Source organism: Streptomyces sp. NPDC002787 (assembly GCF_053592095.1).
The window spans coordinates 10140-67810 of record NZ_JBSFVC010000009.1; the positions used below are offsets into that span (position 1 = coordinate 10140).

General features: G+C 71.3%; 39 protein-coding genes and 2 pseudogenes (1 of these 41 only partly in view). 14 read left to right on the top strand and 27 right to left on the bottom strand.

Going from position 1 to position 57671, the window contains the following annotated elements; all coding sequences use genetic code 11:
- Positions 1–180: 180 nt before the first annotated feature.
- The 4 genes from ACWD26_RS14200 to ACWD26_RS14215 all read left to right on the top strand — a co-directional run bounded on the left by ACWD26_RS14200 (position 181) and on the right by ACWD26_RS14215 (position 5010).
- On the top strand, positions 181–1911 hold the full coding sequence (locus ACWD26_RS14200; protein WP_451270091.1) for an LpqB family beta-propeller domain-containing protein: 1731 nt from the start codon (positions 181–183) through the stop codon (positions 1909–1911).
- 341 nt (positions 1912–2252) lie between these two features.
- Positions 2253–3047, top strand: a complete 795-nt coding sequence (locus tag ACWD26_RS14205) for a ComF family protein (RefSeq protein WP_451269669.1) — start codon at positions 2253–2255, stop codon at positions 3045–3047.
- Between the two features lie 315 nt (positions 3048–3362).
- Positions 3363–4055, top strand: coding sequence for a ribosome hibernation-promoting factor, HPF/YfiA family (hpf, locus tag ACWD26_RS14210; protein WP_451269671.1), 693 nt, complete (start codon positions 3363–3365; stop codon positions 4053–4055).
- 205 nt (positions 4056–4260) lie between these two features.
- Positions 4261–5010 (top strand): response regulator, encoded by a 750-nt coding sequence (locus ACWD26_RS14215; protein ID WP_451269673.1) that lies wholly within the window; start codon positions 4261–4263, stop codon positions 5008–5010.
- A 16-nt stretch (positions 5011–5026) separates the two neighbouring features.
- Here the strand turns inward: ACWD26_RS14215 and ACWD26_RS14220 are convergent, their stop codons facing one another.
- Together ACWD26_RS14220 and ACWD26_RS14225 are read right to left on the bottom strand one after the other, a co-directional pair.
- A complete protein-coding gene (locus tag ACWD26_RS14220) occupies positions 5027–6202 on the bottom strand; it encodes a winged helix-turn-helix domain-containing protein (RefSeq protein ID WP_451269675.1) in 1176 nt (391 codons plus the stop codon).
- Between the two features lie 128 nt (positions 6203–6330).
- A complete protein-coding gene (locus ACWD26_RS14225; protein WP_451269677.1) occupies positions 6331–6900 on the bottom strand; it encodes a GNAT family N-acetyltransferase in 570 nt (189 codons plus the stop codon).
- Positions 6901–7203: 303 nt separating this feature from the next.
- Between ACWD26_RS14225 and secA the strand changes: the two genes are divergently transcribed.
- Positions 7204–10050, top strand: coding sequence for a preprotein translocase subunit SecA (secA, locus tag ACWD26_RS14230; protein WP_451269679.1), 2847 nt, complete (start codon positions 7204–7206; stop codon positions 10048–10050).
- Between the two features lie 137 nt (positions 10051–10187).
- Here secA and ACWD26_RS14235 read toward each other — a convergent pair whose 3' ends face one another.
- Positions 10188–10763: an Rv3235 family protein gene (locus ACWD26_RS14235; protein ID WP_451269681.1), complete on the bottom strand. Its 576-nt coding sequence runs from the start codon at positions 10761–10763 to the stop codon at positions 10188–10190.
- Between the two features lie 379 nt (positions 10764–11142).
- Between ACWD26_RS14235 and ACWD26_RS14240 the strand changes: the two genes are divergently transcribed.
- Complete coding sequence (locus tag ACWD26_RS14240; protein WP_451269683.1) at positions 11143–11658, top strand: DUF6912 family protein; 516 nt, start codon at positions 11143–11145, stop codon at positions 11656–11658.
- Between the two features lie 402 nt (positions 11659–12060).
- Complete coding sequence (locus tag ACWD26_RS14245) at positions 12061–12729, top strand: HAD family hydrolase (RefSeq protein WP_451269685.1); 669 nt, start codon at positions 12061–12063, stop codon at positions 12727–12729.
- A gap of 79 nt (positions 12730–12808) precedes the next feature.
- Here ACWD26_RS14245 and ACWD26_RS14250 read toward each other — a convergent pair whose 3' ends face one another.
- Positions 12809–13375 carry a DJ-1/PfpI family protein gene (locus tag ACWD26_RS14250; RefSeq protein WP_451269687.1) on the bottom strand — a complete coding sequence of 189 codons (567 nt, stop codon included), beginning with the start codon at positions 13373–13375 and terminating at the stop codon, positions 12809–12811.
- A 618-nt stretch (positions 13376–13993) separates the two neighbouring features.
- On the opposite strand from ACWD26_RS14250, the gene ACWD26_RS14255 reads away from it, so the two are divergent.
- Positions 13994–18967 carry an NAD-glutamate dehydrogenase gene (locus ACWD26_RS14255; protein WP_451269689.1) on the top strand — a complete coding sequence of 1658 codons (4974 nt, stop codon included), beginning with the start codon at positions 13994–13996 and terminating at the stop codon, positions 18965–18967.
- Between the two features lie 62 nt (positions 18968–19029).
- Here the strand turns inward: ACWD26_RS14255 and ACWD26_RS14260 are convergent, their stop codons facing one another.
- Both ACWD26_RS14260 and ACWD26_RS14265 read right to left on the bottom strand, forming a co-directional pair.
- Positions 19030–20772 (bottom strand): serine/threonine protein kinase, encoded by a 1743-nt coding sequence (locus ACWD26_RS14260; RefSeq protein WP_451269691.1) that lies wholly within the window; start codon positions 20770–20772, stop codon positions 19030–19032.
- A gap of 386 nt (positions 20773–21158) precedes the next feature.
- Positions 21159–22202, bottom strand: coding sequence for a serine/threonine-protein kinase (locus ACWD26_RS14265; protein ID WP_451269693.1), 1044 nt, complete (start codon positions 22200–22202; stop codon positions 21159–21161).
- A 209-nt stretch (positions 22203–22411) separates the two neighbouring features.
- On the opposite strand from ACWD26_RS14265, the gene ACWD26_RS14270 reads away from it, so the two are divergent.
- Positions 22412–25237, top strand: a complete 2826-nt coding sequence (locus tag ACWD26_RS14270; protein WP_451270093.1) for a bifunctional glycosyltransferase/CDP-glycerol:glycerophosphate glycerophosphotransferase — start codon at positions 22412–22414, stop codon at positions 25235–25237.
- A 47-nt stretch (positions 25238–25284) separates the two neighbouring features.
- Complete coding sequence (locus tag ACWD26_RS14275) at positions 25285–26406, top strand: glycosyltransferase (protein WP_451270095.1); 1122 nt, start codon at positions 25285–25287, stop codon at positions 26404–26406.
- 97 nt (positions 26407–26503) lie between these two features.
- Here the strand turns inward: ACWD26_RS14275 and ACWD26_RS14280 are convergent, their stop codons facing one another.
- Positions 26504–27331, bottom strand: coding sequence for an ABC transporter ATP-binding protein (locus ACWD26_RS14280; protein ID WP_451269695.1), 828 nt, complete (start codon positions 27329–27331; stop codon positions 26504–26506).
- Positions 27324–28256 (bottom strand): ABC transporter permease, encoded by a 933-nt coding sequence (locus ACWD26_RS14285; protein ID WP_451269697.1) that lies wholly within the window; start codon positions 28254–28256, stop codon positions 27324–27326. The genes ACWD26_RS14280 and ACWD26_RS14285 overlap by 8 nt, the downstream gene beginning before the upstream one ends.
- A gap of 177 nt (positions 28257–28433) precedes the next feature.
- Between ACWD26_RS14285 and ACWD26_RS14290 the strand changes: the two genes are divergently transcribed.
- On the top strand, positions 28434–29060 hold the full coding sequence (locus ACWD26_RS14290; RefSeq protein WP_451269699.1) for a TetR/AcrR family transcriptional regulator: 627 nt from the start codon (positions 28434–28436) through the stop codon (positions 29058–29060).
- A 198-nt stretch (positions 29061–29258) separates the two neighbouring features.
- Positions 29259–29750 (top strand): DUF6174 domain-containing protein, encoded by a 492-nt coding sequence (locus ACWD26_RS14295; protein ID WP_451269701.1) that lies wholly within the window; start codon positions 29259–29261, stop codon positions 29748–29750.
- Between the two features lie 9 nt (positions 29751–29759).
- Here the strand turns inward: ACWD26_RS14295 and ACWD26_RS14300 are convergent.
- The 11 genes and pseudogenes from ACWD26_RS14300 to ACWD26_RS14350 form a co-directional block, all read right to left on the bottom strand.
- A pseudogene (locus ACWD26_RS14300) lies at positions 29760–30708 on the bottom strand (ADP-ribosylglycohydrolase family protein).
- The gene (locus tag ACWD26_RS14305; protein ID WP_451269703.1) at positions 30695–30898 is read right to left on the bottom strand and encodes a DUF397 domain-containing protein; all 204 of its coding nucleotides are present in this window, start codon (positions 30896–30898) and stop codon (positions 30695–30697) included. Before ACWD26_RS14305 ends, ACWD26_RS14300 begins: the two are co-directional and overlap by 14 nt.
- Positions 30899–30909: 11 nt before the next feature.
- Positions 30910–31056 (bottom strand): hypothetical protein, encoded by a 147-nt coding sequence (locus ACWD26_RS14310; protein ID WP_451269705.1) that lies wholly within the window; start codon positions 31054–31056, stop codon positions 30910–30912.
- Between the two features lie 24 nt (positions 31057–31080).
- Positions 31081–31908, bottom strand: a complete 828-nt coding sequence (locus ACWD26_RS14315) for a toxin-antitoxin system YwqK family antitoxin (protein ID WP_451269707.1) — start codon at positions 31906–31908, stop codon at positions 31081–31083.
- Positions 31905–32192 carry a hypothetical protein gene (locus ACWD26_RS14320; protein WP_451269709.1) on the bottom strand — a complete coding sequence of 96 codons (288 nt, stop codon included), beginning with the start codon at positions 32190–32192 and terminating at the stop codon, positions 31905–31907. Before ACWD26_RS14320 ends, ACWD26_RS14315 begins: the two co-directional genes overlap by 4 nt.
- A 7-nt stretch (positions 32193–32199) precedes the next feature.
- Entirely contained in the window at positions 32200–33216 is a 1017-nt protein-coding gene (locus tag ACWD26_RS14325) for a hypothetical protein (RefSeq protein ID WP_451269711.1), read from the bottom strand.
- Positions 33213–35771: a hypothetical protein gene (locus ACWD26_RS14330; RefSeq protein ID WP_451269713.1), complete on the bottom strand. Its 2559-nt coding sequence runs from the start codon at positions 35769–35771 to the stop codon at positions 33213–33215. The genes ACWD26_RS14325 and ACWD26_RS14330 overlap by 4 nt, the downstream gene beginning before the upstream one ends.
- Positions 35768–36202 (bottom strand): DUF6507 family protein, encoded by a 435-nt coding sequence (locus tag ACWD26_RS14335; RefSeq protein ID WP_451269714.1) that lies wholly within the window; start codon positions 36200–36202, stop codon positions 35768–35770. The genes ACWD26_RS14330 and ACWD26_RS14335 overlap by 4 nt, the downstream gene beginning before the upstream one ends.
- Positions 36203–36348: 146 nt before the next feature.
- Positions 36349–37341: a UDP-glucose 4-epimerase GalE gene (gene galE / locus ACWD26_RS14340; protein WP_451269716.1), complete on the bottom strand. Its 993-nt coding sequence runs from the start codon at positions 37339–37341 to the stop codon at positions 36349–36351.
- A 126-nt stretch (positions 37342–37467) separates the two neighbouring features.
- Entirely contained in the window at positions 37468–39060 is a 1593-nt protein-coding gene (locus tag ACWD26_RS14345) for a glycosyltransferase family 2 protein (RefSeq protein ID WP_451269717.1), read from the bottom strand.
- Between the two features lie 185 nt (positions 39061–39245).
- A complete protein-coding gene (locus ACWD26_RS14350; RefSeq protein WP_451269719.1) occupies positions 39246–39776 on the bottom strand; it encodes a MarR family winged helix-turn-helix transcriptional regulator in 531 nt (176 codons plus the stop codon).
- Between the two features lie 129 nt (positions 39777–39905).
- Here ACWD26_RS14350 and ACWD26_RS14355 point away from each other — a divergent pair, with 129 nt between their 5' ends.
- Positions 39906–40319 (top strand): organic hydroperoxide resistance protein, encoded by a 414-nt coding sequence (locus ACWD26_RS14355; RefSeq protein ID WP_390996913.1) that lies wholly within the window; start codon positions 39906–39908, stop codon positions 40317–40319.
- 60 nt (positions 40320–40379) lie between these two features.
- Here the strand turns inward: ACWD26_RS14355 and ACWD26_RS14360 are convergent, their stop codons facing one another.
- The 8 genes and pseudogenes from ACWD26_RS14360 to ACWD26_RS14395 form a co-directional block, all read right to left on the bottom strand.
- Positions 40380–41969: a hypothetical protein gene (locus tag ACWD26_RS14360; RefSeq protein ID WP_451269721.1), complete on the bottom strand. Its 1590-nt coding sequence runs from the start codon at positions 41967–41969 to the stop codon at positions 40380–40382.
- A gap of 39 nt (positions 41970–42008) precedes the next feature.
- Positions 42009–44040, bottom strand: a pseudogene (locus ACWD26_RS14365) (bifunctional glycosyltransferase/CDP-glycerol:glycerophosphate glycerophosphotransferase).
- Between the two features lie 5 nt (positions 44041–44045).
- On the bottom strand, positions 44046–46232 hold the full coding sequence (locus ACWD26_RS14370) for a bifunctional glycosyltransferase/CDP-glycerol:glycerophosphate glycerophosphotransferase (RefSeq protein ID WP_451269723.1): 2187 nt from the start codon (positions 46230–46232) through the stop codon (positions 44046–44048).
- A 266-nt stretch (positions 46233–46498) separates the two neighbouring features.
- Positions 46499–48775, bottom strand: a complete 2277-nt coding sequence (locus ACWD26_RS14375; RefSeq protein WP_451269725.1) for a bifunctional glycosyltransferase/CDP-glycerol:glycerophosphate glycerophosphotransferase — start codon at positions 48773–48775, stop codon at positions 46499–46501.
- A gap of 270 nt (positions 48776–49045) precedes the next feature.
- The gene (locus tag ACWD26_RS14380) at positions 49046–49957 is read right to left on the bottom strand and encodes a carbohydrate ABC transporter permease (RefSeq protein WP_451269727.1); all 912 of its coding nucleotides are present in this window, start codon (positions 49955–49957) and stop codon (positions 49046–49048) included.
- Positions 49954–51309, bottom strand: coding sequence for a carbohydrate ABC transporter permease (locus tag ACWD26_RS14385; protein WP_451269729.1), 1356 nt, complete (start codon positions 51307–51309; stop codon positions 49954–49956). Before ACWD26_RS14385 ends, ACWD26_RS14380 begins: the two co-directional genes overlap by 4 nt.
- 10 nt (positions 51310–51319) lie before the next feature.
- Complete coding sequence (locus tag ACWD26_RS14390) at positions 51320–52699, bottom strand: ABC transporter substrate-binding protein (protein ID WP_451269731.1); 1380 nt, start codon at positions 52697–52699, stop codon at positions 51320–51322.
- A gap of 260 nt (positions 52700–52959) precedes the next feature.
- A complete protein-coding gene (locus ACWD26_RS14395) occupies positions 52960–56790 on the bottom strand; it encodes an FHA domain-containing protein (RefSeq protein ID WP_451269733.1) in 3831 nt (1276 codons plus the stop codon).
- Positions 56791–57254: 464 nt separating this feature from the next.
- Between ACWD26_RS14395 and ACWD26_RS14400 the strand changes: the two genes are divergently transcribed.
- Positions 57255–57671: the 5' portion of a protein kinase domain-containing protein gene (locus tag ACWD26_RS14400; RefSeq protein WP_451269735.1), read on the top strand. Its footprint extends 1329 nt past the window's final position; only the first 417 of its 1746 coding nucleotides appear in the window; the start codon lies at positions 57255–57257; its stop codon lies off the right edge, out of view.

Genomic DNA, 57671 nt, shown 5'->3' on the forward strand with positions numbered 1-57671 from the left:
GCTGACCGCGCTGACCGCGCTGACCGCGCTGACCGCGCTGACCGCGCTGACCGCGCTGACCGCGCTGACCGCGCTGACCGCGCTGACCGCGCTGACCGCGCTGAACGCGGCCGCAGGCGCCCGGTGCGGGCGACGGCGTACGTGGGCATCGGTGCCGTACTGCTGGCGGGGTGCGCCTCGATGCCGGACAGCGGCGACATGCGTGATGTCGAGTCCACCCCGAGGCAGGACTCGCAGGTGCGTGTCTTCGCGCTGCCGCCCGCCGAGGATGCCGAGCCGCAGGAGATCGTGCAGGGCTTCCTGGAGGCTCTGACCAGCGACGACCTGGACTATGAGACGGCACGCAAGTATCTGACCGGGGACGCTCTCAAGGAGTGGGACCCGGGTGAGTCCACCACGGTCCTCGCCGAGGCGCCCACTCCCTACACCCCGGTCACGGGGGAGCGGCCCGAGGTCGACGAGTACCGGTACGAGCTGTCCGGGGAGAAGGTCGCCCGGGTGGACGGGCAGCACGCCTACACGCCCAGCAGTGGTGAATATCGCCGGACCGTGCACCTCACGCGCGTGAAGGACACCCAGCAGTGGCGCATCGACGAACTGCCGCCGGGCGTGGTGCTCGGCAGGTCGGACTTCGAGCGCAACTACAAGTCCATCAACAAGTACTACTTCACCTCGGCCGCGCAGTCCGGGGAGCCGGGGACGGTCGCCGACCCCGTCTATGTGCGCAGCCAGGTCGACCCGGTGACCCAGGTGGTCCGTGACCTGCTGAAGGGCCCCACCAGCTGGCTCAACCCGGTCGCGAGGACGAGCTTCCCCTCCGGTACGGCCCTGCGGAAGGGCACCAAGGCGCTGACGCCCGATGACCAGAACAGGCTGGTCGTGCCGCTGAACAAGAAGGCCGACCGCGTCTCGGCCGGCAGATGCGAGGAAATGGCCGCCCAGCTCCTCTTCACGCTTCAGGACTACATGCCCACGGGTGTGGTCGAGGTGGAGCTCCAGGGGTCGACCGGGGCGCAGCTGTGCGTGGTCAGTGAGGGTCAGGCCGACATCATCGCCTCGCACGGCCTCGGCAAGAGCGCGGCGTACCAGTACTTCATCGACGGTGAGCACAGGCTCGTACGACTGTCCGAGCGGGACTCGGTGAGCACGCCGACGCCCGTTCCCGGGGCGCTAGGCGAAGGTGAGAAGCAGCTGCGGTCCGCCGCCGTGTCGCGTGGTGAGGACCGGGCCGCCGGGGTCTCCGCCGACGGGAGCGAGCTGTATGTGTCGCCGCTGACGGAGGGCGGTGCGCTCGGTGAACCGGTGCTGCGCAGTGCGGGTGCCACCGCGAAGGACCGGCTGACGACGCCCAGTTGGGACGGGCGGGGTGATCTGTGGGTGGCCGACCGCGACCCCAGGAAACCCCGGTTGCTGGTGCTGGCGGACGGCATGGGGGAGCCGCTGGAGGTCAGGACGCCCGGGCTCAGCGGGCGCATCGAGGCGGTGCGGGTGGCCGCCGACGGCGTACGGGTCGCGTTGATCATGGAGAACGAGGGCAAGCGGGCGGTGTCCATCGGCCGTATCGAGCGTGACGCCGACGCGGAGGGCACCACCGTCTCGATCGTCGAACTGCGGTCCGTGACACCGGACCTGGAGGACGTCACGGCCATGTCGTGGGCCGGTGACAGCCAACTCGTGGTCGTGGGGCGTGAATCCGGTGGCGTGCAGCAGATGCGGTACGTCCGGGTAGACGGTTCCCCGACGCCTGGCTCCGGGCCCTCCGCGCTCACCGGTGTGGAGGAGATCGCCGCGTCGGAGGACGAGAGCCAGCCGCTGGTCGCGCACTCGGCCGACGGGATCGTGCGGCTGTCCCCGGGGGCGCAGTGGCAGACAGTGGTCAAGGAAGGGTCGGCGCCGGTCTATCCCGGGTGAGTTCCGGTGGGTGGGATGTCTGAGGCCAGTGGTGCGTTTCGTGCTGGTGGTACGCAGGGTGCCAGCGGTGCCCTGTGCCTGGAGGTATTCCGGGAGTCAGCGGTACCTCCGGTAATTCGGTAAGGGGCCTGGGCGACGTTCAGTCCTGCGGCGGCCATGGCGGGCGGGGCTGGGGTGTCGAGGTCCAGCACGCGGTTCGGTCTCTTTGTGACGGCACCCGGCCTGTTTCGGGCATGCGCCGCTCGTGTGGGTGACAAGCCCCTGGTGGTTTCGGTGAGTTGTCCACAGACGGTTTTCCACAGGGGTGGCAGGGCCTCGCATGCCTTGGCACAGTGGTGGGCATGCGGGGGTGGTGGCAGGACCTCACGGATCTGGTGCTGCCGGCCGAGTGCGGAGGCTGCGGGAGGCCTCGCGCGGTGCTCTGCCCGGAGTGCCGCGCGGCTCTGACCGGGGCCGCGCCGTGCCGGGTGCGACCGGTGCCGGAGCCGTCGGGGTTGCCGGTGGTGCACGCGGCGGCTCCGTACGAGGACGCGGTGCGGGCCGCGCTGCTCGCGCACAAGGAACGGGGTGCGCTGGCGCTCGCCGGACCGCTTGGCACGGCCTTGGCAGGGGCCGTACGGGCGGGTGGTGGCGAGGGGCCGCTGCTGCTGGTTCCGGTGCCGTCCGCGCGGCGGGCGGTGCGGGCGCGGGGGCACGACCCGGCGCGGCGGATCGCGCTCGCGGCGGCCGGAGAGCTGCGGCGTACCGGGACACCGGCCCGGATGGCCGGGGTGCTGCGGCAGCGGCGTGCGGTCGCCGATCAGTCGGGGCTGGACTCCCGGCAGCGGCTGGACAACCTCGCGGGTGCCCTGGAGGTGGCCGCCGGGGGCGCCCGGCTGCTGGGCAGAGGCATGGTCGTGCTCGTGGACGACCTGATGACGACCGGCGCCTCGCTCGCGGAGGCGGCACGGGCGGTGCGGGCGGCCCGGGCCGGATGGGCGGCCGTGTCGAGGGAGTTCGGCACGGGACGGACGACAAGGGAGGCGGTGCGAACACAGGCGGTAACGGGAATGGCGGGCGCGGACGGCGTCGAGGACAGGATCCGCGCGGCGGTGGTCGCCGCGCCGCCCGACTCTTTCCAAATAAACCGGAACTGACAGAGAACTTGCATCGTTGCAGGTAATGAGAGGGACAATTCACCGGAACGGAGGTACGTCTCGGTAGAGGGTGACGACATCCGTCCGAGCGAGATATGTTCGGTTGTGAGGGAATGGCCCCGGCCGTTCACCACATATCCGAATGCTGTGCTACGGGTTTTTCCGAATCACCCCGCGCCGGTGGGTGGAGATCTCGTCCACGGGGGAGGAGGAGGTGGAAGTCACCGAGTCCGCGGTTCCGGGAGCCACCGGAACCTGGTGCACAAGGGAGATGCTCCGCCAGTGGAGCGGAGCGATCCGGGAACGGAGTTCTGCGTGGACATCGTCGTCAAGGGCCGCAAGACCGAGGTGCCCGAGCGGTTCCGCAAGCACGTGGCCGAGAAGCTGAAGCTGGAGAAGATCCAGAAGCTCGACGGCAAGGTGATCAGCCTCGACGTCGAGGTGTCCAAGGAGCCCAACCCTCGACAGGCCGACCGCAGCGACCGGGTGGAGATCACGCTCCACTCCCGCGGCCCGGTGATCCGGGCGGAGGCAGCGGCAAGCGATCCGTATGCGGCGCTCGACCTGGCGGCGGACAAGCTCGAGGCCCGGCTGCGCAAGCAGCACGACAAGCGTTACACGCGCCGAGGCGCGCGCAGGCTCACGGCCGCGGAGGTCGCCGACCACGTCCCCGGTGTGGCGACCCTCAACGGCAACGGATACGTCGCCGACGAGGAGAAGAACGACGGCGTGCCCACCAAGCGGATCGGTTCGCTGGAAGTGAAGGGCGAAGGCCCCCTCATCGTCCGCGAGAAGACCCACGTCGCCTCCCCGATGACCCTCGACCAGGCGCTCTACGAGATGGAGCTGGTCGGGCACGACTTCTACCTGTTCGTCGACTCGGAGACCAAGGAACCGAGTGTCGTCTACCGGCGGCACGCCTACGACTACGGCGTCATCCACCTCAGCACGGACCCGATGGTCGCCCAGGCGCATTCGGACGCCACGGGCGGCACGCTCGGCGGCTGACCGCGCCGGGTGACAGCCGAGCCGGTGCCCCTGGAGCGCTTGTGCGCCCCCAGGGGCACCGGTGTGCGACCCCTCGCGGCCCGCTCTGTCACCGCAGGGTCGGCCGGGCATGAAATCATGGCCGAACCGGCCCCAACCGGCGGGCCGTTGCCTTGGGTTGGCGATGGCACAGAAACACAGGCCACGGCCTTCAGGGGGAGGAACGATGGCGGACAGCACTTTCGGACCGATGCGTGACGAGGATGCCGACGAAGGCTCCGTCGGCATGGGCGTCGCCGCGGACTCCCCGCGAAAGGAGCCGATCCGGGTTCTCGTCGTGGACGACCACGCGCTCTTCCGCCGCGGTCTGGAGATCGTGCTCGCCGCCGAGGAGGACATCCAGGTCGTCGGCGAGGCCGGGGACGGGGCGGAGGCGGTCGACAAGGCCGCGGATCTGCTGCCCGACATCGTGCTGATGGACGTACGGATGCCCAAGCGCGGTGGTATCGAGGCGTGCACCTCCATCAAGGAGGTGGCCCCCAGCGCGAAGATCATCATGCTGACGATCAGCGACGAGGAGGCCGATCTCTACGACGCGATCAAGGCGGGGGCGACCGGATATCTCCTCAAGGAGATCTCCACGGACGAGGTGGCCACAGCCATTCGCGCGGTCGCCGACGGGCAGTCGCAGATCAGCCCCTCGATGGCGTCGAAGCTGCTCACCGAGTTCAAGTCGATGATCCAGCGGACCGACGAGCGGCGCCTCGTACCGGCGCCGCGGCTGACGGACCGGGAACTGGAAGTGCTGAAGCTCGTGGCGACCGGGATGAACAACCGGGACATCGCCAAGGAGCTGTTCATTTCCGAGAACACCGTGAAGAACCATGTGCGCAACATCCTGGAGAAGCTTCAGCTGCACTCCAGGATGGAAGCGGTGGTGTATGCGATGCGGGAGAAGATCCTCGAGATTCGGTGACGCCGGTCCGGCCGGGTCAGGCCAGTGTGCGGGCGAGCTCTTTGGTGAGGGGCTCGCGTAGTTCCGGGGCGTCCACTCGTTCCACGCGTACGTCGGTGCAGTCCACCCAGCTCGCCGCCTCCAGCAGGGCCTGGGCCACGGCAGGGACGGCCTTGGGGCCGTCGAGGGTGACCTGTTTGGCGACCAGGGTGCGGCCGTCGCGGGCGGGGTCGACGCGGCCCACGAGCCGGCCGCCGGACAGGACCGGCATCGCGAAGTAGCCGTAGACGCGCTTCGGCTTGGGGACGTAGGCCTCCAGGCGGTGGGTGAAGCCGAAGATCCGTTCCGTGCGGGCCCGTTCCCAGACGAGGGAGTCGAACGGGGACAGGAGCGTGGTGCGGTGGCGGCCGCGCGGGGGTGTGGCCAGGGCCGCCGGGTCGGCCCAGGCGGGTTTGGCCCAGCCCTCCACCGTCACCGGGACCAGGCCCGAGTCCGCGACCACCGCGTCGAACTGCTCGCCCTTGATGCGGTGGTAGTCGGCGATGTCCGCGCGGGTGCCGACGCCGAGGGCCTCGCCGGCGAGGCGGACCAGGCGGCGCAGGCACTCCTTGTCGTCCAGTTCGTCGTGCAGCAGGGCGTCGGGGACGGCGCGCTCGGCGAGGTCGTACACGCGCTTCCAGCCGCGGCGCTCCACGCAGACCACCTCGCCGTACATCAGGGCGCGTTCGACGGCGACCTTCTCGCCGGACCAGTCCCACCACTCGCTGGTGCGTTTGGCCCCGCCCAGTTCGGTGGCCGTGAGAGGGCCCTCGGCGCGGAGCTGTTTGATGACGCGGTCGTAGGCGCCGTCCGGGAGTTGGTGGTTCCAGTGGGGGCGGGATCGGTAGGCGCGGCGGCGGAAGGCGAAGTGGGGCCACTCCTCGATGGGGAGGATGCAGGCGGCGTGCGACCAGTACTCGAAGGCGTGTGTGTCCGTCCAGTAGGCCTGGTCGACCGTGTTGCGGCCTATCGCGCCGAGGCGGGCGTACGGGATGAGTTCGTGGGAGCGGGCGAGGACGGAGATGGTGTCGAGCTGGACCGCGCCCAGGTGTCGCAGGACGCCGCGGACGCCGGATTTGCGGTCCGGGGCGCCGAGGAAGCCCTGGGCCCGGAGGGCGATGCGGCGGGCCTCGTCTGCGGTGAGTTCTGTGGTGGGGCGCGGGAGGGAGGTCATGCTCCGCAGGGTAGGGGAGGGGACTGACAGTGGGGGATGAGCTGGGGTTGTGCACGGGGGCGGGGGTGCGCCCCCAGACCCCCTGTCGGCCTTCGGCCTCGTCCTCGAACGCCGGACGGGCTGGTGGGTCAGGCCCTGGCCGGCAGGTAGGGGGTTGTCGACGGCAGGTTCAAGTCCGAGGGGAGGAGGGAGGCCAGCCAGCAGTCGCGGCGGGTTCCGTTGTTGGTGAGGGCGGATCTGAGGGTGCCTTCCATGGTGAAGCCGGTGTTTTCGGCTACCGAGCGGGAGGCGGTGTTGCCCACCTCGGCGCGCCATTCGAGGCGGTCGAGCGCGAGGGTGGTGAAGGACCAGTGGGCGGCGGCGCGGGTGGCCTCGGTGATGTAGCCGTTGCGGCGGTGCTCCTTGGTGGCCCAGAAGCCGACCTCGCCGGTGCCGGGGCAACGCATGGTGATGCCGAGCATGCCCGCCAGTTCGCCGGAGGGCAGGAAGAGGCCGAAGGTGAACATCGAGGCGTTGGCCCAGCCCTCGGGAACGGCCTGCTCGACGAAACCCTCCGCGTGCTCACGCAAGTACGGTGAGGGGATCGTGGTCCAGCGCTGGATGTCCGGGTCCTGCGCAGCCGCGTACACCGACTCGGTGTCGTGCCGGTCCACGGTGCGCAGCAGCAGGCGCTCGGTGGTCAGGGTGACGGGTTCCATCGGGCGATTCTGCTCGGCGGAACGGAAGGGCGCCATCCCATTTGAGGCTGTTCTGGGCACGCGGGGACGGCGCGAAGGCTGGGGGCGTGGTGCGTGAGGACGTGGTCACAATTCACGCATTTCGTGGGTGAACGCGGCACCATCCGCGACGCCCGCCCGTTGTCCTGGTAGCTGTCACTGCCAGACCTCCCGGCCAGGCGGGGTCCTCGCTTACGATGGCCGTTGCTCAAGCTGTGATTTAAAACTGCCAACTGTCATTGAAACCGACCGTCCCAGGCCCGACCGGCAAGGAGACAAACCCCCGTGTCCGTCCTCTCGAAGATCATGCGTGCAGGCGAAGGCAAAATCCTGCGCAAGCTGCACCGCATCGCGGACCAGGTCAACTCCATCGAAGAGGACTTCGTCGACCTCTCCGACGCCGAGCTGCGCGCCCTGACCGAGGAGTACAAGCAGCGGTACGCCGACGGTGAGACGCTCGACGACCTGCTCCCCGAGGCGTTCGCCACCGTCCGCGAGGGCGCCAAGCGCGCACTCGGTCAGCGCCACTACGACGTGCAGATCATGGGCGGCGCCGCCCTCCACCTCGGCTATGTCGCCGAGATGAAGACCGGTGAGGGCAAGACCCTCGTCGGCACGCTGCCCGCGTATCTGAACGCGCTGGCCGGCAAGGGTGTCCACCTGATCACGGTCAACGACTACCTGGCCGAGCGCGACTCCGAGATGATGGGTCGCGTCCACAAGTTCCTGGGCCTGTCCGTCGGCTGCATCCTCGCCAACATGACGCCGGCCCAGCGCCGCGAGCAGTACAACTGCGACATCACCTACGGCACGAACAACGAGTTCGGCTTCGACTATCTCCGCGACAACATGGCGTGGTCCAAGGACGAGCTCGTCCAGCGCGGCCACAACTTCGCGATCGTCGACGAGGTCGACTCCATCCTCGTCGACGAGGCCCGTACGCCGCTGATCATCTCCGGCCCGGCCGACCAGGCCACCAAGTGGTACGGCGACTTCGCCAAGCTGGTCACACGCCTGAAGAGAGGCGAGCCCGGCAACCAGCTCAAGGGCATCGAGGAGACCGGCGACTACGAGGTCGACGAGAAGAAGCGCACGGTCGCCATCCACGAGTCCGGTGTCTCCAAGGTCGAGGACTGGCTGGGCATCGACAACCTCTACGAGTCGGTGAACACGCCTCTGGTGGGCTACCTGAACAACGCCATCAAGGCCAAGGAGCTCTTCAAGAAGGACAAGGACTACGTCGTCATGGACGGCGAAGTCATGATCGTCGACGAGCACACCGGCCGTATCCTCGCCGGCCGCCGCTACAACGAGGGCATGCACCAGGCGATCGAGGCGAAGGAAGGGGTGGACATCAAGGACGAGAACCAGACGCTCGCCACGATCACCCTGCAGAACTTCTTCCGCCTCTACAAGCGCCACGACCACAGCGGCAAGGAACGGCCCGGCCTCTGCGGCATGACCGGTACGGCGATGACCGAGGCCGCCGAGTTCCACCAGATCTACAAGCTCGGCGTCGTCCCGATCCCGACCAACCGGCCGATGGTCCGCAAGGACCAGTCCGACCTGATCTACCGCACCGAGGTCGCGAAGTTCGAGGCGGTTGTCGACGACATCGTCGAGAAGCACGAGAAGGGCCAGCCGATCCTCGTCGGTACGACGTCGGTCGAGAAGTCCGAGTACCTGTCGCAGCAGCTGAGCAAGCGCGGCGTGCAGCACGAGGTGCTCAACGCCAAGCAGCACGACCGGGAGGCGACGATCGTCGCCCAGGCCGGCCGCAAGGGCGCCGTCACCGTCGCGACGAACATGGCCGGCCGTGGTACGGACATCAAGCTCGGCGGCAACCCCGAGGACCTCGCCGAGGCCGAGCTGCGCCAGCGCGGCCTCGACCCCGAGGAGCACATCGAGGAGTGGGCGCAGGCCCTGCCCGAGGCCCTCGCGAAGGCCGAGCAGGCGGTGAAGGCCGAGAAGGACGAGGTCGAGTCCCTCGGCGGCCTCTACGTCCTGGGCACCGAGCGGCACGAGTCCCGCCGTATCGACAACCAGCTGCGCGGCCGTTCCGGCCGTCAGGGCGACCCGGGCGAGTCCCGCTTCTACCTGTCGCTGGGTGACGACCTGATGAGGCTCTTCAAGGCCCAGATGGTCGAGCGCGTGATGTCCATGGCCAACGTGCCGGACGACGTCCCGATCGAGAACAAGATGGTCACCCGCGCGATCGCCTCGGCCCAGTCGCAGGTCGAGCAGCAGAACTTCGAGACCCGGAAGAACGTCCTCAAGTACGACGAGGTCCTCAACCGGCAGCGCGAGGTCATCTACGGCGAGCGGCGCCGCGTCCTGGAGGGCGAGGACCTGCACGAGCAGATCCAGCACTTCATGGACGACACCATCGACGCGTACATCACCGCCGAGACCGCCGAGGGCTTCGCCGAGGAGTGGGACCTCGACCGGCTGTGGGGCGCCTTCAAGCAGCTCTACCCGGTGAAGGTCACCGTCGAGGAGCTGGAGGAGGCGGCCGGTGACCGGGCCGGTCTGACCGCCGAGTTCATCGCCGAGTCCATCAAGGACGACATCACCGAGCAGTACCAGGCGCGTGAGGCGCAGCTCGGCTCCGAGATCATGCGTGAGCTGGAGCGCCGGGTGGTGCTGTCGGTGCTGGACCGCAAGTGGCGTGAGCACCTCTACGAGATGGACTACCTCCAGGAGGGCATTGGCCTGCGCGCGATGGCCCAGAAGGACCCGCTGGTCGAGTACCAGCGCGAGGGCTTCGACATGTTCCAGGCCATGATGGAGGGCATCAAGGAGGAGTCCGTCGGCTACCTGTTCAACCTGGAGGTTCAGGTCGAGCAGCAGGTCGAGGAGGTCCCGGTCGAGGACGCCAAGCCGTCCCTGGACAAGGGCGACGTGGTGCCGGCCCAGGCGGGTGCGTCGCGGCCGGAGATCCGCGCGAAGGGGCTGGAGGCCCCGCAGCGCCGTGACCGTCTGCACTTCTCCGCGCCGACCGTCGACGGTGAGGGCGGCATCGTCGAGGGCGACCTGCCCGAGGACGAGCCCGTCCGCTCCGAGGCCGACGGCCTCACCCGCGCGGAGCGCCGCAAGCAGCAGGGCAAGACCAGTCGCCGCCGCAAGAAGTGACGACCGCTCCCGCGCGGAGCGAGCGGGTGAGCAGCGGGCTGTGAGGCTTTGAGGGGCCGGGCACCTTGGTGGGTGCCCGGCCCTTCGCATGCCGCGGCGCGGGTATGTACGGGCGTCCGCGCGGAGGGCCGGGTGTGTCAGTCGTCGTTCGGGTGGGGGAGCTTCGGGCCGCCGAGTTCCACGGCTGTGCAGCGCCAGCGGTGGTCGGCGCCGTGTTCCAGGCGGAAGGCCATGGCGCGGAGACGGTCGCCCGCGCCGATGCGGGCGAAGACTTCCAGGGCGCCCGGGCCGGCCACGTAGTAGCCGATGTCGCGGACGACCGGGTGGGTGCCGTGGGGGGCGCGCAGGGGGCCTTGTTCGGCCAGCCAGGCCAGCTCGTCGTAGGCCCGGCCGGCGGTGTGGCGCAGCATGCTGTGGACCGGGCGGCGACCGCTCAGTACGGCGAGGAGGAGGTCGGCGAAGCGGTCGGTGGGGCGCGGTTGGGGGACCGGGCCGACGAGGGGTGGGACCGCGCTGTGGGGCGCCGTACGGCTGGGCGGGGTGGTGTTGTGGGGGGCGGCGGTGCGGGTGGGGGCCGGTGCCGTGGGGGCCGGGGACTGGGCCGTCGGGGGGCGGCCGCCTCCCGGGACGGTGCGGCCGGGGCGGCGGGTGTCGTGGCGGACGGGTGGGCGGGTGCCGGGCTGGCGCTTGGTCCTGGTCATGACCTTGTTCATCGGAGATCCCCGTTCCTGGGTGTCGGCGGCCGCTGGGTACCAGTCGGTAACTTGCGATGGGGATCTTGTACGAGGCCGGAGGGGGCCGTGGCAAGGTCGGGCGGCGTTCGGCGAGGGCCTCGAAAAGTTCACCTATCCGGGGGGCTGGGAGGGGCTTCGGGCTTGGCGGGGCCGGGGTGTACCGGGTGAGGTGGCGGGCTCGGAGTGGACGCCTGCGGGGGGTTGGGCGGGGGCTCGAAAGGGGACGCCCGCACGTATCCTGAAGGCCGTCCGGGGCTTCGCGAGGACCTCGGCGACGAGGCTCCGCTGCGGCCCTCGGAGACGAGCCCTCGCGGCGAGCCTCCGAGACCAGCGATCACGACTACGAAAGCGGCCTGCCATGCGCGTCTACGTCCCCCTGACCCTTCCCGGGCTCGCCGAGGCGTACAAGACGGGTGAGTTGGGGGAGGGGGCGTTCGTCGCCTACGCCGTCACGCCGGCCTTGCGGGAGTGGTACCTGTCCGACGACATCGAGGAGCTGGAGTACGCGGCGCTGAACCGGGCGGCGCTCGCGTCCTTGCGGTTGGTGGCCGTGGATCCGGGGGCTGCTCGGCGGCGGGTTGTCGTGGCGGTGGATGTGGCTGACCGGGATGCGGTGGCCGATCCCGATCGGGGGCTCGATCCGGCGGCGCTCGGGGAGGTGCGGGTGGCTGGGCCGGTGCCCTTGGCGAAGGCGGCGGCTGTGCATGTCGACTCCGTGGAGGCCGAGGGGGAAGTGGGGGAGGCCGCGGACGCGCTCGGGGCGGCGGATCAGGGGGATGACGACGCTCAGTTCATCGTGGACGGGGCGGACGATCACGAGTTGTTGTGGTACGCCACGCAGGAGATTCCCAACCTGGTGGGGTTGGGGGGCTGAGCGGTCGGGGTGCGGCGCCGTTGGTTGGTGCAGGGCGGGGTCGCTCACCGGCGCTGGCCGGGTGCCGCTGCGCCCACCCGTGCCGCCCCAGCGGCACGACTGCCCGCAGCTATGTGCGGCCAGGACTGCCCGCGGCTGCGCGCGGCCACGACCGCCCTCGGGCTGTGCGCGGCCATGACTTCTGCGGCTGCGTGCGGCCATGACGTCTGCGGCTGCGTGCGGGCTGACTGTCCGCGGTTATGTGTGGCCACGACTGCCTACGGCTGCGCGCGGCCATGACGTCTGCGGCTGCGTGCGGCATGACTGTCCGGCTGCGCGGCAGACTGCCCGCAGCTATGTGCGGCATGGCCGTCCGTAGTCGTGCAGGACTGGGTTGTCGGTGGTGGAGGGTACGTTTCTGGCATGGGGATGAACGGAGTCGGGGCGCATATCGTCTGGGATTGGAATGGGACGTTGTTCCATGACAATGAGGCGATCATCGGGGCGACGAACGCGGCGTTCGCGGAGTTGGGGATCGAGCCGATCACGCTGGAGCGGTACAGGGAGCTGTACTGCGTGCCGGTGCCGAAGTTCTACGAGAGGTTGATCGGGCGGCTGCCCACGGATGAGGAGTGGGAGGCCATGGATGTGGTTTTCCATCGGTACTACGCGGAGCACCGCGTCGCCTGCGGGCTGACCGACGGTGTGCCGTCGCTGCTCACGGACTGGCGTTCGGCGGGGCGCAGTCAGTCGATCCTCAGCATGTACGTGCACGAGGAGCTGGTTCCGCTGGTGCGGGGCTTCGGGATCGAGCCGCATTTCATACGCGTGGACGGGCGGGTCGGGCCGTCCGGGGGCAGCAAGACCGAGCACATGGTGCGCCATCTGCGTCGGCTCGTGGGCGTGGAACCGGCGCGGACGGTCGTGATCGGGGACGCGGCCGATGACGCCGTGGCCGCCCGGTATGTCGGTGCGCAGGCCGTGCTCTACACCGGCGGCTCCCACAGCCGCGCCAGCCTGGAGGGGGTCGGCGTGCCGGTCGTGGACACGCTGGAGGAGGCCGTCGCCGAGGCCGAGCGCCTGGCGGCGTAGCCGCCCTGGGTAACTCCCCGGCTTCGTACGCCCCGCACGCCCCGTTCACCCGTACACCCCGGCATCCCTCGTCCGTCGGCTAGGTCACCGGCGCCTTCGCCCGCAGCACCGTGAGGAACTCCCGCATCCAGCGGGAGTGGTCCGGCCAGGCGCGGGCGGAGACGAGGGTGCCGTCGACGACGGTCTCGGCGTCGTGGAAGGTGGCGCCGGCGGCCTGCATGTCGAGTTCCAGGGCGGGGTACGCGGTGACGCGGCGGCCGTGCAGGGCGTCCACGGCGGCGGTGAGCAGCGGACCGTGGCAGATCTGGGCGACCGGCTTGTCGGTGTCGAAGAAGGACTTCAGGATCTTGCGCAGCTCGGGGTCGTTGCGCAGGTACTCCGGGGCCCGGCCGCCGGGGATGACGAGGGCGGCGTACTGACCGGGGTCGACCTCGGAGAAGGCCAGGTCGGCGGGCCAGGTGTAGCCGGGCTTCTCGGTGTAGGTGTCGAAGCCGGGTTCGAAGTCGTGGACGACGAAGCGGAGCTTCTTGCGGCTGGGGGCGGCGATATGGACGTCGTAACCCTCCTCGCGAAGGCGCTGATAGGGGTACAGGACCTCCAGTGACTCCGCCGCGTCGCCGGTCACGATCAGGATCTTGGCCGTCATGGTGGGCTCCCCTCGGCTGTGCGGCGAACGGGTGCGAGGCACCCTCTAGGGCTTCCTTCGTCAGGCTATGGCTTCCTGGGCAACGTGCATCCGGTGTGAAGATTTGCCAAGGGGGCGTGCGGATTCGGGGTCCGGCGGATGCGCGTATAGGCTCGGTTGCGCGGAGGTAAGCTCAAAAGTGCGCGATGGGCACTGTGCGGAACGTCAAAGTTCGACCCTCGGTTTTGTACACATACGGCTCATGACGGGCCCCCGGTCCGGAGGGATAGCCTTGTGGCGTGATCAGCGCGATAGCTCGCGGGGACGTCGTCGTCCCTGCCCTGCGCCCGGTGAGCACGGAAGACATCCGTGTCCGGGCGGCGGTCGCTGGTCCTCGCGGGCGGGAGGGAGCCACCAGGGCTCCCGGGACGCCGGGTACACCCACTGGCCGGGCGCCGCAGAGAGCAGCGTCACACCCTTGCCGGGTACCGAGAATGGCTGATTACCCCCCGCTCATCTCACCCTGCGGCATAGCGTCGAAACAGACCGGACACCCCGTGTCGTGGTGGCGCTTCGGAGGGGACGAGTTCGTACTTCCTTCTACGTCACGCAACGGCGCGCGACAGGAGCCAGAGGACAATGCAGACCAAGCTGGACGAAGCCAAGGCCGAGCTGCTCGAGAGGGCCGCCCGGGTAGCTGAGAACAGCCCGGTCGGGGGGTATCTACCGACTGGGACGACGAGCGAGAGTACGTCCGACACCCCGGACCATGACACCGTGCTCGCGTTCCTCCAGCGCTACTACCTGCACACCGCCCCGGAGGACCTGGGCGACCGCGACCCGGTCGACGTCTTCGGAGCCGCCTACTCCCACTACCGACTGGCCGAGAACCGCCCCCAGGGCACGGCCAATGTGCGGGTCCACACCCCGACCGTCGAGGAGAACGGCTGGACGTGCAGCCACTCCGTCGTCGAGGTCGTCACCGACGACATGCCGTTCCTCGTCGACTCCGTGACCAATGAGCTGTCGCGGCAGGGGCGCGGGATCCACGTCGTCATCCACCCGCAGGTCGTCGTACGGCGGGACGTCACCGGCAAGCTGGTCGAGCTGATCACCGAGCCGGCCGCCGTAGCCGCCGCGTCCGCCGCCGTGGCCTCCGGTGAGGCGCTGCCGCACGACGCGCACATCGAGTCCTGGATCCATGTCGAGGTCGACCGCGAGACCGACCGGGCGGACCTGAAGCAGATCAACAACGATCTGCTGCGCGTCCTGTCCGACGTCCGCGAGGCCGTCGAGGACTGGGAGAAGATGCGGGACGCGGCGGTCCGTATCGCCGACGGGCTGCCCGCCGAGCACACCGCCGACGACCTGCGCGGCGAGGAGGTCGAGGAGGCCCGCGAGCTGCTGCGCTGGCTCGCCGACGACCACTTCACCTTCCTCGGATACCGCGAGTACGAGCTGCGGGAGGACGACTCGCTGGCCGCCGTCGCCGGCACGGGCCTCGGCATCCTGCGTGCCGACCCGCACCACTCCGGGCGCGACCAGCACCCCGTCAGCTCCTCCTTCGAACGGCTGCCCGCCGACGCCCGCGCCAAGGCCCGTGAGCACAAGATCCTCGTCCTGACCAAGGCCAACAGCCGGGCCACCGTCCACCGGCCGTCCTACCTCGACTACGTGGGCGTGAAGAAGTTCGACGCCGAGGGGAACGTGATCGGTGAGCGGCGGTTCCTCGGACTGTTCTCCTCGGCCGCCTACACCGAGTCCGTGCGCCGGGTGCCCGTCGTCCGCCGCAAGGTCGACGACGTCCTGCGGGGCGCCGGGTTCTCGCCCAACAGCCACGACGGGCGCGACCTCCTGCAGATCCTGGAGACCTACCCGCGCGACGAGCTGTTCCAGACCCCGGCCGACGAACTGCGGTCCATCGTCACCTCCGTGCTCTACCTCCAGGAGCGCCGCCGGCTGCGGCTCTACCTCCGCCAGGACGAGTACGGGCGCTACTACTCCGCCCTCGTCTACCTGCCGCGCGACCGCTACACCACCGGCGTACGCCTCAGGATCATCGACATCCTGAAGGAGGAACTCGGCGGCATCAGCGTCGACTTCACCGCCTGGAACACCGAGTCGATCCTCTCCCGGCTGCACTTCGTGGTCCGCGTCGAGCCGGGCACCGAGCTGCCGCACCTGAGCGACGCCGACAAGGACCGCCTCGAGGCCAAGCTGGTCGAGGCCGCCCGGTCCTGGTCGGACGGGTTCGCCGAGGCGCTCAACGCCGAGGTCGGCGAGGAGCGCGCCGCCGAGATGCTGCGCAAGTACGGCAACGCCATCCCCGAGGGGTACAAGGCCGACCACAACCCGCGCGCGGCCGTCGCGGACCTCGTCCGCCTCGAAGAGCTCGACCAGGACGAGGACTTCGAGCTCAGCCTGTACGAGCCGGTGGGCGCCGCGCCCGACGAGCGCCGTTTCAAGATCTACCGCAAGGGCGGCTCGGTCTCGCTCTCCGCGGTGCTGCCCGTTCTCAGCCGCATCGGCGTCGAGGTCATCGACGAGCGTCCGTACGAGCTGCGCTGCGCGGACCGGACGACCGCCTGGATCTACGACTTCGGGCTGCGGATGCCGAGGCCGCAGGCCGGGAGTGTGGACTACGCCGGGGACGACGCCCGGGAGCGGGTGCAGGAGGCCTTCGCCGCCACCTGGACCGGGCAGGCCGAGAACGACGGGTTCAACGCGCTCGTGCTGAGCGCCGGGCTCACCTGGCGGCAGGCCATGGTGCTGCGCGCGTACGCCAAGTACCTGCGGCAGGCCGGCTCCACCTTCAGCCAGGACTACATGGAGGACACCCTCCGCAACAACGTCCACACCACCCGGTTGCTCGTGTCGCTGTTCGAGGCGCGGATGTCGCCGGAGCGGCAGCGGGCGGGCCGGGAGATCGTCGACGCGCTCCTCGAAGAGGTCGACGCCGCCCTCGACCAGGTGGCGAGCCTCGACGAGGACCGGATCCTGCGGTCCTTCCTCACGGTCATCAAGGCGACGCTGCGGACGAACTTCTTCCAGGAGGCGGCCGGCGGCAAGCCGCACGACTACGTCTCCATGAAGTTCGACCCGCAGGCCATCCCCGACCTGCCGGCGCCGCGCCCGGCGTTCGAGATCTGGGTGTACTCGCCGCGCGTCGAGGGTGTGCACCTGCGGTTCGGGAAGGTCGCCCGAGGCGGGCTGCGCTGGTCCGACCGGCGGGAGGACTTCCGGACCGAGATCCTCGGCCTGGTCAAGGCGCAGATGGTCAAGAACACCGTCATTGTGCCGGTCGGCGCCAAGGGCGGCTTCGTCGCCAAGCAGCTGCCCGACCCGTCCGTGGACCGGGACGCCTGGCTGGCCGAGGGCATCCGCAGCTACAAGACCTTCATCTCCGCGCTGCTCGACATCACCGACAACATGGTCGCCGGCGAGGTCGTACCGCCGGCGGACGTCGTACGGCACGACGAGGACGACACCTATCTCGTCGTCGCCGCCGACAAGGGCACGGCGACCTTCTCCGACATCGCCAACGAGGTGGCCGAGAGCTACAACTTCTGGCTCGGGGACGCCTTCGCCTCCGGCGGCAGCGCCGGCTACGACCACAAGGGCATGGGCATCACCGCGCGCGGTGCCTGGGAGTCCGTCAAGCGGCACTTCCGGGAGCTGGGGGTGAACACCCAGGCCGAGGACTTCACGGTCGTCGGCATCGGTGACATGTCCGGTGACGTGTTCGGCAACGGCATGCTGCTCAGCGAGCACATCCGGCTCGTCGCCGCCTTCGACCACCGGCACATCTTCCTCGACCCCCACCCGGACGCGGCCACCTCGTACGCCGAGCGGCGCCGGATCTTCGAGCTGCCCCGGTCGAGCTGGGAGGACTACGACACCGAGCTGATCTCGCCCGGCGGCGGCGTCTTCCCGCGTACGGCCAAGGCGATCCCGGTCAACAGCCACATCCGGGACGCCCTGGGTATCGAGGACAAGATCTCCAAGATGACCCCGGCCGACCTGATGAAGGCGATCCTCAAGGCGCCGGTCGACCTGCTGTGGAACGGCGGCATCGGTACGTATGTGAAGGCCTCGACCGAGTCGCACGCCGATGTCGGCGACAAGGCCAACGACGCCATCCGGGTCGACGGGCGGGACCTGCGCGTCCAGGTCGTCGGCGAGGGCGGCAACCTCGGCCTGACCCAGCTGGGCCGGATCGAGTTCGCGCAGAACGGCGGGCGGGTCAACACCGACGCCATCGACAACAGCGCGGGCGTGGACACCTCCGACCACGAGGTGAACATCAAGATCCTGCTCAACGGCCTGGTCACCGACGGCGACATGACGGTCAAGCAGCGCAACAAACTGCTCGCCGAGATGACCGACGAGGTCGGCCACCTCGTCCTGCGCAACAACTACGCACAGAACACGGCGATCGCCAACGCCCTCGCCCAGTCCAAGGACATGCTCCACGCCCAGCAGCGCTTCATGCGCCACCTGGTCAGGGAGGGCCACCTCGACCGGGCGCTGGAGTTCCTGCCCACCGACCGGCAGATCCGCGAGCGGCTGGGCACCGGGCACGGCCTGACCGGGCCCGAGACGGCCGTCCTGCTCGCCTACACGAAGATCACGGTCGCCGAGGAGCTGCTGCACACCTCGCTGCCGGACGACCCGTACCTGCGCAAGCTGCTGCACGAGTACTTCCCGACGGCGCTGCGCGAGCGGTTCCCCGAGCACGTCGACAGCCACCCGCTGAGCCGTGAGATCGTCACGACCCTGCTGGTCAACGACACGGTCAACACGGGCGGTACGAGCTTCCTGCACCGGCTGCGGGAGGAGACCGGGGCCTCGCTGGAGGAGATCGTCCGGGCGCAGACCGCCTCCCGCGCGATCTTCGGATCGGGCGCGGTGTGGGACGGCGTCGAGGCCCTGGACAACAAGGTCGCCGCGGACGTGCAGACCCGGATCCGGCTGCACTCCCGCCGCCTCGTCGAGCGGGGCACGCGCTGGCTGCTCAACAACCGGCCGCAGCCGCTGGAGCTCTCCGAGACCATCGCGTTCTTCTCCGAGGGCGTGCACCTGGTCTGGGGCGAGCTGCCGAAGCTGCTGCGCGGCGCGGACCTGGAGTGGTACCAGAAGATCTACGACGAGCTGACGGGCGCGGGCGTCCCGGAGGAGCTGGCCACGCGGGTCGCGGGCTTCTCCTCGGCCTTCCCGACGCTCGACATCGTCGCGGTCGCCGACCGGGTCGGCCGGACGCCGATGGAGGTCGCCGAGGTGTACTACGACCTGGCTGACCGGCTGCGCATCACCCAGCTCATGGACCGCATCATCGAGCTGCCGCGCGCCGACCGCTGGCAGTCCATGGCCCGCGCGGCGATCCGCGAGGACCTGTACGCGGCCCACGCCTCCCTCACCGCCGACGTCCTGTCCGCGGGCAACGGCACCTCCACGCCCGAACAGCGCTTCAAGGTGTGGGAGCAGAAGAACGCGGCGCTGCTGGGCCGGGCCCGCACGACCCTGGAGGACATCCAGAGCTCCGACGCGTTCGACCTGGCCAACCTGTCGGTGGCGATGCGGACGATGCGGACGCTGCTGCGCGGCCCCTCGTAAGAGTACGAGGACGGGGGCGCCCCATGGCTGTGGGGCGCCCCCGTTCGTCCGTGTGGGCCGGGCTATGCGCTGCTCTTCTTCCAGAGCGTCAGCTTGCCCTCGACGCTCGGTACTTCCCAGCTGTACTCACCCGGCGTCAGCTTGGTGATCTCGTACATGGCGAGGTTGCCGTCCTTGGTGACCGTGCAGAGGATGGAGCCCGCGGGGATGATCGCGTCCTTGCCGAAGTCCTCGGGGCCCACGAGGGAAGGCAGGACGTCGGTGTCCGCGCCCGTACGGCACTGTTCGAGCGTGGGGCCCTCGCTCTTGCCCATCGAGGTCTCGAAGCTCCACTGGCCGTTCTGGATCGACATCTCCCGTGCCTCGTCCCTCATCTCGGCCTTGATGTCGATGCTCGGCTGGTCCAGGTCGATGTAGGTGTAGTTCTGGGCGGGAGTGCGCAGGACGAAGGACTGGCCCTCGAAGGCCAGGGTGAACTTGGTGTCCGCGGGCACCGTGGCGGACCCGGTGGGGTTGGTGACGTCCTGTCCGTCGTCGCCGCCGCTTCCGTCGCCGTCGGTGGGAGCGGAGGTGGGGGTCGAGGCGCCCTTGTCCCCGCCCGTGGCGTCGCTCTTGCCGCCGTCCTTGGTGTCGCTCGCGTCGGTGCCGCCGTCCTTCTTCTCGCCCAGCACGTACACCGCGGCTGCCGCGCCCGAGCCGGCCACGAGGACGAGGGCCAGGGCGACGAGGGCCGCCTTCAGGCCGCGGCGGCTCTTCTTGGGCGGTGCGAGGGCTGGGGCGGTGGTCTGGCCCGCCTGGGCCTGTGGGGTGAGGTTGTAGGTGTCCGTGGCCGGGGGCGGGTAGCCGGGGGCCTGGGACGGTGGGCCGAAGCCGGTCGCCGGGCCCGGCTGGGGTGCGCCCTGGGTGGTGCCCTGTGCGGCCGGGGCCGTCGTCGGCGGGGCGGGCGGGGGTGCCACCGGCATCTGGGGTGCGGTCGGCTGAGGTGGCGTCCGGGCGGCCTGCTCGCGTCGGGCGATCTCGGCGGTGAGCGGCTCCGGCAGCCAGCCGGTGAAGTCGCTGAGGCCCCGGCCCGCCGACTCCTGGCAGAGGGCGGCCAGTTCCTCCGTGCCGATGCGCTCGGCCGGGTCGGCGGTCAGACAGCGCTCCAGCAGGGGGCGCAACCTCTCGTCGTACGCGTCGAGTCTCGGCGGCCGATGGGCGGTGTTGGCGATCTGCGCGGCGATGGTGATGGCGCCGCCGTCGCCGTACGGGTGGCGGCCGGTGGCCGCGACCGCCGCGATCAGGCCGAGCGAGAAGACGTCCGTGGCCGGGGTGACCTGCTCGCCGAGGGCGTGCTCCGGTGACATGTACTGCGGGGTGCCGATCAGGCCGCCGGACTGGGTGAGCTGGGTGGCGTCGGCGGCGCGGGCGATGCCGAAGTCGATGACGTACGGGCCCTGGGAGCCGAGGAGGATGTTGCTCGGCTTGAGGTCGCGGTGAATGACGCCGGCCGCGTGGATGGAGGTCAGGGCGCGGGCCGCGCAGCCGACCAGCTGGAAGACGGCGGGCAGGGGGAGCGGGCCGAAGGCGACGAGGGCGTCGTGCAGGGGGATGCCGGCGATGAACACCGAGGCCAGCCACGGGAGTTCGCCGGTGGTGTCGTGGTCGACGACCGGGACGATGTGGTAGCCCTGCACGCGGCGGGCGGCCTGGACCTCCTGCTCGAAGCGGCGGCGGAAGTCGGCGTCCTGGCCGTACTCGCGGCGGATGACCTTCAGGGCGACCGGTTGGCCGCCGCGGGTGTGCGACAGATAGACCGTGCCCATGCCGCCCTCGCCGATGCGGGCCTGCAGGTGGTAGCCGGCGGTCTCTCGTGGGTCCTGCGGTCCCAGAGGGCTCAGGATGTCGCCAGTGCTGTCGGTAATGGGAGCCTCCCCCGGTGCGGTGCCGAACTCCTGTGCCGCGGCTGGGCACTTGAAGCGGTCCGAAGCTTATACGGCACTTATGACACTTGGGTCTGGTGTTGCGGTTCCGGGGAATTGTGGGGGCGACAGGGTGGGGTGGCTGGGGGTTCGTCGGCGGGTGCGGGTGCGGTGCGGGTGCGGGTGCGGTGCGGGTGCGTGGGGCCTCTCGCGCAGTTCCCCGCGCCCCTGAAGGGCCGGGCCCCTGCTTTCCAGGGCGCAGCCCCACCGACCCGCAACCGGCGACGTTCTTATGGGTCCCGGCGGACCCTGCGGCGCCATTCCTCGTCCCGCACCGTGATCGGGGCCGTTGGCGGGAGTTGGCGGGCCGTCGGGGCTTCCGAGAAGCGGGGGGCCGGGGTCGTCGGGGCCTCTGTCAGGGACAGTGACCGGAAGGCCGTCTCGATGATGGTCACCGAGGTGGCGACGGGGCCCGGTAGCCAGTCGGCGAAGTCGCGGACGTCCCGGCGGGCCGCTCCCGCGCAGTGCTCGGCGACGGCGGCGGCCGAGGGGCGGGAGCCCGGGTCCGCGGTGAGGCAGCGGCGGACGACGTCGAGGAGGGGGCGGTCGATGCCGTCCAGGGCGGGCGGGGAGACGTCGGTGGCGGCGATGCGCGTCGCGATGGCCAGGGGGTTGCCGCGCCCGTACGGGTGGTGCCCGGTGGCGGCGACCGCGGCGATCAGGCCGAGCGCGAAGACGTCGGACGCGGAGGTGACCCGGCGGCCCAGGGCGTGCTCGGGGGACATGTAGCGCGGGGTGCCGATCAGGCGTCCGGCGGTGGTGAGCGTGGCCGCTCCCGCCGCTCGGGCGATGCCGAAGTCGAGCAGCCAGGGCCCGTCCGCGGCGAGCAGCAGGTTGGCCGGCTTGACGTCGCGGTGGATCACCCCGGCGGTGTGCACGGCGTCCAGCGCGTACGCGGCGCAGGCCAGCAGTTGCAGGACCGTGGGGACGGGGAGCGGGCCGTGGGTCTCCAGGGCCTGGTCGAGGGGGACGCCCGGGACGTAGTGCGTGGCGAGCCACGGTCGCTCCGCACCGGCGTCATGGTCGACGATCGGCACCAGGTGGTAGCCGGAGACCCGGCGCCCGGCGGCCACCTCCCGGGCGAACCGCTCACGGAAGGCGGGGCTGTCGGCGTACTCCGGGCGGACCAGCTTCAGCGCGACCGGCTGACCGCCCCGGCTGCGGGAGAGATAGACGGTGCCCATGCCGCCCTCACCGATCCGGGCGTACAGCGGATACCCGGCGATCTCCCGCGGATCCTCCGTCCGCAGCGGCTCAGGTACCACCCCGCGCATCGACCGCCCCCTCCGCTCACGCCTGTCCCCGGAGCGTATCGCGGGCGCGGAACCCGCACTCACCCATTGACATCTACCCAAGTGGCCCTGAAGCGCGCCACCGCTTATAGAGGGTAGAAGCAACGATGAACATCACTAAAGGCGCCAAGACAGCAAACAGCGCCAACAGGATTGATGGGGTGAATACCGGCGTGGATCAGCGACCCGCCATGTCCGTCGTCGTGATCGTCTACAACGACGAGGCCAGGCTGCCCACGGCCGTGCGCTCGGTGCTGGAGCAGACGCTGCGGAGCGTCGAGGTCGTGATCGTCGACGACCACAGCACGGACGGCTCCTACGAGGTGGCCGCCCGCCTCGCCGCCGAGCACCCGGACCGCGTACGGGCCTACCGGCTCCCCGTGAACAGCGGCGGCTGCGGCGCGCCCCGCAACCACGGCATCCGTGAGACCCGTGGCGAGTACGTGCTCTTCCTCGACAGCGACGACGTCCTGGAGCGCAACGCCTGCCGGAATTTGCTGGAGGCCGCCGAGACCACCGGCGCCGACCTCGTCTCCGGCCTCTGCGTCCGCGTCCACGTCGACACGCGCACACGCAAGGAGGTCAAGTGGTACCCGTGGCTGTACACCCGCACCCGTACCCTCGACTCGATCTCCGAGCTGCCCGACCTGCTGGTCTACGACACCCTGTCGACCAACAAGTGCTACCGCCGGGACTTCCTCGTCGAGGGCGGACTGGAGTTCCCCGTCGGCATCCACTACGAGGACCTCTTCTTCTCCGCCCAGGCGTACACGGCCGCCCGCCGCATCACCCTCATCCCCAACCGGGTCTACGACTGGAACGTCGTCGAGAAGGCGGCGTCCAAGTCCATCAGCAACCGGCGGGCCGAGATCGCCAACTTCGCGCACCGCATGGAGATCCACCGCCGGGTGGACCGGCTCCTCGCCGGCCAGGGCATGCGGGAGCTGAAGTTCCACAAGGACGTCAAGTTCCTCAAGCACGACCTGGTGCTGCACCTGCGTGATCTGCCCTTCCGGGACGCAGCCTACCGTCAGGAGTTCGCCGAGCTGGCCCGCGCCTATCTGGCGTCGATCGACCCGGCCGCGTACGACGAGGTCGAGCCCATCCACGCCGTCTGCGCGTATCTGCTGCGGATGAGCGACTGGGACAACCTGCTGCCCGCCGTGGACACGCTCACCAACCGGGACAAGGTCTCCGCGCCGCTCGTCGAGCGCGACGGGCGGATCTACTGGTGCGCCGAGCACATCCAGGACGACCCCTTCGCACGCCGCGTCCTGGACGTCACCGAACTCGGCTACCACGCCCGCCCGGTCGGGAAGCTGTTCCTGCGCAACGAGCTGACGGAGTACGAGGGGACGGGCGGGGGCGGTGTCCGTCTCGCCGGACGCGTCACCAACCCCCTCGGCGTCATCCCGCCCGGCGCCCGGCTCACCGCCCAGCTGGAGTTCTACGCCCGCCGTCCGGGCGTGCGGTTCCAGACCTTCCGGGTGCCGGTGGCGACGGTGCGGCACGACGGCCCGTACATCACCTGGCAGGCGACCGCCGACATCTCGAAGACCCTCCGTCCGCTCGGCATCGTGGACGCCGTCTGGGACGTACGCCTCCATCTGGACGTCGACGGCGAGCGCACCTCCAGCCGGCTCACCGCCGCCGAACCCGGCCTGGCCGCCGGCGAGCTGCCGGTCCGCCCCCGCCTCACCCGGCTGGTCGCCGACCGCGTCGAGCCGCAGATCTCCACCCGCGGCCACCTCGCGTTCCGGCTGGTCCCCGACAAGAAGGCCAACGTCGTCGTCACGCGGGGCCTCCAGGGCACCTCCGCCCGGCTCGCCAAGTCCGGGTACCGCAAGGCGAAGGCGCTGCGCAAGAAGGCCACCTCCGGAGACACCAAAATCCGCCTTTATCATGAGGTTTTCCAGCGCATGCCGATGCGCCGGCGCCTGGTGGTGTTCGAGAGCCACCTCGGCCGGCAGTACAGCGACAGCCCCCGGGCGATCTACGAGGAGATGCGCCGCCAGGGTCTCGACTTCGAGGCGGTGTGGTCGTACACGGGCCGCCCGGAGGGCTTCCCCGCCGACGCCACCCTCGTGCGCCGCTGGTCGCTGCCTTACCTACGGGCATTGGCCCGCGCCGAGTTCTGGATCGACAACCAGAGCTATCCGCTGAAGCTGACCAAGCGCCCCGGCACGACCTACCTCCAGACCTGGCACGGCTCCGCCCTCAAGCGCATGGGCTTCGACGAGCCCGGCTGGAAGCTCAAGACCCGCGCCGAGCAAGCCGAACAGCAGCGCACGCTCGACCGCTTCGACCACTTCCTGGTCCGCTCCGAGCACGACGTCCGCACCCTCGCCAAGGCCTTCCGGCTGCGGGAGAAGGTGCTGCTGCGGGTGGGCTATCCGCGCAACGACGCGCTCGTACAGGCCCGAGCAACGGGCCGACGCCCGTCCCTGGCCGCCGAGTTGGGCATCCCGGCGGACAAGAAGGTCCTGCTCTACGCCCCCACCTTCCGGCACCACGGACAGCGCCGCTTCACCCTCCCCTTCGACGTGGAGCGCTTCGCCGAGACCTTCGGCGACGAGTACGTCCTCCTCGTCCGCGCCCACTACCTCAACCACGTCGTGCTCCCGCCGTCGGTCCGGGGCCGGGTCATCGACGTGTCGGCGCACCACGACGTGACCCCCGTCCTCGCCCTCGCGGACGCGCTGATCACGGACTACTCGTCGGTGATGTTCGACTACGCGCTGCTGGACCGCCCGATGCTCTTCTTCACCTACGACTACGAGGAGTACGTGCACCAGGGCCGAGGCGCCTACTTCGACCTGCTGGAACGGGCGCCGGGCCCGATCGTGCGGACGGAGGACGAGCTGTACGCCGTACTGACGTCGACGCCGCTGGACGAGCAGACGCTCAAGTACGCCGCCGCGCGGGAGCGGTTCACGGCCGACTTCGGCGAGTACGACAAGGGAACGGCGGCCCAGAGCGTCGTCGACCAGTTCTTCTCCGAGTGGAGGCACCAGTGACCGGGCGGGACGAGGCACCAGTGACCGGGCCGGGGGACGAGGCGCCCGTGACCGGGTCGCGGGACGAGGCGCCAGTGACCGGGTCGCGGGACGTCTTCCTGGTGTCCAACAGCGTGGACGAGATGGGCGGTGTGACCAGCTGGTCCCATCACCTGGCCCGTCTGCTCACCGAGCGCGGCCACCGCGTCCACGTCATCGGTGTCACCACCCCCGAGGACCCGCACGACCTCGGTGAACTCCCGTACCCCACCACCAGGTTGTACGACGGCCAGCCGCCGGCCCCCGGCCGGGCGCGGGACGCGAGCATGCGGGACAGGGCGACCGTGCTCACCGGCCTCTTCCGGGCCGCGCGCCCCGGCGGGATCGTCATCGTGACCCAGGTGTGGGCGATGGAGTGGGTGAGGCTCGCCGACACGACCGGTCTGACCGTCATCGGGATGAGCCACGAGTCCTTCGAGACCTCGCGGCGCTCCTCACGCTTCCGACGGGTGCTGAAGTACTACCGGGACGTCGACCGCATGCTCGTCCTCACCCGCGAGGACGCCGACCTGTGGATCGGCGAGGGCCTCAACAACGCGTCCTACCTGCCCAACGCCGTGCCCTGGCTGCCGGAGGTGCCCTCGCCGCGCACCGGGAAGGCGGTCGTCAGCATCGGCCGGCTCAGCGACGAGAAGGGCGTCGACATGCTCCTCGACACCTGGGCCGAGGTCGCCCCCCGCCACCCCGACTGGAACCTGCTCGTCTACGGCTCCGGCGAGGACGAGGAACTCCTCAGGAAGCAGTGCACGGCCCTGGGCCTCGACGCCTCGGTGTCCTGGATGGGCCGCACGAACGACGTACCGGGTGCCCTGCGCGGCGGCTCCGTCTTCGTCCTGTCCTCCCGGGGGGAGGGCTTCCCCCTCGCCCTGATGGAGGCCATGGCGATGGGCGTCCCCTGCGTCGCTTTCGACTGCGCGCCGGGCGTCCACGAGATCGTGCGGGACGGGGAGGACGGGCTGCTGGTGGCCCCGGGCAACACGGGCGAACTGGCCCGCAAGCTGGACCTGTTGATGACGGACAAGGCCTTGCGGGACCGGATGGGCGACACGGCGAGGGAGAACATCCGGCGGTACGGGACGGAGGAGATCGTGGGGAGGTGGGAGGCGTTGTTCACCTTCTTGGAGAGGTGAGCCGCGACCTCCTGGGGGCGGGGGAACTGCGCGAACAACCACGACGAACCCGTGGCCGCCGAACCACAGTTCCCCCCAAGCCCTCTGGCGAAAAGGCCTACTTCTTCCCGCCGGTGAACCTCTCGTACTCCTTCAACACCTCGTCCGTCGCCCCGTCCATACGGAGTTCCCCCCGCTCCAGCCACAGCACGCGGTCACACGTGTCCCGGATCGACTTGTTGTTGTGGCTGACCAGGAAGACCGTCCCCGCGTGCTTCCGCAGCTCACGGATCCGAGCCTCGGAGCGCTTCTGGAAGGAGCGGTCCCCGGTCGCCAGGGCCTCGTCGATGAGCAGGACGTCGTGGTCCTTGGCGGCGGCGATGGAGAACCGCAGGCGCGCCGCCATGCCGGAGGAGTACGTCCGCATGGGCAGCGTGATGAAGTCGCCCTTCTCGTTGATGCCGGAGAAGTCGACGATCTCCTGGTACCGCTCCTTGACCTGCTCCCGGGACATCCCCATGGCGAGCCCGCCGAGGTGGACGTTCCGCTCACCCGTGAGGTCGTTCATGAGGGCCGCGTTGACGCCGAGCAGGGACGGCTGGCCGTCGGTGTAGATACGGCCGTTCTCGACGGGCAGAAGCCCGGCGACGGCCTTGAGCAGCGTCGACTTGCCGGAACCGTTCGTACCGATGAGCCCGATCGCCTCACCCCGGTACGCCGTGAACGACACGTTCCGCACGGCGTGCACCTTGCGCACACCGGCCGCCTTCTCGGCCTTCTTCCGCCGCAGGATGCGGTTGAGCGCGGCGGTGGCGGTGCCACGCCCGGCGCCGGTGCCGTTGACGCGGTAGACGATGTCGACGCCGTCGACGACGACGGTGGGGACGAGCTCGGCGGCGGTCGCGCGAGCGTCCTCGGTGCGGGGGGCGATGATGGTGTCAGCCACGGCCGTACGTCTCCTCAGCCTTCCAGAAGTAGATGAACCCGCCGACGCCCGCGAGGAGCGCCCAGCCCGTGGCGATCGCCCAGACGTGCGGCGGCAGTTGGTCCGCCTGGAAGCTGTCGATCAGCGCGAACCGCATGAGGTCGATGTAGACGGCGGCCGGGTTGCACTCCAGCAGCATGTGCACGAAGGCGGGCATGTCCCGGCCGGCGAGGATGTGGTCCATGCTGAACATCACGCCCGACGCGTACATCCACGTACGCAGCACGAACGGCATCAGCTGCGAGATGTCGGGCGTCTTGGCGCCGATCCGCGCCATCGCCATCGCGACCCCGGCGTTGAACACGAACTGAAGCGTCAGCGCGGGGATGATCAGCAGCCAGGACAGGGCGACCGGTACCCCGAAGGCGAGCAGGATCACCACCAGCGCGGCCATGGAGAACAGCAGTTGCTGGAGCTGCTGCAGGCAGTACGACAGGGGGAGCGAGGCCCGGGGGAAGTGCAGGGCGCGGACGAGGCCGAGGCTGCCGGAGATGGCCCGGGTGCCCGCCATGATCGAGCTCTGGGTGAAGGTCCACACGAACACGCCGGTCACGAGGAACGGGACGTAGTCCGGCACGCCCTTCTTGGTGCCCATCAGCAGGCCGAAGATCAGGTAGTAGACCGCCGCGTTGAGCAGGGGGTTCGCGATCTGCCAGATCTGGCCGAGCTTCGCCTGGCTGTACTGCGCGGTCAGCTTCGCCGTGGCGAAGGCGGTGATGAAGTGCCGCCGGGCCCACAGCTGCCGTACGTACGCGCCGAGCGAGGGGCGGGCCCCGCTGACGCTGAGGCCGTACCGCGCGGCGAGCTGGGCCGGGGTCTCGGCGGCGCGGGCGGTCTGGGGGGTGTCCGCCGTGGTCGGGGGCGGTGTGTGGAGGACCTGGCTCACATCCGCTGCTTTCGCTAGTGGGGGGCGTCCCGCGTACTCGGCTGCGCGTCTGCTGCTTCTTACGTCGCCTTTGCCCTGCTCTTACGTCGGGACGGGACCGTATCGTCGCAACGTGAGCGTAAGCCGATTCGACGTCGGGACGCAACCGTTTCGTCGTCACGGCCTATGCTGTGAGCCATGACGACGAACGCCGACCCGGATCGGACCCCACCGCGCCGCCGGGCCCCCGCCGGGGCGGCGGTGCTCCGCGAGGACGTGACCGAGGCGATCCGGGCGGCGGTCTTCGAGGAGCTGGCGGCCGTCGGGTACGCCCGGATGTCCATCGAGGGGATCGCGCGCCGCGCGGGCGTCGGCAAGACGGCGGTGTACCGCCGCTGGCGTTCCAAGCTGCACCTGGTGCTGGACCTGGTCTCGGCGGTGGCCGTGCAGGGCCTGCCCATGCCGGACACGGGCTCGCTGGAGGGCGACCTCCGGCTGCTCTACGAGGTCACGTCCCGCGCCCTGCGCCACCCGGTCGCCGGCCAGATCATCCCCGACCTCCAGGCCGAGGCCGCCCGCAACCCGGAGATCGCCGAGGCGATGCAGAAGGCGTTGCGGGAGGGACAGCAGAGCGTGGCCACGGGGATCGTGGCGGCGGCGGTCGCCCGGGGCGAGGTCCGTGAGGGTGTGGACGAGGACCTGGCCCTGGACGTGATCTCCGGGCCGCTGTACTGGCGCTCGGTGGTCGTCCGGGCACCGAAGCTGCCGAAGGGGTACCTGGAGAGCCTGACGCGGGCCACGGCGGCGGCGCTGCGGGCGTTGTAAGGCGGCAGCGGGGCTGTCGGGGGGGGGGGGGCGGGGGAGCGTGCACGGCCCGAAGGCTTCGGGGGGCGAGCATCCGTAAACCGAGCGTGCGTAGATCGACCGTGCGCAGATCGACCGTGCGCAGATCGACCGCGTGTAGACCGAACGCTCCGTAGGCGGGTGGCGTCTTAGTGACAGCCGCTCAGGAATGAGGTCGCCGTGACTCTCTCATGCTCCCGTGCTCGTTCCGTGCTCCTGGCCGCCGCGCTGATCGCGGGGACGGTGGGGATGACCGTCGCCTGTGACGGCGGGACGTCTCCCGACCCGAAGGGACGAGCCTCGCCGGAGCGCACCATGGCGGGGACCGCCCTCACATGGCAGGAGCCTTCCTCGTACGTCTACACACTCACGTCGACCTCGCAGGCCCTGGCGGGGCGCTTCAAGGTCACGGTCCGGGACGGCAAGGTGGCCCAGGCGGTCGGCCTCGACGACGACAGTCGGCGGCTGCTGGAGCAGGGGCCTGACCGAATCCCCAAGATCGGCGACCTGTTGGACATGCTGGAGAAGGCCTGGCAGGAGCAGGCGGACACGGCGGAGGTGCAGTACGCCGTCGGCGGGCATCCCGCGCGGATCACCCTGGACGTGGACGAGGACGCCGTCGACGACGAGGCCGAGTACGTCATCAGTGACTACGAGCCGGGCGCCGGCTGAGGCCGAGGGTCAGTGGGTGTCCTGAGCCGCCAACTCCGTTGCCAGGTGGATGAGTTCCGGGGTGCGCAGTACCCGCTCCCCGAATCCCGGGAGTGGTACGTGCAGCGGCTCCAGCCAGCGCTCCGGGATGGCCTCGACGCCGTACACCGCGCCCGCGAGCCCGCCGGTCACCGCCGCGACCGTATCGGTGTCACCGCCGAGGTCCACGGCCGCGCGTACGGCGTCCTCGTAGGAGTCGGTCGTCCGCACGGCCCAGACGGCGGAGCCGAGGCAGGGCCAGACGGCGCCGTTGAACTCCGTGGCGTCGTCGGGGTGCCAGCCGGGGGCGAGGACGACTTCGTACCGGGGGCGGTGGTCGGGGTGGAGTGCGGCCAGGGTGTCGGGGAGGGCGGCGAGCGGGTCGCCGCCGGCCAGCGCGACCCGGACCAGCTCGTGGAAGGCGGCGGTGCCTTCCCAGGCGGCCGGGTCGCCATGCGTGAGGGCGGACAGCCGCCGGGCCGCGTCCATGCTGCGGTCCCGCCCGTCCCTCGCGAAGTACACGGCCGAGGTGGCGGCCCGCATCAACGCGCCGTTGCCGGCGGCCCGTAGGTTCACCTGGAAGTGGAGGGCGGCGGCGAGGTCCCACGGGTCGCCGCTGGTGAGAACGTCCTCGGTCTGGATGCCGATGTCCTTGGGGTCGGAGGCCGCCCAGCGCTGGAACCTCCGGAAGACGTTCGGGCAGTTCGAGCCCACCGCGTTCCACGAGGGACTCCCCGACGAGCACGGCCATCTGCGTGTCATCGGTCGCCTCACCCGGGTCCCAGCCGCCACCTCCGCACATCTCCCCGCCGTGGCCGGCCCTCGGGAAGCGCGCGGAGAGCGCCCCTTCGGGCCCGAACTCGAAGGGGGCGCCGAGAGCGTCGCCGACCGCCGAGCCGAGCACCGCACCGAGGGCCCGCTGCGGGTCAACGTCCGCCAAGGGTGCCTGCTTTGAGGGCGGTGAGGAGGGCGTGGAGGGGGGTGGGGGTGGTGGTGAGGTGGGTGGTGGGGTGGTCGCTTTCGCGGAGGTGTATGGCGGCGGGTGCGTTGGTGGAGAGTTCGACGCAGTCGTTATCGTCGCTGCCTCCGCCGGAGAAGGACGACTTCTGCCAGGCGCGGGGCTCGAACACGGTGACACCTTTCAGAGTTCGTGGGTGATGCGGGCGATCAGGTCCCGAGAGACAGCCGGTGACAGGGCTGTCGACGAGACGCGCTCGAAGTGTTGCCGGTACTGCTCGGCGGCGCGGTCCCAGCCGTCCCAGTCGACCGACCGCAGCCGACGTGACATGAGTGGCGGCGCCGGCGAACCTGCTCATGGAGCGTGGCGGACTTGTCCGGTTACCGCAGCTCCGCCCTCCGCGTACCAAGAACGGGTCTGTTCGCCGTGCTCGCCCCACTCCAGCTCCACGAGGGGGCGACGGCCGTCCTCGGTCATGATCCGCTTGGTCGCGAGTGCGCCGTTGGGATGCCAGGTCCGGGACTCCCCGACCGGAAATCCCCCGCGCATGTTTCCCTCGGCCCGCGGTGAGCCGTCCGGAAACCACTGCCTGACCGGGCCGTTCGGGACCCCGTCCTCGTACGTCTCCAGGCTGATCATCCGGCCCCGCTGGTATTCGACGACTTCCCCGGAGTAGAGAACGCCGTTGTAGAAGAGGCGCTCCCCGTCATCCATGTCCACGTCGGGGTCGTCGATGTCGATGCGGGGCGGAGCAGCCACCGCTTCCCTGCCTGCTCCGGTTCCGGCTCCGGCCTCGCTCCTGCCCTCGGTCTCGCGCCATGCCCTGATCGGCCGCCCCTCCTCGTCCCACTCGCGGTTTTCCAGCATGGTCAGCCCGTCCGCGGTGAACACGCGCTCCGCCGCGAGCGTGCCGTTGGAGTGCCACTCCCATGAGATGCCGACCGGGCGTCCCTGCCGTGCCGTCCCCTCGGAACGCGGGGTGCCGTCCTCGTTCCACTCGTGGCTCGGACCGTCCTGGCGGCCGTCGACGTAGCGGTCCCGGCTGATGACGACACCGCGCGAACGCTCCTCGACCTCACCGGTGAAGGGCACGCCCCGGTACAGCAGACGCTGCCCGTAATCCATGTCCACATCGGGGTCGTCGATGTCCAATACATCGGGCGCTGTGTCGGGCGAGTTCACAGCAGGTCCGTCAGGTCCGGGCCACGGCCGTCGAGCACGTCCGGGGCCTTGATTCCGTGGCCCTCGGCGATGCCGAAGTACGTGTCGTGGAACACGGCCGGTTCCACCCAGATCCCGGGCGCGTCGGGTGCCACCGTCAACTCGACCAGGCGGTGTTCCCGGTGCTTCTCCTCCGTGGCGTCGATCCAGGTCCCGGAACCCACGACGAGGATGCTCCCGACCTGGGCGTCGGGGGCAGCCCACGGGGCGGCTCCGCCCTTCGGCGAGCGGGGGAGCGTCGACATCACTTGGTCAGTACCGTCCTGACAGTTCCTCCAAGGCGTCGAGAGTCGGGGCTTCCTGGGGGAGTTCTTCGGCGAACCGGCCGAGGGCCGGGTCCGGTGGGGCCTGACGCAGCCAGTCCAGAGCTTCGATGCTGCCGAGTCCTCGTCCGTGTGCCTCGCGGAGCCGCAGCACCCACCCCGCTCCGGCCTCGAACGCGTCGTCACCTGCCGCCGTTCTCGGTTCGTAGCCCGCGGCGTTGTCGCCGGTGGAGGCCCACACGTAGCCCAGGGTCCGGCCGTCCCGCTGGACGGTGAAGTAGCGCACGGGGTGGTCCGTGGTGTCCTCGTACTCGTTCTCCGTCCTGGGGAGGGCGGACAGGAGCCGGCGGGACCGTGTCGGAACCTCGAAGGTGCCCCATGAGTCGGCGTAGGCGGGACCTTCGACCGCCAGGTCCTCGAAACCGGTCGTCGTGGGAGTCGCGTGGCGGTTGGGATCGCCCGGTTCGGGGGCGCCGCCGAGCAGGTCCGAAACGGCTTGCAGAGCGGCTGAAAGCCGGGGCGCGTTCTCGGCGTGGATCATCGGCTGCTTCCGCTCGCGCGTGTCCATCGTCAACCACGCGTCGGAGTAGGTTTCCAGCGTCACCACGACGAGATCGGTCTTCCAGATGTCGACCTGGATGGTGAACAGCTGCTCCGCGCGGTGCCTGGCCCCGGACTCCAGCCACACACCGGGGCATTGGACGCGCAGCCCGGTGAGGAAGTCCCCTTCGAACGACTCCGCCCGCGCCACGGCGTCCGAAAGGGCCGTCCCCGGTGAGAGGGGGTCCCCCTCCAGCACGAGACCCCGCACGTCGAGCCGTACGTCTCGCGTGTCGTTCATGGCGCGAACCGACAGGCCGACCTTGCCCGCGGGCACCGCGAGTTCATACCGGGCCAGGATGTTCCAGACCGCCACGGCGATCTCCGCCGCCTGCGAGGGCTTGGCATCGGCGCTGGTCGGCGTGGCTTCCCATGTCCAGTCGCCGATGGGTTCCGTGGTGATCACAGCATGTCCTTGGGGTCGGTCTTGCTTCCCGGCGGGATGGTGAGGGTGCCGTCCTCGAGGCGTACGACGAAGGTGATGCCCTCACCCTTGGGGCCGCCTCCGCCGCGGTGGATGTCCATGAGGGCATCGTAGGATCCGTCCGCCTTCCAGCCCGCGATGGTTCCCCGACCGCCGTCGACGAGCAGGATGCGGTGATCGGCCTCGGACTTCGCCAACTGCAGCAGGTACTTTCCGCGGGTGATCTCCTTGATGGGATCCTCCGGGTCGTTGAGGTGCTTCATCTGGTAGCCGTAGATCTCGCCGGACGCGTCCTTGATACGGATGTCCAGGTCGGAGCCGACGGGCACCTTCACCTCGAAGTCGATCGCGTGTGCCGGGACACCGCTGTCGACCAGGGCGTTGGCGAAGACGATCTGGTCGGCGCCGGGCTGGAACATTTGCTCCTTGCGCGCCCCCAGGGACGACACGACCTGACCGAACTCGTCGCTCTGGTTGAAGCGTCCAGAGGCGATGATCTCGGCGACCTGCTGACCGTTCGGCTCCTCGGCCAGCCGGGCGAGGGCTCGTTCGAGCACATCCGGCTTCGGCCGCTGCTTGCCGGGGATCCCCTTGATCGCGTCGCGGATCCGCTGCTCGGTGTCGCCGCCGCGCACCATCGGTTGGCCGTCGCCGCCGGGCGTCCCGCCTTCGGAGCCCCCGTCGCGACCACCACCACCGGATCCGTCTCCACCGCCCGGTCCATCACCACCGCCGGGTCCGTCGCCGTGACCGCCGGGTCCGTCGCCGTGACCACCGCCGGTCGGGCCTTCTCCGTGACCGCCCGACGAGGTTTCCGAGTGGCCGCCGCCCGGCGTCTCGCCGCGCCCGCCCGAAGGCGTCTCGCCGTGCCCGCCACCGGTGGGACCCTCACCACCGCGTGAGCCCCCGCCGCCGGTCGGCGTCTCATGGCTCCCGGACGGCCCTCGGCCCAGGTCATCGGCGCGGCCACCGGGCAGGTTGTCCGCACGACCACCCGGCAGGCCGTTGTCCCCGGTCCGCCCTGTGGCACCCAGGCCGTCGCCGACCCGACCGGTCCCGCCCAGGTCGTCCCCGACCCGGCCCACAACCGTCGTGCCGTCGCCCACTCTCGCCCCCGCGCCCACCAGCTCCGGCTGCCTGGTGTTGACGTCGGCGGCGCGCTCGGCCGCCGTGCCCTCGCGGGGGATGTCGTCCAGGGACTCGCGTACCGTTCCGTCGGCGTTGTGTACGACCAGGGTGTCGGTGTTGAGGTAGACGACCTCGCCCTGGGGGGTTTCCATGCGGACGCTGTTCTCGGGGGTGAGCCCGGTCGGGACGTCATCCGTGAGGTTCGTCGGGAGGTCGTCCGCGAGGTTCGGGGTGTCGGCGATCTGGTACGTGCCCTCGCCGAGCCTGATGTGCGTGCCGTCGGTGATCCCGCGCAGGCTCGCCATGACGTCGCTGATCTTCACCGCCGTCGCGCCGACGCCCTTGGTGAGGTACGTCATCGGGTCGACGATCTTGCCGGCCCTGCCCGCGAAGGAGATCGCCTTGGCGATCGCGCCCGCCTTGCCCGCGCCGGCCACGGCGCCCCCGGCGCCGCCGGTGAAGACGGTGGTGAGGACGTTGAAGGTGACCGCGCCCGCCGCCCGCGACGGGTTCTTGCCCCACTCGTCGTACGCGATCAGCGCCTTCCCCGTCTCCACGACCGCCGTACGGGAGTCGCGCAGCCAGGACGGGAGCTTGTCGGCCGGCGTCAGCCAGTACGCGGCGCCCAGCGGCGTCGCCGTGATGACGATGCCCGTGAGGAGCTTGCCGAGGCCGGTCCAGGCCTGGCCGGCCGCGTCCCAGCCGTTGAAGCCCACCAGCGTGCCGAGGCCCTTGATCGTGCCCCACACACCGTCGACGACGAAGCCGACCGCGAAGTCCCAGGCGTGCTCGTGGATGTAGTACCAGGGGTTGGACTCCTCGACCGGGTCGCCCCAGGGCAGACCACCGGCGTTGTTGAGGTCCTCGCCCCGGAAGCCGTACATGTTCTCTTTGTTCGAGCCGTCGTTGACGACCAGCGCCTCACCGCCGACCAGCGCGACGATCTTGTTGTAGCAGTCGCGTTCGGCGGCCTGGAAGGCGGCGTACGTGGCGTTGATGTCCGAGCGGCGGTTGTTGTTCTCCTCGACGAGGTCGCCGTCGGCGCGCCACTCGTCGTCGCCCTCGATCTTCGCGCGGAAGGCGATCGCGTCCTGACGGAGCTGGTGGAACTTCTGCTTGAGCGGGCCGACGGCCGCGGCGTACGTGTCCAGGGCCGAGGCGACGGTCTCCAACTCGGTGGCGAACTCGTCGCCCTTGGCCGCCACCGGCGCGGTCGTCGCGAACAGCGCCTCCGCCTCCGGCGCCTTGTAGTACGCGGAGAGGCCGCCGAAGCGGGTGTGGACCGCCGAACTCGAGTCCTTCAGGGAGGTACCGGCCGAACGGACGCCCGCGATGTGCTGGTCGAGCAGCTCCAGATTGCCGGTGAACTCGGGGACTTCCTCCGGGATGACGGGGATGTCGTCGCTCACTTCGGCCCCTGCCCGCCGTTGCCGTCGACACCCGGCGGCGGCGGTACGACCGTCGCCTTGAGCGCGTTGGCCTGCTGCTCGGCGGCCATGTCCAGGTCGCCCGTGACATAGGCGTTGGTGGCCTTGGCCGCGCCCTGCACGGAGTCGATGGTCCGCTGCGCCATGTACGCCAGCTTCTGCTGCCGCTCCTGCAGGTACTTGCTCAGGGCCGCCGCGACCGGTCCGACCGGCACCCGTGGGGTGCCCGCGGCCACCGGCCCGATCATGGGCCCGTTGAACTGCCCGCCCGGCACGGCCGTACCGGCGGACTCGGCCGCGCTCGCCATGTTCGTCACCAGCGAGTTGGCGGCCTTCTCCAGGCCGCCGGCCGCCTCACCGGTCGAGTTCAGCGTGGTCTGCACGTTGATCGGATCGATGTCCCAAGCCGGCATCGTCGCTACCCCCGTAACGCCCTGTCGGACACGTCGTACCTACGTCATCGCCGAGGAGTTCCTCGGCGACTTCCCCAACTTCCCCTAGTACACACGAGCAAACCGCACCGGACAGTTCCCGCTTCGCGTCGATTCCGTCACAGGCGCTACAGCCGCTCCTGCCGCTCCAGCCGCTGCGCCCACCCCGCCCACGCCGACGAGATCATGTCCTCGACGCCGTACCGCGCCTTCCAGCCCAGCTCGGCCGCGATCCGGTCGGCCGAGGCGACGACGCGCGCGGGGTCGCCCGGACGCCGGTCGACGACCACGGGAGGCAGGTCGTGGCCGGTGAGGGAGTTGATCCGGGCGATCATCTCGCGCACCGAGACGCCGTCCCCGCGCCCGATGTTGAGGGTGAGGTCCGTGCCCCGCGCCTCGCGCAGCCGCCGCGCGGTCGCCACATGCGCCTCCGCCAGGTCGACGACATGGATGTAGTCCCGGACACACGTCCCGTCGGGGGTCGGGTAGTCGGCGCCGAAGATACGCGGCGGGGCGCCCTCGGAGAGCTTCTCGAAGACCATGGGGACGAGGTTGAAGACGCCGGTGTCCGCGAGCTCCGGGGACGCCGCCCCGGCCACGTTGAAGTAGCGGAGCGAGGCCGTCGACAGGCCGGTCGCCCGGCCCGTGGCCCGCACCAGCCACTCGCCGACCAGCTTGGTCTCGCCGTACGGGCTCATCGGCACGCACGGCGTCTCCTCGGTGACGAGGTCCCCGTCCCGCGCGGCGGAGGGCATGCCGTACACGGCGGCGGAGGACGAGAAGACGAAGGACGCGACCCCGGCGTCCGTGGCGGCCGACAGCAGGGTGCGCAGGCCCTCGACGTTCTCCCGGTAGTAGTGCAGCGGCAGTTCGACGGACTCGCCGACCTGCTTCTTCGCCGCGAGGTGGACGACGCCGGTGACGCCCCGGTCCCGGATCACCCGGGCCAGCCGCTCCCCGTCGAGGGTGGAGCCGATCTCCAACGGCACGTCCTCGGGCACGCGTTCGGCGATCCCCGTGGACAGGTCGTCGTAGACGACGGCCTGTTCGCCCGCGTCGAGCATCGCGCGCACCACGTGCGCCCCGATGTATCCGGCGCCACCGGTGATCAGCCAGGTCATGGACGATCGTCCCCTCGTAGTCAAAGCGATGTCTTGGCGGTGCCTTGGCGGTGCCTTGCGGCGCCTTGGCGGTGTCTTGGCGATGGTGCGGGTGCCCTCACATGGTGCGGGTGCATCAGGTGGGCATCAGTGCAGCAGGCGTTTGAGGCGGCGGCGTACGACTTCGGTCAATCCTCGCCAACCGGGCGCGAGTCGTAGCGCGAGCGCCCCCGCGTGGGTCGCGTACGGCTGCGCCAGGAGGACTCCGTGGCGTGCGCTCGGCAGTGCGCTCCGGCGCAGCAGCCCGGCGCCCGCGAGGGCGTGCGCCGTGGTCTCCCGGTGGGTGCCGTCCTGGAACCGCAGCCGCAGCCGGAGGTCCCAGGTTCCGCTGCCCAACGCCCCCAGGTCCAGGGGGACGTCGGCCGTCCAGCTCTCGAAGTCCGGCTCGACCGCGAGGGTCGTCGTACCGGCGAACCCCACCCGCCCGCTCTCCCGCTCGGCGAACTCCACCGTCACGGACTCCGGCCCCGCGTCCGCCATCCGCCCGTACAGCTCGTGCAGCCGCAGCCGGAGTGTCGTCCCCCGCGCGCGTGGCCGCAGTTCCGCGTCGACGGCGGCGGGCAGCAGGTGTACGGGGCGGACGAGGAGGTGGTCCAGCTCCACCTGGGGCAGGTCGGCGGACCAGACGGGAGAGCCGTCGCCATCGCGCGCGTAGGGCGGGGCCAGCCGGGCCGGACGGGCCGCGAGCTCCTTGAGACGGGTCAGGTCACGCGGTTCCTCGGAGGCGAGGATCACCCGGGCGACGACGCGGCCGGGCGCGGGCGCCGGCGTGAAGTCGCCCTCGTCGAAGGCGGACAGGTATGCGCGCGTCAGCGCCCACCACTCGCGCCGGTACTCGGGGCCGCGCAGGTCCAGCTCGCGCGCGTACATCCGCAGTGAGTGGTCGAGGAAACGCGTGCGCGTGGCCCGCGCCAGCCGCTTCTCGCCGGCGCCCAGCAGGATGTCGTACGACAGCCGGTCGGCCTCGATGCGGGCCCGCCAGTTGGCGATGCCGGAGCGGTCCAGGGAGATGGACAGCCGGGCCGCCGACCGGCGCACGTGCCAGACGTACACCGGGTCCGGGACGAGCGCGACGCGCGGCACGGCGGCCAGCACGCGCGCGACGAACACGAAGTCCTCGTAGGCGAAGCGGCCCTCGGGGAAGCGGATGGCGTGATCGCGCAGGAAGGTGGTGCGGTAGAGCTTGTTGACGCAGAGGGTGTCGTGCACCAGGCGTACGCGCCGGGACGGGTGTGCCACCAGCGTGCGCCGAGCGTACAGCTCGGGCTGCCAGGGGGTCTCCCGGCCGGACGGCAGCTCCTTGCGCACGCACAGCCCCGCCGCGACCGGTGCGTCGTGCTTCAGGGCGGCCTCCAGCAGCGCGTCCACGGCGCCCGGCGGCAGCACGTCGTCGCTGTCCAGGAACATCACGTACGGGGAGGTCGCGGCGTCCAGCCCGGTGTTGCGCGGGGTGCCGCAGCCGCCGCTGTTGGTGTGACGCCGGATCACCCGCAGGCGGGGTTCGTCCTCGGCCAGCCGCTCCAGCAGCTCCCCGCTGCCGTCCGTCGAACAGTCGTCGACCGCGATCACCTCACGGACGGCCGGCCCCTGCGCCAGCGCCGAGCGCACGGCGTCCGCCACATGGGCGGCGTCGTCGTACCCGATGACGACGACGGAGACCTGCGCCTGCTGAAGAGCCATGGTTGCCCCGCACCTGTGAGAGGTATGTGTGCAATCTTCCCTTAAGAGGGGCTTCGCGGCCCCGTGGGGAAGATGGCACCCGGGAGGCCGGGGTTCCGTTTGAAGTTGTCGGATTCCGTCGGTGCGAAGAGCGAAGGGCTTTTCAGGGCGGCCGACCCTCGGGCGCGCCGGATCCGCCGGACGGCCTAGCCCGCCGACTCCTCCGGCGCCGGCTCCTCCAGTGCCGCCTCGTCCAGCGCGGCCGTCAGGCGGTCCAGGCGGTCGCGCAGGTCGCGGATCTCGTCGAGGTCGAAGGTCGTCGCGGAGACGATCCGGCGCGGCACGGCCAGTGCCCGCTCCCGCAGGGCGGTGCCCTCCTCGGTCGCCCGCACCACCACCGACCGCTCGTCGCGGGCGCTGCGCTCACGCCGTACGAGACCGGCCGCCTCCAGGCGCTTCAGCAGCGGCGACAGCGTCCCGGAGTCGAGCCGCAGATGCTCGCCCAGCTTCTTGACGGGCAGCTCGCCCCGCTCCCACAGCACCAGCATCACCAGGTACTGGGGATAGGTGATCCCCAGGTCCTTCAGGACCACGCGGTAGACGCTGGTGAAGGCGCGTGAGGCGGCGTGCAGGGAGAAGCAGATCTGCCGGTCGAGACGGAGGAACTCCTCCTCGGAGATCTGCCCGGAGGCCTCCTGGGAGGTCTCCTCGGGTGAGGTGGCGGCGCTCGTGGTCATGGTTCCAGGGTACCCCCTGTCCACCATTTAGTTGTGGACAATTGAATTGTGTGCTCTACTAAAGCCCGTGAACGGCGGTCGGACCGGACCGCCGGACGTGACAAGACCTGTGAAAGGGATGGTTCTCCCATGGACGCGCTCTACACCGCTGTCGCCACCGCCACCCACGGCCGCGATGGTCGCGCCGTCACCAACGACGGCAAGCTCGACCTCGACCTGGCCCTCCCGGTGGAGCTGGGCGGCAACGGCCAGGGCACCAACCCGGAGCAGCTGTTCGCGGCCGGCTACGCCGCCTGTTTCGCCAGCGCCCTCGGCCTCGTCGGCCGCGCCGCCAAGGTCGACGTCAGCGACGCCGCGGTGACCGCCGAGGTCGGCATAGGCAAGGAGGGCGAGGGCTTCGCCCTGAAGGCCACCCTCCGCGTGGAGCTTCCCGACTCGGTCGACGAGGCCACCGGCCGCAAGCTCGTCGAGCAGGCCCACCAGGTCTGCCCCTACTCCAACGCCACCCGCGGCAACATGCCGGTCGAGCTGGTCGTCGAGTAAGCCGCGCCGTCCGCGAGGGGCTGAGGCCCGTTCGAGCCCGCGGATCGCTCCGACTCCCCCTTACGGAGCGATCCGCGCCAGCACCTCCCCGGTCCGACGACTCCAGTCCACGACCACCGCCTCCTCCGGCAGCCTCCGCCCCCGCGTCAGCAACAGCCACTTCACCCCGTACCGCCGCGCGACAACCGCACGCTGACTCCGCGTCGACGCCGGATCCAGGTACGCCCGCACATCCGCGTGCCGCCGCATCCGCTCCCCCTCCTCCAGCGCGGGATCGGGCCAGGTCGGCGCCGCCATGTTCACCCCGTGTCCGGCGAGCGCGTGCCCCGCGAAGTAGCCGTCGGTGATCAGCACCTCGCCCGCCCGCACATGCCGCGCCGCCCAGTCGTACGAAGGCCAGCGCGGCGGCTGATCGAAGCCGACCGGATCCAGCGCCCGCGGTACGACCGCGCCCGCCTGCACGGTCAGGAACCCCACGCAGGCCCCGACGGCGGCGGCCCCGCCCAGCACCCGCCGGGCCCACCCCCACGGCCGCGGAGCCGCCAGCTCCACGGCCAGGGCGAACTGCGCGGGCACCGCCGCGAGCCCCAGCACCCTCCCGTACGTGTAGTGCCCGCTGACCCAGCCGTACGCCACCACCAGGCACTCCGCCGTGAACATCAGCACCAGCGGGTCCCTCGGGGACCGGCGCCCCCGCGCCCACAGCGCCGGCAGCCCGAGCAGCGCCAGCCAGAGGTGCCCGGCCACGTTCTCGTACAGAAGCCGGTGCATCCCGTCCACGCCCGTGTTCCCGGCCAGTGACAGGACGTCGTAGTACGGCCATGACACCGCCACCGCCAGGGCGACCGCCCCAGCCAGCACCCACCGCCCCGCCACCGGGCCCCGCCATCCGCGCTGCCGGGCCGCCACGATCGCCACGGCCCCGGCCAGCGAAGCCGCCGCCGTGATCGGATGCACCAGCAGGATCAGCCCGTACAGTGCCCCGAGCCCGGCGTACGCCCAGGCGCTGCCGAGGCCGCTCGGCCCGACGTACCGCACCCTCCGCGAGAACCCGCCCCCACGCGCGCGTGCGCCCGTCCACGCCCACGCCCAGAACGTCAGCCCGGTGGCGAGCGCCGACGGATAGCCGAGGGTCGTCGTCAGTGACATCAGCCCGAGGTAGCCGCTCCACAGGACCCGCTCGGTGCCCCACAGCAGCGTCATGAACAGCACCGCGAGGACCGGCGCCCACGGCCGGGGCGTGAGCACCCGCACGAAACGGCCGATCCCGGTCAGCAGCACCACCAGGTTCACCGGCCCGGCGAGCTTCACCAGCGACCAGCCGCTCAGCCCGGTCAGCCGCGCGAGGACGCCCTGGGCGACGGTGTACGGGGAGTAGTACGGGCTGCCCGCGCCCGGCAGGTCGGCGGTCGGGTGGGCCGGGTGGAGCAGGTTCCAGCGGAGGCGTTCGACGACCGCCGCGTGCTGGCCGGCGTCACAGCACAGCGGCACCCGCCAGTACGCCAGCGTCAGTACCAGCCAGAACAGCCCGCCGACGACGGCGTACGGGGTCGGCCGCCGGGTCAGCCAGGTGCGGCCGCCGCGCAGAGCGGTGGCGCCGAGGGTGAGGCGACGACCGGCAGCGGAACCGGTCCGGGCTGTCTGGGGCATTTGCCCTGTATTCCCGGTATGGCCGTACGTGGTGGCGGCTCAGCTCGCGGTCACCACATCGAGTGAGCCGCGGGTGGCCGGGACACCCGGCGGCGCGGCCTCACCCGGCAGCGCCGACCCGCCCGGCATCAGCGTCCGTACGACCCGCTCGGCGGCCCGCCCGTCGTCGAACGGAGCGGGAGACATGGCCGGGCGGATCGGCGGTGATGTCGACGTACATGCCCCGGCTCGCCGCGAAGGCGTCCAGGTCGTCGGCGTGCACGACGATCGGCCGGTCCAGGTTGGCGTAGTCGAACATCAGAGCCGAGCAGTCCGTGACGAGCACGTCGGAGGCGAGCATCAGCTCCTCGACGTGCGGCTCGTCGGTCGCGTCCACGACGACACCCCGCCGGTGCAGCTCGGCGAGCCCGAAGCCGCGCGCCGGGCCGTCCGCGAGCGACGGATGCAGCCGTACGACGAGGGTGTGCGCCTCGCCCAGGCTGCGCCGCAGGTCCGCCGCGAACCGGGCGAGGTCGAAGCGTTCGACGTGCCCGCCCCGCCGGTAGTCGCGGGGCGTGGGCGCGTACAGCACGACCGTGTGGCCGGCCGGGACGCCGAGCCGCTCACGGACCGCCGCGCCGCTGTCCGGCCCGGCGTTCACGAGGACGTCGTTGGTCAGCATCCCCGGCACGTCCACCCCGAGCCGGGCACCCGGCTTGTGCAGCAGGTCGGTGCCCATGAACTTGAGCGGTGTGCCCTGGTGGGTGTGGAGGTGCACACTGCCCGGGCGCTTGGTGAGGGTGCCGGGCCAGTCGACGTTGTTGACGAAGTACGTCGCCCGCGCGGCCACCCGCAGATACTCGGCCGAGCCGGGCGCCACGAACTCGACACCCGGCGGCAGCGCCGCCACCCGCTCCGGCCGCACCACCCACACCCCCCGGATGTGCGGCGGGACCTCGCGGGCGGCTCCGTACACGGCCGCCGGGTCACCGAGCACCCCGCGATGGGAGAACGCCGAGTACACGGCCAGGTTCGGGTCCAGCGGCAGCCGCTCGTGGGCCGGCGACCGGACCCGTCTGATCCGCTCGGCACCGGCCGCCCGCAGCCGCTCCCCGCGCGCGCCGAGCGCGGCACGGATACGGGCCGCCCGCCGCCGGGCGCGGTAGGCGGCCCAACCGCCCTCCAGCACCCCGAACCCGGGGGCCACGGGATCGCCGTCCGACCGGTACTTCCGGTACAGCCCCGCCGTCCGCCGGAAGAACTCGGCCTTGTCGCCCGGCGGCACCCGGTCCGGCCTGGCGAGGATGTCCAGGCAGTGCTCCGCCATCTTGTGCCGCAGACGGGGCCGCCACTTCGCCAGGTCGGGCCGGGAGTCGAGGAAGCCGAAGACCCGCTCGTACTGGTCGTGCACATCGAAGTGCTGACGGCCGGTGGTGGACAGGAGGGCGCCCCGCCGCCGCTGCCGGTACGCCACGCAGATCCGGTCCAGCGTGGCGATCCGCCCGGCGCTGAACAGCACAGGGAACGTCCACGGCGTGTCCTCGTAGGAGCCGGGCGGGAACCGGAAGCCGTGCGCCTCGACGAACTCCCGCCGGTACGCCTTGTTCCACACGACCGTCAGCAGGTCGAGGAGCTCGGGGTGCTCGTCGATCGTGAAGGTGCCGGGCCCTGTTGCCGCGAGGACCCGCGCGAGGGCGTTGCGGCGCGTCCCGCCCCACCAGTACGTGCGGGCGTAGTCGAAGACCAGCACATCGGGGTCGCCGGTCTCGTCGAGCCGGTCGGCCAGCGCGCGCAGGGCGCCCGGGGTGAGCGTGTCGTCGCTGTCGAGGAAGAGCAGGAACTCCCCGGTGGCGCACGGCAGCGCGGCGTTGCGGGCGCGGCCGAGGTTCACGTTCGCCGGCAGGTGCACCACCCGTACGCGCGGGTCACGGGCCGCGTAGGAGTCGAGGATCTCGCCGCTGCCGTCCGGCGAGCGGTCGTCGACGGCGATGACCTCCAGGTCCCGGTACGACTGGTCGAGCACCGAGTCGAGGCACTCGCGCAGGAAGCCCCGGACCTGGAAGACGGGGACGATGACACTGAAGTGGGGCATGTCCGTCAGCTCCTCACGAGGGTCGCGGCGGCGGGCGCCGGGGCCGGGGTGCGCTCGGCGAGCGGCACGACGGGCGGCAGCGCCCACGGCGGCTCGCCCAGGAACACCCGCCGTACGACCCGCTCGGCCGCCCGCCCGTCGTCGAACTGGCAGAACCGCTCCCGGAAGCCGGCGCGCAGGGCGTCGGCCTCCGCGTCCGCGTACGAGCCGTCGCGGAACAGCTCCGCCAACTCCCGCTCGCTGCGGGCGACGTGGCCGGGCGGCGCGGTCGGCAGTTCGAAGCAGACGCTCCGGGTCTCCCGGTACATCTCCCAGTCGTCCGCGAGGATGACGATCGGCCGGTCGAGGTGGGCGTAGTCGAACATCAGGGACGAGTAGTCGGTGATCAGCGCGTCGGCGGCCAGGCAGACGTCCTCGGTGGACGGGTGCCGGGTGACGTCGATGATCCGGCCGTCGCCCCTGGCGGCCGTGGAGCCGCCGTGGCCGTGGTGCGGCCGCAGCAGCACCACGAACTCCTCGCCCACCGCCTCGCAGAACGCCTCCAGGTCGAGCCGGACGTCGTGGCCGGTGGCCTGGTCGGCGGCCTGGCCGGTGGTGCGGCCGGTGACGTGGTCGCGGGGGGCCGGGGCGTAGAGCAGGGCCTTCTTGCCCTCGGGGACACCCAGTTCGCGGCGGACCCGGGCCACGTCCGCCGCCGTCGCCGTGTAGTGGACGTCGTTGCGCGGATGGCCGTACTCCAGCTGCTCGTAGGTGCCCGGGAAGGCCCGCTCCCAGGTCTCCGTCGAGTGCCGGTTGGCGGACAGGCTGAAGTTCCAGCGGTCCACGCGTTCGAGGAGGCCCGTGAAGCCGCCGGACGTGGCGGCCACCACGGGGTACGGGGACTGGTCGAGCCCCGTCGTCCCCAGTGGGGTGCCGTGCTGGATCTGGAGGTGGACGCTGCCGGGGCGCTTGACGACCGCGTCCGCGAAAGGGGCGTCGCCGACGAGGTATTTGGCGCGGGCCAGCACCCACCAGTAACGCCGGCTGCCGATGACGGCGTGGTCGACGTCCTTCGGGAGGTGGGGCACCGCGTCGGGCTCGACGAGGAACACCGAGCGGAGGTGCGGGGCGAGTTCGCGCGCCTTCGCGTGAAGGGCGCCCGGGTCGCAGGTGACGCCACGGCCCCCCGAGGCGCGGTACACGACCAGGTTCCTGTCCAGCGGGAGGCGGCGCTGGGCGGCGTACAGGGCGCGGGTCAGGGGCGCGCGGGGGCGGGGGAGCGCCGTCAGGGCTCCGGCCGCCGCGCGATGGGCGGTGCGCAGGGCCTGGAAGCCGGCGTACGAGCCGGACGCGAGCAGCCGGTGCCGCACGCCGGGACCGCCGCCGGGCGGGTGGAAGGCCGCCGGGCGGTGGTGGCGGTAGAGGTGCGTGGCGCGGCGGAAGAAGGCGCGGCGATGACCGACGGGCAGCCGCTCCGGGTGCGCGGCGGCCCGCAGCACGACCGCGAACAGCTGCTCGAACAGCGCCGCCGACAGACCCGGTCCGGCCGTCGCGCGGGTCAGCACCAGCTCCACCTGGTCGAGGAGGTCGAGCTGGTGCGCGCCGGGCGTGTTCAGCCGGCTGCCCTGCCGGCGCAGCAGATGGCGTACGCAGACCGTGTCCCGCAGCTCCGCCGTGCGGTCGGCGGCGAGCGCGACCAGACCGCTCCAGCCGAGGTCGGTGAAGTGGCCGATCGGGAAGGTGAGGTGGTGTTCGCCGAGGAAGTCCCGGCGGTAGGCCGCGCTCCACGCCGGAGCCTGTACGCCGGTCGGGTGTACGACGGTGGTGCCGCCCTCCCACCAGTGCGCGCGCTCGTGCGCGAAGTACAGGACGTCGGGGTCGGCGGTCTCCCGCAGTCGGTTCGCGATCGCCCGCAGCGCGCCGGGGGCGAGCGTGTCGTCCCCGTCCAGGAACAGGACGTACGTCCCGTGCGCCGCCGTCAGTCCCGCGTTGCGGGCCGCGCTCAGTCCTCCGGCGGGCGGCGACTCCACGGGGGAGACCCGGGTGTCCCTGGTGGCGTACGCGGCGGTGACCGCCCCCGCCGGGGAGTCCGGTGCGTCATGGACCGGGATCAGCTCGAAGTCGCCGAACGGCTGGGCGAGGACCGAGTCCAGGGCGAGGGACAGGCGCCCTTCGACACCGTGCGTGGGGACGATGATGCTGAAGCGGGGCATTCTGTCCTTTCGGTCGGGCGTGGGAGAGCTCGGGAGTGCGGGTGCGTCGGCGGGTGCGGGTGCGGGTGCGGGTGCTGGTGCGGGTGCGGGTGAGCGGGGGCTGGTCGCGCCCACGCGGCGGAGCCGCATATCGACACACCCCGCGCCCCTGAAAACCTGGGGGTGCCCCCGTGCTTTCAAGGGGGCGCGGGGAACTGCGCGAGCAACCACAGACCACCCGCACCCGCCGACGAACCCGCACCCCCGAGCTGAAAAGCGCACGGGGACTACTTGCGCAGGGAGTCGCCCAGGTCGGCCCCGCCCTGCCCCGGCACCGTCGCCAGTGGAGACGGACGGGCCGCGGCGGCGGACGGGACGGGGTGGCGGCCGGACAAGGGGACGAAGCCGGGCGGCGCGGTGTCGCCCAGAAGCACCCGCCGCACCACCCGCTCCGCCGCCCGCCCGTCGTCGTACTGGCAGAACCGGTCACGGAACGCCGCCCGCAGCTGTGCCGACCGCGAGCCGCGCCAGTGCCCGGTGGCGAAGATGTCGATCAGCTCGTCCTCACTGCGGGCGACCGCGCCGGGCGGGGCTGACCGCAGGTCGAAGTACGTACCGCGAGCCGCCTCGTACGCCTCCCAGTCCTCCGCGTGGATCACGATGGGCCGGTCGAGGTTGGCGTAGTCGAACATCAGGGAGGAGTAGTCGGTGACGAGCGCGTCGGAGGCGAGGCACAGGTTCTCGACGCTCGGGTAGGCCGTGACGTCCAGGAGGCGGCCGTGCGCCAGGTCCGTCAGCGGGGCGTCGTACGCGTGGTGGGCGCGGGCCAGGATCACGAAGCGTGGGCCCAGCTTGCGCAGCACCCGTTCCAGGTCCAGGTGGGTGCGCTGTGAGTGGCGGTAGTCGCGGTGCGTGGGCGCGTACAGGAGGGCGACCGCGCCCTCGGGGATGCCCAGGTGTTCGCGGATCCGGGCCACATCCGTCGAAGTGGCCCTCAGGAACACGTCGTTGCGTGGGGAGCCGTATTCGAGGGTCGTGTACGCCGACGGGTAGACGCGCTCCCAGACGAGGGTGGAGTGGCGGTTGCCCGACAGGACGTAGTCCCACTGGTCGCTGCCGCGCAGCACCGCCGCGAAGTCCGTGCCGCGCGCGGCGGCGGGCCGGTCCTGGAGGTCGAGGCCCATGTGCTTGAGCGGGGTGCCGTGCTGGGTCTGGAGGAGGATCTGGCCGGGACGCTTGACCAGTCGCCGGTCGAAGTCCACGTTGTTCACCAGGTACTTGGAGCGGGCGAGCGCCGTCCAGTACGCCATCGAGCCGGGGAGCACACGCCGGGTCGCCACCGGAAGGGTGTGGTGGTGTTCGGGGCGCGCGACCCACGAGGTGCGCATCTTGGGGACGTACGTACGGAACGCGTTCTCCAGCGCGGCCGGGCTGCACTCATAGCCCCGGCCGCCGTACGCGGCGAACACCGCCCGGTCGGTGCGCAGCGGGAGGAGGCGCTGGACGCGGTAGTGGACGCGGAGCCCACCGGCGCGCAGCAGCCCGGCCAGGCCCCGCACCAGGCGTCCGGCGCCCCGGCCCAGCCGGGCCACGGTCCACAGGGCGGGGTAGACACGCCGGCTGCCCAGCCGCAGAAGCGCGTGCCGCAGCCGGGCGCGGGCGTGGATGGGGGCGCCCGGAGTGCGGTAGCGGGCGCAGTGCGCGCGGACCGTGCGCAGGAACTCGGCGCGCGCCTCGCGCGGCAGCCGGTGGCGCCGGGAGAACACGGAGGTGAGGTGGTCGACCATGCGCCGGAACAGCACCGGACGCCACTGCGCCAGCTCCGGCCGCTCGTCGACGTACGCGAACACCCGGTCGTACTGCTCGAACACGTCGAAGTGACCGCGCGTAGTCGCCCCGAGCAGGCTGCCGTGGCGGCGCCGGCGGTGGTGGACGCAGACCCGGTCGAGGGTGGCGACGGACTCGGCGGTCATCAGGACCGGGTACGTCCACGCCGTGTCCTCGTAGATGCCGGACGGGAACCGGAAGTCGTGGTCCTCGACGAACTCCCGCTTGTACGCCTTGTTCCACACCACGGGGCGCACGTCCAGCAGGCCCGGGCGGTCGTCGAGGCGGAAGGGGGCCGGGCCCTGTTCGGTGAGTTGGAGGGCGTGTTCGTTGCGGACCGGCTCGCCCGACCAGGAGCTACGCGCGAAGTCGTGGACGAGGACGTCCGGTTCGCCGGTCTCCTTGACGCGGTCGGCGATCGCCTGGAGCGCGCCCGGCGTGAACGTGTCGTCGCCGTCGAGGAAGAGGAGGTAGTCGCCTCTCGCGTGCTCCATCCCCTTGTTGCGGGCGGCGCCCGGCCCGGCGTTCTCCCGCAGGCGCACCGGGCGCCGTACGCGGGGATCACGGGCCGCGACCTCGTCGACGATCGCCCCGCAGTTGTCGGGCGAGGCGTCGTCGACGACGATCACTTCGAGGTCGGTGAAGGACTGGGACAGCACAGAATCCAGGCATTCGTGCAGGTACGCCTGAACCTTGTACGCGGGAACGATGACGCTGAACCTGGGCAAGGGGGACATCCATGGGTCGTCGCGGGCATACTGCCCGGAAACGGCCGATGGGATGATTTGGTTACGTGGTGTGTTCCATACGGGGGATTTCGCCGGGGGGTGGGGGCGTGCGGGGGTGAACTTGTGGGTGAGCGGGGCGAGTTCGCGCGGTTGGCTCCGCCGGGGGCTCCGCCTGGGGCCCGGTTCGCCGTAGGGGTGCGGGTGCGCCGGGGACTGCGGGTCCGTCGTGGTTGCTCGCGCAGTCCCCGCGCCCCTCCGAGCTGTTAGGTGCCCTGCCCCTTACTTCACCGCCCCCGCCATCACCCCCGACACGAACTGCCGCTGGAACGCGAAGAACACGGCCAGCGGAATCACCATCGAGATGAACGCACCCGGCGCCAGGATCTCGATGTTGCTGCCGAACTGCCGTACCTGCTGCTGGAGTGCGACCGTCAGCGGCTGGGAGTCGGAGCTGGAGAAGACCAGCGCGACCAGCATGTCGTTCCACACCCACAGGAACTGGAAGATCCCGAGGGACGCGAGCGCCGGCGCGGCGAGCGGCAGGACGACCGTCGTGAACAGCCGTACCTCACCCGCCCCGTCCAGCCGCGCCGCCTCCAACAGCTCGCGCGGGATCTCCGCGAAGAAGTTCCGCAACAGGAAGATCGCGAACGGCAGTCCGAAGCCCACATGGAACAGGACGACGCCGATGATGTCGCCGAAGATCCCCAGGTCCCGGAAGAGCCCCGACAGCGGGATCAGCGCCACCTGCACCGGCACCACCAACAGTCCCACCACGACCATGAACCACCAGTCGCGGCCCTTGAAGTCCATCCAGGCGAAGGCGTATCCGGCCATCGCGCCGATCAGGACGACCAGCAGGGTCGCCGGCACCGTGATCCAGACCGTGTTGAACAGGGCGCTTGTGATGTCGTCGTTCTCCAGCAGCGACGCGTAACTCTTAGTGGTGAGCTGGGCCGGTGCCGAGAACACCTTCCACCACCCGGAGGTGGCGATGTCGGTCGGATCGCGGAACGACGACACCAGCAGCCCGAAGGTCGGCACCAGCCAGAACAGCGCCACAAGCAGCAGGAACACCCGCAGCGCGCCGCCCGCCGCGCCGCTCGCCAGCCGGGCGGCGAAGGAGCGCCTGGCGCGTACGGGGGCCTCGCGCGACGGAGTCCTCGGCGCGGGCGTTTCGACAGCGGTCACCGCTGGCGCTCCTTCCTGAGACGCCGGATGTTGACCCACATCACCGGCAGCACGAGCAGCAGCAGGACCACACCGATCGCGCTGCCGAGCCCGAAGTCGCCCCCGCCGCCGTACGACACCAGGTACAGCTGCAGGGCCAGGACGTTGGCCTCGTCCTGGGTGGGCTGGGGCGCGATGATGTAGACGAGGTCGAACACCTTCATCACATTGATCATCAGGGTGACGAGGACGACGACCAGGACCGGCGCGAGCAGCGGCACGGTGACCTTGCGGAACACCTGCCACTCGTTCGCCCCGTCCACCCGGGCCGCCTCGAGCAGATTGCGGTCCACACCGGCCAGCCCCGCCGCGATCAGCACCATCGCGAAGCCCGCCCACATCCAGATGTACGACCCGATGACGGCCGGGGTGACGAGGGTCGGGCCGAGCCAGTCGATGCCGTTGTAGGGCGCCGCGAAGTTCGAGCCGGGGAGCTTCAGTCGGGCCCCGTCGGCCGACTCCGGCAGGCTGAACGTGCCGTCGGCGCCGCTGGTCGCGGTGGCGACGACCTTCCCGTCCTTCACCGCCTCGACCTTGACGCCCTCCAGCGCCTTCTCGCCCGGGTCGACGGCCCCCTTCTCACCGCCGCCACCGAGCCGGAAGTCCAGCCAGACGGTGCCGGTGATCCCGTCGCCGGTGGCCGCCTTGGCGTCCTGCGCGTCGCCGGGCAGCCGGTTGGGCGCGATGCCGACGAGGGGAAGGAGCGCCGGGGTGCCCGCCCGCACGGTGCCCTCCGTCGTGAACGAACCCCCGCCGGACGCCCGGAGATCGCTCACCTGGGCGTTGGGCCGGGCCTTCGGATACACGGACTCGTCGACGAAGACGTCGTGCACGGACGTGACGATCGCGTTGGCGACCCCCTGGTTCGGATCCTGCTCGTACACCAGCCGGAAGATGATGCCCGCGGCGAGCATCGAGATCGCCATCGGCATGAAGACGATCAGCTTGAACGCCGTTCCCCAGCGCACCCGTTCGGTCAGCACCGCGAAGATCAGACCGAGCGCGGTGACGAGGGCCGGGGCCACCGCGACCCAGATCGCGGTGTTGCGTACGGCGACGAGGGTGGAGTCGTCGGAGAAGATCTCCGCGTAGTTGTCGAGGCCGACGAAGCCCGAGCCGTCCGCGTCGAACAGGCTCCGCCAGACCGAGTACCCGATGGGGTAGACCACGAGCGCGCCGAGCAGCACCAGCGCGGGCAGCAGAAACAGCACCGCCACCCACCATCGAGTGCCCGTCACGCTCTTGCGCGGTGCGGCGGGGGGCGTCGGCAGCGCGCCGGCGCCCCCCGCCGTCTTCGTCACGGCAGACGACATGAGGTCGACGTCAGCCGTTCCCGTAGGCCTTCGCCGCGTCGGTCTCCAGCTGTTTCTGGGCACCGGCCACGTCGTCGGGGTTCTTCAGGAAGTCCTGCAGGTGCTTCCACTCACCGACGCCCTGGGTGCCGCCGAACGCCGCCGGGGCCTGGTCGGACATGTCGAAGCGGAAGTCGTCGCCCGCCGCGAGCAGCGCCTTGGCGATCTCCCGGGTGACGTCGTCCTTGTACGTGCCCTGGTCCATCTCCTTGTTGGGGGAGAGGAAGCCGCCCTGCGCCGCCCAGATCTCGGCCGCGTCGGTCGAGGCGAGGAACGTGAGCAGCGCCTGCGCGCCCTCGCCGTCCTTCAGCGCCACGGCCGCGTCGCCGCCGGTCACCACCGGGGAGTCGTCGCCGACCGCCGGGAACGGGAAGACCTTGGCGTCCGTGCCGATCTTCGCGTCCGTGTCGCCGTTGACGGTGACGGCCACGAAGTCGCCCTCGAAGACCATCGCGGCCGGGGTGTCCCCGGTGAAGGTGTTCGTGATCGACTTGATGTAGTCGGTCTGCAGCGCGCCGGAGGAGCCGCCCGCGAGCAGGTCGTCCTTGCCCCACAGCTCGGCGAGCGTGGTGAGGGCTTCCTTGACGGACGGGTCGGTCCATTTGATCTCGTGCTTGGCGAGCTGGTCGTACTTCTCGGGGCCCGCCTGTGACAGATAGACGTTCTCGAACCAGTCGGTGAGCGTCCAGCCGTCGGCGCCGCCGACGGACACGGCGGGTGAGCCGGCGTCGGAGAGCGTCTGCGCGGTCTGCAGGAACTCGTCCCACGTCTTGGGTTCCTCGGTGATCCCCGCCGCCTCGAAGGCCGCGGTGTTGTACCAGACGAGGGACTTGTTGGCGGCCTTCGCGTACACGCCGTACTGCTTGCCCTCGTACGCGCCGAGGTCCTTCCAGCCGGCCGAGAAGTTCTTGTCCAGCTGCGCCTGGGCCTCACTGCCGAGCGGTTTGACCCAGCCCTTCTCGGCGAACTGGTGCAACACGCCGACCTGCGGCAGGAACGCCACGTCCGGCGGCTTGCCGCCCTCGATCTTGGTACCGAGGAAGGTGGAGGTGTTGTTGCCGGTCGGTACGAACGTCACCGAGGCGCCGGTGCGTTTCTCGAACTCGTCCAGCACCTTCTGGAAGTTGGCCAGCTCCGGTCCCGTGAAGACCGCGGCGACCTCCAGCTTCTGGCCGTCCAGCTTGGGGAGTTGCACGGTGGCTTCGCCGCCGCCGTCGTTGCCTTCGTTTCCGGTGTCGCCCCCGTCGTCGCCGTCACCGCCGCATGCGGTGAGGGAGAGGGCGAGGATGCCTGCGGCCAGGGCCGCGAGGCCTTTGGTGGTGGAACGATGAACACGCTGCATACTGCGCATCACTGACCCCGTTCTCCGTGCGTCGTCGAACGTAGAAGCGCTGTCCCGTGCGCTCTGGTCTACGCCGGGTCCCTGAGAGCGGCAAGAGCGCCTACCGTGTCAACTCCGTGATCGTGACCGCGTCGTGACCATGGGAGCGACGGAGAACGACGGAGAACGACGGAGAACGAGGGGGGAAGGACGGGAAAGGACAGGGAACGACGGAGAAGGACGGGGAACGACGGAGGGGGTATCGGGGCGCGGAGGCCGGGACCGTCTCGTCAGAGCAGTGACGGCACGTCCGCCGCGGAGACCTCCCGCGCCGCCCGGTCCAACGCGCTGGCGAGCAGGGCCAGGTCCGTGGGCCCGTTGCCCAACTCCCGTACGGGGCGGCGGGCCGGGGGGTCTCCCATGCGGGTCCAGTCGAGCGGTACGACCGTCGGACGCAGGGTCGCCGTACGCGGGATGCGGCCCGTCACCCGGCCCGCCTGGAAGGGGATCGCGGGGCCCCCGGCGGTCCGCGACTCGCCCCGCCCGGGCGCGGGTTCGTCCGGGCCCGGCACCGGTGCGCTCAGCACGACTCGGCCGCCGGCCGCCCGCCCCAGTTCGCCCTCGCTCGTACGGCCGCCGCCTCCGGTGGTGGCGACCAGGTGCACCCCGAGCCGCTCGCCCTCCCGGGCCACCGCCTCCAGGGCCCGTACGACGGAACCGGCCGCGGGCCTGCCCGTGGAGCCCAAGGGGGGTGACAGCAGGGCGTCGAGGTCGTCGACGATCAGGACGAGCCGGGGAAGCACGGTGGCCGGGCGTTTCCTGTCCGGCCCCGTACCGTCCTGGCCGGCGGCCTTGCGGCCGGCCGCCGGTCGCAGTCGGAGAGTGGAGCTGGAGGAGGAGTCGAGGTCGGCGGCCCCGCCGGAGGCGGACGGCGCCGAGCGTTGCGGGACGATGCGGCCCGAGACCTCGCGACGGGTGTGCCACTCCACGAAGCCGAGGCCACCGAGGAGTTCGGCCCGGCGTTTGAGCTCGGAGGCGAGCGACTGGGCGAACTCCCGCATGCGCACGGGGTCGTTGGCGATGAGGTGGGTGCCGACGTGGGGGAGGTCGGTACAGACGCCCAGCCCCTCTCCGGCGCGGCCTGCGCCACCACCGCCACCGACACCTGGTCCCGCGCTGCCGCCGCCGTCCCGGCCGTCGACGAGGGCGATGCCCAGCCGGTCGGGGCGCTCGGCGGCGGCCAGCGACGCGGCGATCGACCGCAGCAGTTCCGTACGACCGCTGCCGGGTGGCCCCTCGATCAGCAGATGCGGGCCCTCGGCGGCGAGGTCCACGGAGACCGGGCCGCGCGGCCCGGCGCCGAGCACGGCCCAGGCCCGGCCGCCGAGCGCCGTCGTGTCGTCGGCCGCGTCCGCCCAACGGGCCATCAGCGACGCCGGGGTGGCCCGCGCCAGCCCCAACTCGTCCAGCAACCGCGCCGACTGCGGCAACGGGGCCGACACCCGGGCCGGCCGATCCCCGGCCGCCCCTTCCGGCCGCAACGGCGCCAGCGCCCGGGCGAACCGCTCCGCCCACTCCGCAGACACGGCGTCCACGGTGGCGACGGTCCCGTGGTTCAGCAGACCGGGGACGTGCGCGGCGAGGGCGGGGAGGTCCCCGGTGCCGGGGTGCGTGCGCTCGTCGGCGCCGCCCCGTGCCGTCCCCATGAGGCCGATGTGGGTGTGCGTACGGCCGGCGGCGCCGCCACCGGGTTCGGCGGGGGCGGAGTGCCGGGGGTCGGCCTGCGCGGCCCTCGTACGGCCCGTGCGGGAGTGGTCGGCGGGGGCTTCGCCGGTGCGCGGGTGGGCCGAGGAGGAGGAAGCGCCGGGGGCGTCCGCCTGCCGGGGGTGGGCGCCGGGATTGTGCGCCTCAGGCGCGAGGGGTGGGGACACGCTCGTGCCCGCGTACCCGGGGGCGACGCGCAACAGCCGTAGCGCCGTCGCCACATCCCCGCTCAGCAGGGCGACGGCCCCGCACGCGCGGAACGCGGGTGAGCCGCCGCAGGCCGCCACGTACGTCTCCGTCACCGGCGAGGCGGGCGACGCGGCCTCCGCCTCGGCCAGGCACACCACATGGATCCCGGCGGCGGGCCCGTCCTGCGCCAGCCGCACCACGGCCTCGCGCACATCGGCACCGCCGGGGTCGCCGTCGACGATCACGACGGTGTACGGCCCCTGGAAGCCCTCGCCGTCGGCCTCGTCGTCCCGGGCCCACGACGGCCGCCGCCCGGCCCGCCGGTCCACGGCGCCCTCGGCCCCGCGGCCCGCGACGGCCCCGGCATCCGCCGCCGTACGACGGGTCCCGGCTTCCCCGCCATGCCGGGCGGCCCCCGGACCCGTCGCCCTTCCGACGCCTCGCCCGGCCTTGTCCGCCGCGTGGTCCTCCACTCGGCGGAGCAGCTCCTCGACGCGGGCGGTGGCCTGTTCGCGGTCGTAGGCGAGGAGGAGGCGGCAGTCCTGGCCGTGGGCGGGGCGGAGGTGGGGGAGCCAGCCGAGCCAGGACCAGTCCGCGGTGCGTTCCTCGGCGGGGCGGTGGCGGTCCGCGCTGATGAGGACGATTTCCAGGGTGTCGGGGGCGTGCAGCGCGGCCAGCTGGGCCACGACCGCGCGGGCCAGCCCCATCAGCCGGGGGCGCGGGCCGGCCAGCCCCAGCGAGCCGATCTCACGCAGCCCGGCGGTCACCGGGACGGCCGGAACCAGCCCTGAACCGTCCGGCGCCGCCCGGTCGGCCGTCCCCAACCGCAGCGTCAACGCCTCCGGATGCCCCGGCCCCCGCTCCCACAGCCGGGGCCCGGGCCCGAGCGCGGTCAGCAGCAGCGCCGCGAGGTCGGGCCAGATCTCGGGCAGCCGCTCCGTATGCGTGGGCACCGCCGCCGCGCCCATGCCGGGCTCGTCCTCGTCGTACGCGGAGTCGTACTCATAGGGGTCGTACTCGGCGGCAGACTGCCCCCGCCCCCCGGCCAGCCGCCGGGCCCAGGCCCCGATCCCGCCACGTTTACGCACGCCACGGGGCACGTCCGTGCCACGGAGAGGGGTGGATTTGCGGGTGCCGGAGTCGGTGGAGCCGAGAGGGGCGGCGGCACTGGAGGGATCGACGGGATGGAGGGGATCGAGGGGATCGAGGGAAGCGGCCGGATCGGCCGCCGCGGCTGGTCCGGCCGCCCTGACGGACTCACCGGCGCCACCGGCACCGGACCCGGCACCGGACCCGGACCCGGGCAGGGCTTCGGACGTGGCACCGCCACCGCCCGCACCCGCCGTCCGCTCGATCCCCGGCGCCCCGCCCTGCCCCGGCACGAGCCGCTGGTCCGCACCCTCCGCGACACGGCCGCGCCCCGAGGAACCCTCAGCCCCCCGCCCGGAAACACCGCCACGCGGCACTTCCCCGGAGCCCGAGTCACCCCCGACGATCACCCGGACATGGCCCTCCCCGTCAGGTGCCGTCCGGGCCCCCCGCGTCCCCGATGACGAGGCCAGCCGGAGCGCGGACTCTCCGATGCGCAGGAGCGCGCCCGGGGCGAGGCGCACCGGGCGGTCGCCGACGCGGGTGCCGTCGAGGGTGGTGCCGTTGGTGGAGCCGAGGTCGACGACGGAGACGCGGCCGTCGGCGGAGAGGGTGACCGCGCAGTGGAGGCGGGAGACGTCGGGGTCGTCGAGCGGGACGTCGGCGTCGGCGGAGCGACCGATGTGGATCTTGCCGCCGTGCAGCAGGTGGACACCGCCCGCGTCGGGGCCGGCCACGACATGCAGCTGGGCGGCCGCCTCGTCGACCTCGGGGCCCGGCTCGGCGGGGGCGCCCAGACAGAGCACGGCGCCGTCGATGAGGGGCGGCTCGCCCAGGGTGCAGCGCTGGGTGTCGAGGCGCTCGGCACCGGCGTACAGCACGACCTGGCCGCCGCCGACCTCCCGGCTGCGCTCAAGACGCTCTGCGCCGCCCTCGCCGACGGCGGAGGCGAGGGCCGAGGCCACGGCGGCGAGGGCCGTCCCGGCGGGCGCCGTGACCAGCACGTCGCAGGCCGTGGCACGTCCTCGCGGCTCCGAGGGCGGTCCCAGCGGGTCTACGACGGTCAGCCGGATCTGCATCGCCGTCAGCGGTCCCTTCCGCGCGGGCACCCGCGACGACAAGGACGAGACTGCGCGGTCCCCACCGCAGACTTCCCCCACCGCTCACGGGCACGTCGGCCAGTACTGGAGGCATCCTCCCACCTGCCACTGACAACACGCCCGCCGCCCAGCGCCAAGTGATCTTGATTGGTCGGCTCTGCCCCCAAAAGTGCCTGACCAGTGCCCGCCAGTTGATCACTTGAGATCGGTCACGTTCCTGTCTCGTCCGTACTTGGGCAACCAAGCGCCTGCGGGAGAGCGTCTTTCCATCGAACGTATGGGGGAACTCGTACGTATCCGCGTAAGCGGGACGACAGGAACACACCACAAGCCACAGCGGGCGCAGGACGACGGGACCCCGGTCCTGGGGAAGGCCGCACTACAGTGGGTCGGAAACACCCGTGGGACGGGGCCAGGCAAGCAAGCAACAGGGAGCGCATGACGTGCGGCCGGTAGGGAGCAAGTACCTCCTTGAGGAGCCGATTGGACGCGGCGCCACAGGCACTGTCTGGCGCGCCCGCCAGCGGGAGACCGCGGGGGCCGAGGCGGCCGTGCCCGGTCACCCCGGCGAGACCGTGGCGATCAAGGTCCTCAAGGAGGAGCTCGCGAGCGACGCGGACATCGTGATGCGGTTCCTGCGGGAGCGCTCCGTGCTGCTCCGGCTGACGCATCCGAACATCGTGCGGGTGCGGGACCTCGTGGTCGAGGGCGATCTGCTCGCCCTGGTCATGGACCTGGTCGAGGGACCCGACCTGCACCGCTACCTCCGCGAGAACGGCCCGTTCTCCCCGGTCGGCGCCGCCCTGCTCACCGCCCAGATCGCCGACGCGCTCGCGGCCAGCCACGCCGACGGCGTCGTC

Bases quoted from the DNA above. Each gene is read 5' to 3' on its own strand.
- ACWD26_RS14385 (WP_451269729.1), bottom strand. From the start codon at position 51,309: ATGTCGTCTGCCGTGACGAAGACGGCGGGGGGCGCCGGCGCGCTGCCG.
- ACWD26_RS14350 (WP_451269719.1), bottom strand. From the start codon at position 39,776: ATGACCACGAGCGCCGCCACCTCACCCGAGGAGACCTCCCAGGAGGCC.
- ACWD26_RS14250 (WP_451269687.1), bottom strand. From the start codon at position 13,375: ATGACGGCCAAGATCCTGATCGTGACCGGCGACGCGGCGGAGTCACTG.
- ACWD26_RS14270 (WP_451270093.1), top strand. From the start codon at position 22,412: ATGTCCGTCGTCGTGATCGTCTACAACGACGAGGCCAGGCTGCCCACG.
- ACWD26_RS14205 (WP_451269669.1), top strand. From the start codon at position 2,253: ATGCGGGGGTGGTGGCAGGACCTCACGGATCTGGTGCTGCCGGCCGAG.
- ACWD26_RS14235 (WP_451269681.1), bottom strand. From the start codon at position 10,763: ATGAACAAGGTCATGACCAGGACCAAGCGCCAGCCCGGCACCCGCCCA.
- ACWD26_RS14240 (WP_451269683.1), top strand. From the start codon at position 11,143: ATGCGCGTCTACGTCCCCCTGACCCTTCCCGGGCTCGCCGAGGCGTAC.
- ACWD26_RS14335 (WP_451269714.1), bottom strand. From the start codon at position 36,202: ATGCCGGCTTGGGACATCGATCCGATCAACGTGCAGACCACGCTGAAC.
- ACWD26_RS14355 (WP_390996913.1), top strand. From the start codon at position 39,906: ATGGACGCGCTCTACACCGCTGTCGCCACCGCCACCCACGGCCGCGAT.
- ACWD26_RS14255 (WP_451269689.1), top strand. From the start codon at position 13,994: ATGCAGACCAAGCTGGACGAAGCCAAGGCCGAGCTGCTCGAGAGGGCC.
- ACWD26_RS14220 (WP_451269675.1), bottom strand. From the start codon at position 6,202: ATGACCTCCCTCCCGCGCCCCACCACAGAACTCACCGCAGACGAGGCC.
- ACWD26_RS14390 (WP_451269731.1), bottom strand. From the start codon at position 52,699: ATGCGCAGTATGCAGCGTGTTCATCGTTCCACCACCAAAGGCCTCGCG.
- ACWD26_RS14375 (WP_451269725.1), bottom strand. From the start codon at position 48,775: ATGTCCCCCTTGCCCAGGTTCAGCGTCATCGTTCCCGCGTACAAGGTT.
- ACWD26_RS14265 (WP_451269693.1), bottom strand. From the start codon at position 22,202: ATGCGCGGGGTGGTACCTGAGCCGCTGCGGACGGAGGATCCGCGGGAG.
- ACWD26_RS14260 (WP_451269691.1), bottom strand. From the start codon at position 20,772: ATGGGCACGGTCTATCTGTCGCACACCCGCGGCGGCCAACCGGTCGCC.
- ACWD26_RS14215 (WP_451269673.1), top strand. From the start codon at position 4,261: ATGGCGGACAGCACTTTCGGACCGATGCGTGACGAGGATGCCGACGAA.
- ACWD26_RS14225 (WP_451269677.1), bottom strand. From the start codon at position 6,900: ATGGAACCCGTCACCCTGACCACCGAGCGCCTGCTGCTGCGCACCGTG.
- ACWD26_RS14345 (WP_451269717.1), bottom strand. From the start codon at position 39,060: ATGGCTCTTCAGCAGGCGCAGGTCTCCGTCGTCGTCATCGGGTACGAC.
- ACWD26_RS14395 (WP_451269733.1), bottom strand. From the start codon at position 56,790: ATGCAGATCCGGCTGACCGTCGTAGACCCGCTGGGACCGCCCTCGGAG.
- ACWD26_RS14360 (WP_451269721.1), bottom strand. From the start codon at position 41,969: ATGCCCCAGACAGCCCGGACCGGTTCCGCTGCCGGTCGTCGCCTCACC.
- ACWD26_RS14370 (WP_451269723.1), bottom strand. From the start codon at position 46,232: ATGCCCCGCTTCAGCATCATCGTCCCCACGCACGGTGTCGAAGGGCGC.
- galE (WP_451269716.1), bottom strand. From the start codon at position 37,341: ATGACCTGGCTGATCACCGGTGGCGCCGGATACATCGGGGCGCACGTG.
- ACWD26_RS14245 (WP_451269685.1), top strand. From the start codon at position 12,061: ATGGGGATGAACGGAGTCGGGGCGCATATCGTCTGGGATTGGAATGGG.
- ACWD26_RS14310 (WP_451269705.1), bottom strand. From the start codon at position 31,056: ATGTCACGTCGGCTGCGGTCGGTCGACTGGGACGGCTGGGACCGCGCC.
- ACWD26_RS14200 (WP_451270091.1), top strand. From the start codon at position 181: ATGCCGGACAGCGGCGACATGCGTGATGTCGAGTCCACCCCGAGGCAG.
- ACWD26_RS14320 (WP_451269709.1), bottom strand. From the start codon at position 32,192: ATGTCGACGCTCCCCCGCTCGCCGAAGGGCGGAGCCGCCCCGTGGGCT.
- ACWD26_RS14290 (WP_451269699.1), top strand. From the start codon at position 28,434: ATGACGACGAACGCCGACCCGGATCGGACCCCACCGCGCCGCCGGGCC.